Below are 52,946 nucleotides of genomic sequence, written 5' to 3' on the forward strand. Positions count from 1 at the left end.
CGCGCACCGACAGCGACACGTCCGGATAGCGGCTGTGAAACGCGTCGACGAGCGGCCCGACGAGGTAGGTCGTGAAGGTCGGCGTGACCGCAATGCGCAGCGAGCCGCGGCTCAGGTCCTGCACGTCGTGGATCGCGCGCCGGCCTTCCGCGAGATCGTGCAGCGCCTGCCGCGCATAGCGGAAATACACGTCGCCCGCATCCGTCAACCGCGTGACGCGGCCGGTGCGGTCGAACAGTTGCGCGCCGAGGGTGTCCTCGAGCTGGCGGATCTGCTGCGACAGCGCGGGCTGCGACACGTGGAGCGCGGCGGCGGCGCGCGTGAAGCTGCGATGCTCGGCGACGGCCAGGAAGTAGTTGATATGGCGCAGCAGCATGTCCGATCCTATAAGTGGTGCTTATGCGGCAGATCATAAATCAGTCTTTTACGTTATCGGAAGCGGGGCGTAACCTGCCCTTCATCGATCCCGCCCACACCGGAGGCCATGCGATGAAGGACATCATCGACGGATTTCTGAAGTTCCAGCGCGAAGCCTATCCGGAGCGCGCCGCGCTGTTCCACGATCTCGCGCGCCGGCAGAACCCGCGCGCGCTGTTCATCTCGTGCTCGGACAGCCGGCTCGTGCCGGAACTCGTCACGCAGCGCGAGCCGGGCGACCTGTTCGTGATCCGCAATGCCGGCAACATCGTGCCGTCGTACGGCCCGGAGCCGGGCGGCGTGTCGGCGTCGGTCGAATACGCGGTCGCCGCGCTGCGCGTGACCGACGTCGTGATCTGCGGACATTCCGACTGCGGCGCGATGACCGCGATCGCCACGTGCCAGTGCATGGACCACATGCCGGCCGTCGGCCACTGGCTGCGCTATGCCGACTCGGCGCGCGTCGTGAACGAGGCGCGCACGCATCGCAGCGAGCGCGAGCGGATCGACTCGATGGTGCGCGAAAACGTGATCGCGCAACTCGCGAACCTGAAGACGCATCCCGCCGTGCGGCTCGCGCGCGAAGAGGGCCGCCTCGCGCTGCACGGCTGGGTCTACGACATCGAGTCGGGCTCGATCGACGCGTACGACGGCGCGACCGGCCGGTTCGTGTCGCTCGCCGGGCATCCCGGCGTACGCGCGACGCCTGCGGCGCTGTCCGCCGCGGCCTGAAACCTGTTTGTTCACCCACGAGGTATTGCCATGATTCAGTCCCAGCACAGCCAGAGCGCACGCCACGCGCTTGCCGAAACCGTCGTGCTCGCGAAGGCGCGCAAGAACCTGTCGTTCGCGCAGCTCACCGAAGGCACCGGCCTGAGCGAAGCGTTCGTCACGGCCGCGCTGCTCGGCCAGCACGCGCTGCCGGCCGACGCGGCGCGCAGCGTCGCCGGCAAGCTCGGCCTCGATGACGACGCGGTGCTGCTGCTGCAGACGATTCCGCTGCGCGGCAGCATCGACGATCGCGTGCCGACCGACCCGACGATCTACCGCTTCTACGAAATGCTGCAGGTGTACGGCACGACGCTGAAGGCGCTCGTCCACGAGAAGTTCGGCGACGGCATCATCAGCGCGATCAATTTCCGGCTCGACGTGAAGAAGGTCGACGATCCGGAAGGCGGTTCGCGCGCGGTGATCACGCTCGACGGCAAGTACCTGCCGACCAAGCCGTTCTGATGCGGTTGCCGCGCCGCGGCCGCGAGGTCGTGCGGCGCGGATTCGTCTGACGCACGCCGGCTGCCGGCCGGCGCGCGATTCCGCCAATTCGTTTCAACGAGGACACAGCCATGGATTTTGTGAAACGCACGATCGATCTCGCGATGAAGAACGTGGAAGAGGGCGGCCGCCCGTTCGCGACGGTGATCGTGCGCGACGGCGAGATCGTCGCGGAAAGCCCGAACCTCGTCGCGCAGACGAGCGATCCGACCGCGCACGCGGAAATCCTCGCGGTGCGCGATGCGTGCCGCAAGCTCGGCACCGAGCACCTGACGGACTGCGAGATCTACATTCTCGCGAGCCCGTGCCCGATGTGCCTGGGCTCGCTGTACTACTGCAGCCCGAAGCGCGTGATCTACATCACGACGCGCGAGGACTACGCGCCGTTCTATCGCGACGACCGCAAGTATTTCGAGCTCGATACGTTCTATGCCGAGTATGCGAAGCCGGTCGAGGCGCGCCGCCTGCCGATGGTGCAGCAAAAGCACGGCGACGCGATTCGCGTCTACCAGCGCTGGAAGGAACTGAACGCCAAGTGATGCCGGCGGCGCGGCACCGCCGCCGCGACTGCTCGTTTTCCCCACCCTCCGCTTCGCCCGGCGGCCATCGTGCCGGCCGGGTTTCCCGCATGGCAGCGCGGGCGCGTGCCGCGCCCCGTTTTCCCGGCCCTTCTCACATCGATTCCGTTCAATGTCCGGAACGGAAATCCGCGATCCAAAAGGTTTTTGACGGGTTTAAAAATTCGCACTGGAGACGACAGATGCGTGCGGAAAGCCCGATGAAAACCGATGAAATCATCATGACAGCCAGCATGGCGAACGAAGCCGACGGCGTGCCCGAGCGGCCGCCGACGATCGCCGTGCGCGATGTGCCGGCGCCGTTCCGTGCGCCGGCCGGATGCCGCCGCCGCTGATCGTCGCACTTTGCTCCGACACCCGCTTGCTTGCGCCACACGACCCGGATGAGGAATCGCTCGATCCCTCTCCGCAGGCACCGCGCGGCCGCACGAGTGGTCGTGCATGACCCCCGACATTCGCATACTTTCTCAACACGGACCATCATGAAACGGGATTCATTCAGTACACCTGAGGCAGTACGTCGGAACGCGACGACCGACACGCTCAAGCCGAACGACGCCTTCGTGCGCATCGAAAACGTCGTGAAGAAATTCGGCGACAGCACGGCCGTCGACAACGTGAACCTGACGATCGCGAAGAACGAATTGTTCGCGCTGCTCGGCAGCTCCGGCTGCGGCAAGTCGACGCTGCTGCGCATGCTCGCCGGGCTCGAGACGGCCACCTCCGGCAAGATCTTCGTCGACGGCGAGGATCTCGCGTCGCTGCCGCCGTACCGCCGCCCGGTGAACATGATGTTCCAGTCGTACGCGCTGTTCCCGCACATGTCGGTCGAGTCGAACGTCGCGTTCGGGCTGAAGCAGGAAGGCACGCCCAGGAACGAGATCAAGGAACGCGTGGCCGATGCGCTCGCGCTCGTGCAGATGAGCAAGTACGCGAAGCGCAAGCCGCATCAGCTGTCGGGCGGCCAGCAGCAGCGCGTCGCGCTCGCACGCTCTCTGGTGAAGCGCCCGAAGCTGCTGCTGCTCGACGAGCCGATGTCCGCGCTCGACAAGAAGATCCGCCAGAAGACCCAGCTCGAACTCGTGAACATCATCGAGAAGGTCGACGTGACCTGCGTGATGGTCACGCACGACCAGGAAGAGGCGATGACGATGGCCAGCCGCCTCGCGGTGATGAGCGAAGGCAAGATCGTGCAGATCGGCACGCCCGGCGAAGTGTACGAATACCCGAACAGCCGCTTCTCGGCCGAGTTCATCGGCTCGACGAACCTGTTCGAAGGCCGCGTGGTGGAGGACGAACCCGATCACATCTTCGTCGAGAGCGACGATCTCGAGGCACGCATGTACGTGAGCCACGGCGTGTCCGGCCCGCTCGGGATGCCGGTCGGCATCTCGGTGCGCCCGGAGCGTGTGCAGGTGTCGCGCGACAAGCCCGGCTCGCATCACAACTGGGCACGCGGCGTCGTGACCGACATCGCGTACATGGGCAGCTACTCGCTGTATCACGTGCGTTTGCCGAGCGGCAAGACGGTGGTGTCGAACCTGTCGAGCTCGCACCTGATGCACGACAGCGCGCCTTCGTGGAACGACGACGTGTTCGTGTCGTGGTCGCCGGCCAGCGGCGTCGTGCTGACGCAATGAGGACGACATGATGAGAACTTCCACTTCCACACCGTCCGCGCCGTCCGCGCCGGTGCCGACCGGCGCCGCAAGCACCGGCCCGGGCCGCGCCCGCGCGGGCCGCTTCGCGCTGCTGTCGCGCTTCCTGCCGTCGGGGCGCAGCGTCGCGATCGGCGTGCCGTTCCTGTGGCTCACGGTCTTCTTCGCGCTGCCGTTCGTGCTGGTGTTCAAGATCAGCTTCGCCGACCAGGTGATGGGGATTCCGCCGTACACGTCGCTCGTCGAGTTCAAGGACGGCGTCGTGCACTTCGCGCTGCAACTGGGGCACTACGCGTTCCTGCTGCAGGACGACCTGTACATCGCGACCTACCTCAGCTCGCTGAAGATGGCCGCCGTGTCGACGCTGCTCTGCCTGCTGATCGGCTATCCGATGGCGTACTACATCGCGCGCGCGGAACCGGCGCGCCGCAACGTGCTGATGATGGCCGTGATGCTGCCGTTCTGGACGTCGTTCCTGATCCGCGTGTACGCGTGGATCGGCATCCTGAAGGACGACGGCCTGCTGAACCACGCGCTGATCGCGCTGGGCATCATCCACACGCCGCTGCGCCTCTATCACAGCGACGCGGGCGTCTACATCGGGATGGTCTATTCGTACCTGCCGTTCATGGTGATGCCGCTGTACGCGCACCTCGTGAAGATGGACCTCACGCTGCTCGAAGCCGCGTACGACCTCGGCGCGAAGCCGTGGGTCGCGTTCACGCGCATCACGCTGCCGCTGTCGAAGAACGGGATCATCGCCGGCAGCCTGCTGGTGTTCATCCCGGCGGTGGGCGAGTACGTGATTCCGGAACTGCTCGGCGGCGCGGACACGCTGATGATCGGCCGCGTGATGTGGGACGAGTTCTTCAACAACATGGACTGGCCGATGGCGTCCGCGGTGACGGTCGCGATGGTGATGCTGCTGCTGGTGCCGATGGCGCTGTTCCAGTACTACCAGGTCAAGGAACTGGAGGAAGCGAAATGATCAAGCCGAGCAAACCGCTGTCGACGGGCGTTCTCGCCTTCGGCTTCCTGTTTCTGTACATCCCGATCATCAGCCTCGTCGTGTACTCGTTCAACGAGTCGAAGCTGGTGACGGTGTGGTCGGGCTTCTCGCTGAAGTGGTACGCGGCGCTTCTGGACGACGACGAGCTGCTGACCGCCGCGTGGCTGTCGCTGAAGATCGGCCTGCTGACGGCGACGGCGTCGGTGGTGATCGGCACGTGGGCGGGTTTCGTGCTCGCGCGCTTCGGCCGCTTCAAGGGCTTCACGCTGTACACGGGGATGATCAACGCGCCGCTGGTGATTCCGGAGGTGATCCAGGGGATCTCGCTGCTGCTGCTGTTCGTGGCGCTGGAGCAGATGTTCGGCTGGCCGAAGGGTCGGGGGATGGTGACGATCTGGATCGGTCACGTGATGCTCTGCGTGTCGTACGTGGCGATCATCGTGCAGTCGCGCGTGAAGGAGATGAACAAGTCGCTCGAAGAGGCCGCGCTGGATCTGGGCGCGACGCCGCTGAAGGTGTTCTTCGTGGTGACGCTGCCGCTGATCTCGCAGGCGCTGCTGTCGGGGTGGCTGCTGTCGTTCACGCTGTCGATCGACGATCTGGTGCTGTCGGCGTTTCTCTCCGGGCCGGGATCGACGACGCTGCCGCTGGTGGTGTTCTCGCGCGTGCGGCTCGGGCTGAACCCGGAGATGAACGCGCTGGCGACGCTGTTCATCTCGGCCGTGACGATCGGCGTGATCGTCGTGAACCAGGCGATGATCGCGCGCGAGCGGCGCCGGGTAGCCGACATGAAGGCGGCGTTCGCGGCGGCCTGAGCGGGTACGGCGGGTGTCGTAGCGGCGGGCGCGCGATGCGCCCGCCGTTTGCGCTTTTGTCATGAAGTGCGTCAGGGGTCTCGTTCGGCGCCCGTCATGCAGCATGCGGACGCGCTATAGTCGTGCGACGCCCGTTCACGCCCGCCTTGACTACATGACCGCACATCCCGACGTTTCCTTCCAGCTGACCGACACCGAACAACCGGCCGCACGCGACTTCATCAGCAGCAAGCTCGGCGAATTCAACCACGCGATGACGGGGCGATCCGACACGGCGGCGCTCGATGTCTACGTGACCGATCCCGCGACCGGCGAGGTATTGGGCGGCCTCACTGGCCGGACGTCGCTCGGGTTGTTCTTCATCGACCTTTTCTACCTGCCGGAATCGCTGCGTGGCGGCGGCTTCGGCAGCCGGCTGCTGCGCGAGGCCGAAGCGGAAGCGAAGCGGCGCGGATGCGCCCGTGCGGTGCTCTACACGATTACGTTCCAGGCACCGGATTTCTACCGCAAGCAGGGTTACGAGGCGTTCGGCGAAGTGCCGTGCGAACCGGAAGGCACGGCGCGGGTGTTCATGGTCAAGGCGCTGTGAGCGGGATTGCGCGGTGGTGGCAGGGGGTACGCACCGTCGGATAGCGGCATCCTCCTGACATCCACCGACATCGCGCGGCAGGGCAACGAAGCATGCGACGCGGTTGACTGTCCGCAACGGCTGCCGTTCCGGCAGCATCTTCGCCGCATTCCCGATCAATGCCCCGGCGCCGCGCGCTCCACGATCATGTCGTACAACGCCCGCGCCGCGGGCGACAACTGCGCGGCCCTGCGCGTCACCAGCACGAGCGTGCGCGATACCGACGGTTCGACGAGCGCGATCGTGCGGATCATCGGATACGCATTCTTCTGAATCGCGAGCTTCGGCACCACGGCCGCGCCGAGCCCTTCGGCGACGAGCCCGAGCGCGGTCGAACTGCGCTGCACTTCGTAGAACGAATGCAGCGACACGCCGCTCGTTTTCAGCGCACCTTCGAGCAACCCGCGATTGCCGCTCACTTCGCCGGCGAAGATCAGCGGATGCGGCTGCAGCGCCGCCCAGCGAATCCGCCGCCGCTTCGCGAACGGATGATCGTCGCGGCACACGAGCACGTAAGGGTCATCGGTCAGCGACACGCTGACGAGTTCGGGGTGCTGATCGCCGGCGATGCCGATCCCGAATTCCGCTTCGCGTCGCAATACGGCCTGCAGCACCGACGCCGATGCGTGATCGAGGATCTTCACGCGATCGTGCGGCCGGCGTTCGGAGAACGCGCGCAGAATGCGGGGCAGATATTGCACGCCGACGGTCGGCACGCACGCGATCGTCACGTCGCCGCGCTGGCTCAGGCCGGTTTCGCGGATTTCGGTCAGTGCATCCGACAGCTCGCTCAGCAACCGGCGCGCTTGCGGCAGGAAACGCCGGCCGATCTCGGTGAGCGCCGTGCGGCGCGTCGTGCGCTCGACCAGCGCGACGCCGAGAAACGCTTCGAGCTTGCGCAACCGTTGCGTGATGGCCGTTTGCGTCACGTGCAGCGTCTCGGCGGCCTGCCTGAAGCTGCCGCCGTCGGCGATCGCGACGAAGGCCTGCACACCCAGCGTATCTATTTTCATCAGAATTTTGAATCAATAGTGATATTAAATTCATTTTACTGACGATCGTCGGGATCGCAGAATGCGTTGTATCGACGGTTGCCCGTATTCCGGCACCGTCCACGCCGACCCGGAGGACTATCGTGACGACCCCACTCGACCCATACGCGAACCAGTACATGCAATTCGAGCGCGAACGCACGCGGCCCGTGCGCGATCTGCTGGCTGCCGTGCCGGACACGCCGATCCGCACCGCGATCGACATCGGCTGCGGGCCCGGCAACTCGACCGAGGCGCTGATCGCACGCGCACCGGACGCGACGGTGCGCGGGATCGACGCATCGCCGGACATGATCGCGGCCGCGCGCAAGCGCCTGCCTGCGCTGCGTTTCGATCTGGCCGATGTCGCCACGTGGGACGATCCGGGCGGCTACGACCTGATCCTGTCGAACGCGGTGCTGCAATGGGTGCCCGCGCACGACACGCTGTTTCCGTCGCTGGTTGGCCGGCTTGCGCCGGGCGGCCATCTCGCGGTGCAGATGCCGGACAACCTCGACGAACCGGCACACCGGTTGATGCGCGAAGTCGCCGCGGCCGGGCCGTGGGCGGAGAAGCTGAAGCAGGCCGCGCGCACCGCGCGGTTCGATGCGCGGCACTACTACGCGCTGCTGTCGCCGTTGTGTTCGCGGGTGGACGTGTGGCGCACGACGTACTACCACCCGCTGAGCGGCGGCGCCGATGCGGTCGTCGAATGGTTCAAGGGCAGCGCATTGCGGCCGTTCCTCGCGGCGCTGGACGAAGGCGAGCGCGCTGCGTTCGTCGCGCGCTACCGCGAAGCCGTCGCGGGGCCGAACGGCTATCCGGTGCTCGACGACGGCACCGTGCTGCTGCCGTTTCCGCGCCTGTTCATCGTCGCGACGCGGAAGTAACCGACAGGTAGTTCCGAAGCGGGACGGCGGCCGGAATTCGGTCAGGCCGGCGGCAGCACCGATTCCGGGTCGACCGTCCGGCTTGTCGCGCGCTGCCCGTCGCGCAGATCCTTGTACCAGAAGAGGGCGACTTCGCCGTCGTTCGCGCCGTCGGCGTACAGGAAGCGGTCGTGCCCGCCCACGACGAAACCCGCGCGGGCATACGTGCAGCAGGCTGCGACGTTGTTCGCCTGCGTCTCCAGCCGCATGAAGCCGAACCCGCGGCTGCGCGCCCACGCTTCCGCCGCGGCCAGCAGGAACTGGCTGATACCTTGCCGCCGGCAGGTCCGGTCGACCGCGAGTTCCGCGATCTCGGCCATCCCGTTCCAGCTTTCCGTCATGGCGAGGAATCCCGCGAGGCGCCCGCCCGCGGTCGCCCGAAACAGCGCGGTGCCGCCGGATCCGTCGCGTGCCCCGCCGGTCGGGGCGAAGCCGTAGTCCTTGCGCTGCACGGGCAGCGCGCGCAGATCGAGCAGATCCTGGTACGGCGCATTCAGTTCCCACGCGATCTCGAACGAGAAGTCGCACCTATTCAGTTCATCGGCGGGAAGGTCGACCACCTGTTCGATGCTGATGTGCTCGGCTCGGTCCATATGTCGGTGTCCTGTCTTCAGCGGGATTGCCCGGTATTCCCCGGAGCGGGCGCCGCCATCGTGCGGCGAGCCGGCGCACCCCCTCGTTCCTGTTTCGGATTGCTGCGCGCGCACAATGCGCTCGTCGCGACTTCGTTCAACGCCCGATTATGCGGGATGCCGGCGCATGCCCGGCCGCGTTCGGCGGTCGCCGCCGGCTCGCCGCTCCCGGGCACGTTGCGCGACGCCTGTGGAAGAAAGGCGACAGGAGCCCGAATAATTGTTTACCGCTTGATGACAACTCGATATATTTTGAAAAATATATCGAAGGTCGTGATGCCGACAGGCATCGCGCCGTCCATCCGCTCCACGAAAGCCGGAAGAGATTCTGGCCGGCATCGCCGGGGCAACGCGTCGTGATCGCGTGCGTATCGATGCGCACGCGATCACGACGCTGCAAGTCGAGCGGCTGTCCTTGCGGCATGCCGCTTCAGCAAGTCCATACCGGCATCGTTTCCGAACATCGTGCAGCGCGCATGAGGCGTACGCACGTCCGGCCGATCCGGCGCGGCTTGCCCCCGTTCGTCATCGTTTTTCGTCAACACGCCGCGCGTTCAGCAGCGATGCAAACGCGTGCGCTCACAACAAAAGGAAGCACCATGAAGAAGACCATCGCGGCCGCGGCCGCACTCGGGATGTTCGGCGCCGCACACGCGCAAAGCAGCGTCACGCTTTACGGGCTGATCGATGCGGGTGTCACGTATTCGAACAAGGTGGCGACGTCGACGGGGCACGACAAGCTCGTCAAGTATGGCGACGGCGTCGCGTCGGGCAGCCGCTGGGGCATCCGCGGCACCGAGGATCTCGGCGGCGGCCTGAAGGCATTGTTCGTGCTGGAAAGCGGTTTCAGCAGCGGCGACGGCACGATCGGCCAGGGCGGCGCGATATTCGGCCGTCAGGCGTTCGTCGGTCTGTCGAAGAACGGCATCGGCTCGCTGACGTTCGGTCGTCAGTACTCGTTCTCGACCGACTACATCGGCGGCAACTACACGATGGGCAGCCAGACGCCGGCCGGCAACTATGCGTATCACATCAACGACCTCGACCAGCTGACGTCGAGCCGCATCAACAACGCGGTGAAGTTCCAGAGCGCGAATTTCGCGGGCCTGACGTTCGGCGCGATGTATGGCTTCTCGAACTCGACCCAGTTCGCCGGCACGCCGACCACCACCGGCACGAACGCCACGCAGGGCGCGTCGAGCACGTACAGCTTCGGTGCGAACTATGCGCAGGGGCCGTTCGGCATCGGCGCCGCGTATACGAACATCCGCTTCCCGAACGGCGCGTCGCCGGCCTTCGGCGTGAGCATCGCGAACATCAACACGCTCGGGTTGCGCGACCTCGAAACGTTCGGCATCGGCGCGCGCTACGCGATCGCGGCGGGCCTCGTGTGGGCGAACTGGACGCATACGACGTTCAAGCCGCTGTCGGGCGATTCGTCGAAGCTGAACAACTACGAAATCGGCGGCCGCTACGCGTTCACGCCGGCATGGAGCGCGGGCCTCGGCTACACGTTCTCGAAGCTCGACGACCGCTTCGAAGGCAAGTGGCACCAGGTCAACGCGGCCGTCGACTACGCGCTGTCGAAGCGCACCGACGTGTACGTGAGCGCGGCCTACCAGAAGGCGTCGGGCAGCAACACGGTCAACGGCCGCGCGGTGCCGGTGCAGGCGGAAATCGGTTCGTCGACGTCGTTCATCGGCAACGCGGGCGCGAACACGCAGTTCGTCACGCGTATCGGCCTGCGTCACAAGTTCTGATCGACGGGCAGCACGGACGTCGCCGAAGCCGGCGACGTCCGCCGAACGGGCGCTCCAGTGCGGAGCGCCCGTTTCGCTGTGACGGCACGCAACGCCGCAACCACACGACGCATCGGCGCGGAACACGATATATTCGATCGTGCATATCGAAACGATATTCGAACGCACCGACCCACATTCATCAGCACGGGAGCACCATTGTGAATTCGACGCACCGGGAAGCCGTCGGCGAAGCCTTTTCGCTCGATGCGATGCAGCATGCAAGAACCATGACGTGGCAGGCCGTCGACGCGATCGCGGCCGGTATCCGGCCCGGCATGCGGGAATCGGAGGCCAACGCGCTCGGGCTGCGCGTGCTCAAGGAACTCGGGATGGACCGCATCTGGCATCCGATCACGTGTCCCGAGTGATGATCGGGATACGGCAAATGCAAGATCGTCGAAACCCTTACGCAGCAAGGCTTTCGACTACTTCACGATGCCGCTCGGATAGCTGTGCCACAAATATCCGATTCAGGTTGTGCCCAAACTGTGACCGCCTCTGCATGCTGGGCCAGGTGATCTGGTGCCAAGTGTGCGTAACGCAGCACCATCTCATACGTCGCCCAAGCGCCCAATTCCTTCAGACGCTCGAGCGGCGTCCCACCCTGGACGTGCCAGCTCGCCCAGGTGTGCCGAACATCGTGGAACCGGAAATTCTCGATGTTCGCGCGCGCGCAAGCGGCTTTCCATTGGTTCCAGTCAAGCACCTTGATTCGCTTACCTCGGCGCGTGAAAACAAGGTGGTGGTGCTTACCGATCTGCTGTCGAATCAGCTCGACAGCCTCCCGGTTCAGCGGTACCCCAATGGGCTTTCGCGCCTTTGCTTGATCTGGATGAATCCACGCGCGTTTCGCGACGAGGTCGATCTGCGACCATTCGAGGTCGAAAATATTGGCGCGTCTCAACCCTGTCGCAAATCCGAACGCCGTAACGTCTCTCAGCCAGTCGGTATTGATGCTCAACAGCAGCCGCTGCGCCTCCTCGCGCGTGATCCAGCGGATCCGTTTGTTCGACTCCCGCTCCTCGAACAACTTGGGCGCCCTCTCAAGCCATCCCCATTTATTTGCTGCTTCATTCAGCATTGCGCGGATGGTCGCAAGGTATCGGTTGCGCGTTGCTGATTTTGGCCTGCCGGGCCGGGTACCTCCATACAACTTGTCCGGAAGGGCTGCCATGATTTCAGTCGCTTTGATAGTGTCGATATAGCGTCCGACGAACTTCTCACCGAAGTGGCGAAGGTGTCGGGCCTTATCGCTTCGATCTCGATCTGATGACAGCCCTTTCAGGAATCGCACGACGGCTTCCTTATATGTGTGACGCTCGCGTTCGCCGAGCTTCGACGTGCGCCACATCTCCGATTTCACCCTGTCGTGATATTCCTCAGCTTCCTTCCGGTCGGAAGTCCCACAAGAGCGGCGTATTCTTTCTCCACTTGGCGTGCGGAGATCGAGGTAATAGACGCCGCTGCGCTTTCGGATGGACATACTTCCTCCTGTGCCGTCCGCGCCGGTCGGTCAGAATTGTAACCTTGCGATGCGGATTTCAAATTTTCCGGCCAGATTCGCCAGACACCGCCGATCTTGAAGAACCCCAATGACTTGCGGTTCGCGTAGATCGTTGAATACGAAATCGCGAGCAGCTCGGCCGCCTCTTTCAGGGTTAGCGCACGCTGAATTGTTTCGCTCATAGGTCGATGCTCAAGAATTTGGTAACGAAGCGTGCGACTTCGCTGTGGTGACGGCGGTAGATGATGCAAATGCCTCCGCCGAGGTCGAGCGGTCGGCCTCGACGGTTGTCGTCGTTCAGCTCGGCCTGGTGGTCGCAACAGATAGAGCGCACCATGGCGGCGAGCGCGACTGGATCGTCGAGCAGCCGATATAGGAAGTCATGGTTGATCTCGATCACGGTTCGAGTGCTCATGCAGCAAGCTCCTCGTCGTTGATGTCCATCGACTGCCGGAAGATTCGACCGCGCACGCCAGTCGGAATGGTGACGAGGCCCGCGGCTGCAAGAAACGGATTTCTCCGTTGGGCGGTGCTTGCCGCACGTGCTGCAGCAGACTTGATCGAGCCGGGGCAGGGCATGTCAGGCTGTTTTCCGTACGACCAGATCGGACGCCATTGAGCTTTGCCGACGGGCGGGATCCAGTCGGAGATGTACACCTCGACGCGATGAATGGTCAGCAGCTCGCTAACTCGCTGCTGGCTGACATTGCAACGCTTCACAAGCTCGCGAACGGATAGCGCTTCCTGCTCGAGGATGGCACGCATGCGATCCCATGCAGGTGCCGCGAATTGCTCACGGCGGCGCGGGGGTCGTTTGACCTTCAGGACGATGCGTGCGTAGGTCTGAACCGATTTCCGAGAATGCCGAGGAAATGCTGCATATAGCTCGGCGGTCGGCGTATTTGATGGATAGAGGCGCGCAAGCAGGCGCACCTCGCTGGTCGTCCACAGGTTGTGTGCCGACGTCGACATGCTACGATTCCTCCCGGTTTTTCCAGAGGGCACCAGATGAAGACGGTTTTCCTGATGCGTGGGTATGAGATGAACTGCACGCCGCGCTCCACCGATGACGGTAAGTTCGCTGCGCAGGTCGAAGTGACGAAGGTTGGTTTCAGTCGAGAGGCTGCGTTTCGGAACCTGGGCGAGTTCGAAACGGAAGAGAGGGCTGTTGAGTACGCAAAGAACTTCTCGGTCGAGTGGCTGAGCCGGTACGGCTGAGTTCAGCGACCGTCTTCTGCGCGGGCGGCGTCGACTGGTGCGTCGGGCAGCGGCATCCAGTGCGTGGGTGCCCACGAGCCACCGAAAACACGCCATTGGCCTTGGTCATTGAGCGCTCCGACCTTGATTCGCCAGTCGCCGGGGCCGAAGAACTGGACAGCAACGAGTACATCATGTCCCAGTGGCGGCAACTGATCAGCGACCGTCATCCATCTTTCCGCCATCGTCTCGCTGGCAGATGCGGTGCGGGCAACGTTGATAATCACCTCGTCCTCGACGGCGCGTGCGAACTGGCGCCAGCCCCATTGCTTCATGAAGCTATCGAGGCCGCCGGGCATCGACTCGGCGATCGTGTCGATGTCGGCATCGTCGAGACGTGCTGCCCGATCGTCCGTCGGTGTGTGTGCGGCAAGTCGCGCTCGTAGCCACGTCGCGACGTCTTCGCCCTGCGGGCAACCGAACTCGCTGCAGATCCCGTGCAGCAGGTCGAGGTTCACGCGCACCGCGTTGTAGACCCAGCGGGCGATCGGGCGCAGCAGATCGCCGTCTTTCTGCGGCTCGATGGCGTCGAGCAGGTCGCGCACGATGTTCGCACTCGACGCGGTGTTGCCGGTGAGCTCGTCTATCGTGTCGCCGCCGTGCACCGGATCGAACGTATGTGCGATGAACTTACGCAGTTGCGTGGTGGTATAGCCGCCGTAGGTGTTGGTGGTCATGCTGCGTCTTCCTCGCTGAAGAGGCGCGGCTGTACCGCGCCGTTGGCATACACGACGTCGAGCACGACGTCACCCGTCGGCTCATCGCCTTCCCATCCTTGCGGCCACGTCTGCGCGGCGATCAGCTCGCGGATCCGGGCCGCTTCCTCTGCGTCGATCAGGTCGATCAGCGGCCGCCCGGCGGCGCGCGCGATGCCGTTGCATTCGGCCTGGATGGACAGGATCCGATCGAGCGCCATCCGGCGCGCTTCGAACGTGAGCGGCCCGAGGCGTTGCGGGTTCTTCGCGACGCCGCCGCTTTTCAGTTTCTCAAGACCAGGCTTGCGAAGTCGGTGATGCGGTTCACGCAGCTCGCGCCACAGTGGCTTGATACCGCGCAGCGGGGCGAGATAGGACCACTGGGGGCTGCGGAGCACCGTCTCCAGCGCCTTTTCTTCCTGCGCCAGCGGGCACCCGATGCAACCCGTGCGCGCGTTCAGTTCTTCCGCCTCGTCGCCGCCGTAGGCGTCCGCGATCGCGCGCGTGGACCAGTCGCCGAAGTCGGCTTCCGGAGCCCAGTGCTTGAGCCATTCCCACACGTGGCAAACTCGCCAATGCAGCAGCGGGGCTAGTGTCGCGATACGGCCGCGCAGGCCGCGCGCGTTCGGAAGCACCTGTTGATACCAACCTTGGCCGCACTCGGCACCATCCTTGCCGCAGCTCATCTCGATGCGCCGGTCGCGGATCGCGCTTTCGCCTTGGCGCACGCCGGTAATCATCAGGATTCCACCGTCGATTCCGCCGAGGCGCTGGCGCAACGCTTCCTCCATCGGATCGATCTTGATCTGGCGCGTACACCAGCGAAGCGTGTTGTTGTTCGGCGGCGGCACGCCGCGGCCGAGGATGTAGACCATGAACCGCTTGTCGAGCGGCGCACGCACAATTTCCACTTGGATCCGCCGGTCACGAAGCTCGTCCATAATCTTGAGCGCCGAGATCGCGAGCGGCGGAAGCTCCTGCCGCGTATCCGCGTAGAAAACCGTCAGCGTCTTCGGCGCGGCAATTCGGCCGGTGTCGATCAACCAGGAGACGATCGTCAGCGTCGCGGTGCTGTCCTTCCCGCCGGACCACGCGATACCCCAATGCTCATGCACGGGACCGTAAGCCTGCATCGACTGGATCGTCAGTTCGATCGATTCGTTCATCTGCATGCGCTGGGCGCCGGCGGAAAAGATGTCGATCTGGTGATTCATCTACGTCCTCAATTCAGAAAAGTTCGCCCTGCGCCTGCTTCTCGCCGCTCGACTCCGCAAGGTGTGTCGGGCAGAAATGAACGTCGGCGCCGACCTGATGCGCGTGCACCGCGCACAGGTAGCGATCGCACGTCTTCGTCCTGGTCGTGTGGAAGTCGCACTGGAAGGCGCTCGACGCTTGGCATCCCGGAACCGAGCACCGCGGCGCGCGCTTGCGGCCGCGTGTGCACACGATTCCGGACATGCCGCCGGGGATGCGAAACGGGGTGCATGGCATCAGGGGCCTCCGTCTTAGAAGGTCGGTTGGGCGACAGTCAGTGCGATCGCGACCGGCCGCACCCAGACGGGCGTCGATGACAGTTGGAACGTCTCGCCGGACTCGGCGAGCAGCAGCGTGGTGCCCATCACCTCGGCGATTGCCTGAGCGGCGTCGGGCGGCACGGCGTTGCCAATGCGCTCGCGCCATGCCTGATCGGAAAGACCGTCGAGCTCCAACTGTTCTTCCGGCTCGACGAGCGACTGCAGCACGGCCAGTTCCAGCGTCGTGAACGGTCGATGCCACGTGTCGTCGAGCGCGCGGATCACGGCGACGGTCTTTTCGTTCGCCGCGGGCAGCCGAGGATCTGCAACGGACCAGCGGCCGTTGTCGTGGCCGGCGGCCGCCGATACGGCACCGCTGGGCTGATTCCAGTCGACGACGCCGTAGTGGCCGCCCGTCAGGTACGCGTCGCCGCGCTGGCGGCGCATGCCCGGACGTGGATCAGCAACCGCGAATGCGCCTTGTCCGCTATCGCTGCGCGCGATGACCGTGCCGGCCGGCTCGTCGAAGCCAGTCACGCGGTACTTGCCCGCGCCTTCGAATCCGGTCGACGCGCGTGGATCTTGCACGCACTGGCCTGTGCCATGCGCGCTCGTGATCGCACCGGACGCGTCACGCCACGGCACGATCCTGAATTCGTTGTTGTGCTTCTCCGGGCCCGTGTGGCGCGGATCCGCCACGGTGTAATAGCCCTGTCCTGGCGTCTGCTGTCCTGCGATCGTGCCGCAATGGTCATCCCACGGCAGCACGCCGTATGCGTGCCCATCGTTCCACTTTGCGCTCTGAGCGAATCGCGGGTCAGCGACCGAAAACGTCCCATTCCCGGGCCGACTCGCGCCGGCGACGACGCCGCTGGGTTCTTCCCAGCGGTTCACGCCGAGCACGCCGTTGTGCATGTCCGGCACGATGAGGTAATCACGCAGGTGGCCGTTCTCGATCGCGAGCCTATTGAGGCTGCGCCAGTCGCTGCCAGCTTCGACGAACGCGAGGCGCACCCATGTCTTCCACTGCAGCGACGGTACGCGGTGCATCGGGCCGGCGGCCGCGACGTCGCCCGGCAGCGGCATGCGGCTGAGGAGCGTACCGACACCCTGCAGGCGCTTCACGGGCGGCTCGTACAGGAACGCTGGTACCTTCGCCATGTGTCGAGCGACGAGCAAGAATCGCTTGCGGCTCTGTGCGAGACCGCCGATCACGCCGCAGTCGTGCGTCGTCTCGTTTACCGCGTAGCCGAAGTGCCGCAGTATTTGGCCGATCTGGTCGAGCAAGTGGCGACCGCGCGTCGCGAGCCGCGGCACGTTCTCGAACACGATCAGCTCGGCCGGATCATCCTTCCATGCTTCGCACATCAGCCATACGCAGCGCAGCGTCAGCTCGTTGAGCGCTTGGTACTTCGGTGTGCGGCTGAGCGTTTCCGACAGCAGGCCAGACGCGCCCTTGCACGGCGAGGAGATGAACACGCAATGCGGGTGCTCGTGGCCGGCCGCACGACGCACGTCGTCCGCAGTTGCCTCACGCCAGCCGTGCGGTGGCTCGGCATCGTGGAATGCGGTGTACTGCTCGCGCGTGAAGAGGTCCATGAGCGTGCATGGCACGCCGACGATCGTCCGGAAATCGCGGCACGCGGCGGGATCATTGTCGATACCACCTACCACGCGCCATGAAGCAGTCATTGCGCCGACGTGCGAGATCGCTTTCTTGAACCCCTTCATGCCGGCGCCGAGGCCGGAGCAGAAACCGAAAACCTTGTATTCGCGATGAGTATCCATAGGTGCCACAGGGAAATCGGAAAAAAGAAGGGCGCCAACTGGCGCCCCATTGAATGCCGCGCGGACCGAGGTAAGCCGCGCGGTGATGCTCTGAATCGTCAGCGAGGCATTCGCTGCGGCTCGACGCGGCCGAGCGCGGCACGCTTCCACCACTGATCCTCCGCGCCGGGCTTGTGGGCGGTGTACACGCGGCCCAGCTGACCCTTGTCACGCAGGAAACCCCATTCCTTGGTGCGGCGCGCGCGGTGCGCGAAGATCGTCCAGCACTCGTGCACGCCGTGGTCGCGCGGCAGGATCACGCGATGGAACGAGTCGCCGATCAGTGCATTGAACCAGCGAACGATCTTCGTGCCGGCACGCGTCTGCTCGTAGTACCAGCCGGCGAGAATCAGCGAGACGGCCCACGGCCACGGATGATCGTGCAGGCCGCGATCGGGGTCGCTGTCGACGAAGCGGTGCAGGTACACCCGCACGCCGAAGAACGTGATCAGGTAGTAGCGCTCGAGGTAGGGCCTGCCAGCGTCGCTGATGATCCTGCACGGCAGCCGGCCGCTGATGCAGAAAAGGAGGACACGGAGCATGTCAGGCCTCCGCAGTCTTCGGCAGCGTCGCGTCGAGGTGCCGGATGCGCGCGACGATGGTCTCGGGGATACGCATCGCTGAGCTGCCGTTCAGGGCGGCGAATGACGGCCGCAGCAAGCTGCGATCGGTGTCGCTCAGCTCAGCGTGTTCGAGGCGCGCGAGCGCGCGCCAGAGCGGATCTTGTGTATCGGTCATTATTTCAGCACTCCATGTGAGTCGCGCATGTGATCTACGAGGCCGGCTTCCTTCACGCGACGGTTGCATGTGGGGCAGCGCACGCGCGGGACGAGCGTCGCGATTTCGTGAGCAGCGCGGCGCCGAGCTTGCGTCGATTCGTTGTCGCGATACAGTTCACTCCATCTCCCCGTGCGTGCCATCGCCAGGTGCGATTCACATACCTGCAACACATCGTCGTTGCCGCGCATCCAGTCGGTCTGAATGTCGATCCGCTTGACGGCACCCTTCTCGCAGCACGAACAGAGCTTCGTTTGCGCTTTCATCTCAGATCCGATGCATGGATAGCGCTTCACGTCACTTTTCTCCGATAGGTCTTTGTAAAGTCTCGATCGACGGTGTGGCCGCGCGAGCGCACAACATTCGCGAGCCGCGCTCGATCGTGATGACTGGCCGTCGCCTGGCGAAGCAATCCAAAGTAACTGTTGGCGACCTGATGGACATCACCGTCCGGTACGATCGAAATGCGGCTCAAGGCTTCGTTACGCGTTCGTTTCCGCGTCGATCGCCTCCACGGCTTAATCACTTGGCCGACGAAATCGACCCCACGGTCGACCGGCTGCAAAATGGTCTTGCTGGGATTCAACTTCACACCGAGCTTGCTCGGCAGGAACGCCGTCACTTCTGCGAGGATCTCGTTCAGGCGTGCCGGCGATTCGTCGAGAAAAATGAAGTCGTCGACGTACCGGGCATAGTGCCGCACGCGCAGCACATGCTTAACGAACTGATCGAATGGATTCATCAGTACGTTGGCACCGAACTGGCTCATCAAGTTGCCGATCGGAAGGCCGAACTCGGCCGGCCGATCGAGCAACCTCTTATGCGGCGGCACGAGATCCATCAACGCGCGATCGCCGATAAATTTGAAGTCGATGCGTGGATCGTGCATCAGCACGACTTCGGTCAGCCATCGCCAGAACGGCTCGTCGATCTTCGCAAGGAATAGCTCGAGCAGCAGCGGCTTCGGGATGCTCACGAAGAAATTTGCGATGTCGCACTTCAAGTAGTACGCTGGCCGCGTCCAGTTCTGAGTGATCGATCGGATTTTCGTTTCGAGAGCCTCGGCCGCGCGCATCGTGCCGCGCCCCTTGATGCAGGCGTATGTGTCGGCGATAAAGGTCCGTTCGAAACGCTCGTGAATGTGGTCGTACAGCAGGTGCTGCACAACCCGATCCGGGAAGGTAGCCGCCCACACCTCGCGCGCTTTCGGATGCGTGATGACAAAGCATTTCGATGGTCCCGGCACATATGTGCCGGAAACCAACGATTCGGTGATCTCGACAATGTTTCGCGCGAGATCCATTTCGAACGCCAATGCGCTCGCGGTATTGCGTTTCGTCCGTCGACAATTTTGGTGCGCCGTGACTACCTTGGCACCGATCTCGTCCATCTCTACATTCCAATCTGCGGACAACCACGGCGCCGAGCAGCGCGCTCTTGTGGTTGTTGTTCTGGTTGCCGTTGTTGAAGTTCTGATACCGCGCGTAGGCGGAACCATCGTGCTATCTACGTCGCCCGACCGATCGCTCAGCCGAGAAACTGCGCTGGACCAATCAGCACGCCGGCTGACGGTATCCTCATTGCGCATGGCGGTGGCTTGGTGAGCCAGCGGCACGACCAGATTGAAACGGCGCTCAGACATGGCGGCCTTGACCTCCATGTGGCGGGCGCTTGAGCGAAGAGTTCTTCCACGCCGTGGTTTGCTTGCCCAGGCTCTCGGTCAACTTCGTTAGTCCGAAAAACTGCCGAGGCGAGATCTTTCCCATGTCCAGGGAAAGTTGAAGCAACATCTCGACGTACTTCACGTGCTCTTGCAACTGAGCAAGGTGCGGCACCTTGTCTGCGGCGACGTTGGCGCGATAGACCAGCCGGAGCAAGCGCCCAGTTTCCTTGGCGATGTCCTTGCCCATCACTTCCTTGAACTGTTTTTCCATGTTCTGGACGATGGGCATCGTCTTCTTGAGAAGCTCGTAGCCAGTCTTGTATGCGTCGAGATCGGTGTGGAGACCCATGACGAACTTAGATAATTAAATTACTGAAGGAATAAATCTGCGGACAACCACGGCGCCGAGCAGCGCGCCCTTGCGGATGCCGTCCTGGACGCCGCCGTAGAAGCCCTGAAACCGCGCGTAGGCGGAATCGTCCGAGTCTTCTCCGTCAAGCCAGAAGGCTCCGCTATCGCGGAGCACATGACGCAGGTTGGCGCGAAGCAGGCTGCCTTCCTGATCGTCCGGGCGTTTGCCGCCGAGCTTTTCGGCATGCTCGCCAGCTGCCTGCCAGTTCATGTCGTCATCGCTGACAGACATCAGGATGACGTAATGGCTCAGCGAGCCGTCTTCGTTGAGCACCGGGCCGGCACAATGCTCGCCAGGCGCGAGAGGAATGGTGACGGCATCGAGACGAAATTCGGATGCCTGCGATTGCGCCTTGAAGCGCTCGATCATCTCGTTCATGCGGACATGGTCCGCGTTGAGGCTTTGCTGCTTGGCCTCGATCTCCTGCAGGGTTACTACGGCCATAGATGACTCCGGGTAGGGTTAGTGGTTCGATCAGCTCAGCGAATGACTGAATGAATTAATTTTTGAATCTGCGGACAACCACGGCGCCGAGCAGCGCGCTCTTGTGGACGTAGCTCTGGAAGCCGTAGTGGAAGCCCTGATACCGCGCGAAGGCGGAATCCCAGTTGACCGTCTCGTTCATCCAGTAGGCCTTGTTTTCATCAACCAGCTTGGGATGCTTGAGACGAATGGCTGCGTATTCGATGGCGTTGGCCAGATCGCAATCGCGAGCCTTGGCCGCATCCATTTGCTTCTGCCAGTTGGCACGATCGTTGACGACTTCGACGATTACCGTGTGTTCGATGTCACCATTGGCATCGACGAGGCCGAAGAGGTAGATCTCGCCTTCGGCGAGCGGGGGAATTTGGATTTGCATGGGATCTCCAGAAAAAGGCGCGGGCGACACGAAGGACGCCCGCAAAGTGCTGCTGCCAAGGGGATAAAGCGAGGAAGTTGCTAGACACGACGGACGACAGACGAAGGCGGCATGTGCTCGACAGGATCCTGAAGGAGCGCCTGAAGACAGAGGAATACGACGAGCGCCGCGAGCGCGCCGAGCCAGATTTTCAGAAGGGCCATGTCAGCGCCCCAGCACGGAACGCGACGCAGAGGAACCAGACACAGCCGATAGCGGCGCCGCATGCCATTGCAACGGCGCTCCCCTTGGCGACGTATCCGTGAAGCTCGTTGCAGGATGCGAGCAGGGCGTTATCGCTCGGTGCTCGCGTCACAAGCGATCGTTTGTTTTGCGGAAATACAGGCTGAAGGCTGTTCATTGGTCCCTCGAAATTTTTGTTTGGTCTCGTCAGTGCGCGCCTAACGCGCAGAGAACCGGGCGACTGTGTTGCATGGCCGCCCGTCCTTTCGACCTGTTACGCGAGCGCGCTTTCGCTCCACCAGCATTCCATCGCGCGGCCATCGGCGGACCGGTAGCGAACGAGGTAGCTGTTTTCGCTGGCTGCGTATTCAGCGCGGCCGACGACCTCGCCGCTTTCGCCGCTCGCGGTGATCGTCACGTCGCTGCCGATTGCGTATTTGAAACTGGCCATGTTTTTCTCCAGGTGGTTGCCTTCAGTTACAGGATGGCGGTCAGCGTCTTGCTGCCGTTGCCGTGATCGAGTCGAAGCATCAGCGGCGTCCCGGCAAACAGTTCGGGCCGCAGCACGCGCAGGGCATTGCTGAAATTGACCGGTGCCTCGAACCCGTTGCCGAGCAGCGCGGTCGTAACCGCGAGCTCGGGATCGTCTTCGCCAGGTGTGAAGAACGACGCGAGAATCGGAATTTTGTGTTCCTTGCAGATCGCGATGATCTGCGTCATGAGCGGCGAAATCTGCTCGTCGTAGATCTGCTCTTTCGTGCGGGTATTCACTCGGCTTCCTCGGTGTGGTGTGATTGGCCGCCGTGGCGGGAGCGGTTTTTCAGCGGCGAATGAACCAGTACAGCGCGGCCCATTGGTCGTTGGGCCAGCGATGGCTCCCTGCCAGCCCCTTGCGTTCGAGCGAGCGCATTGCCGAAACGATCGCCACGCGCGACGTGTTCAGGCGGACGGCAAGGTCAGCGGTCGAAACGCTCGTCGTCGCATCGGAAAGCACTTCGATGCAGCGCTCTTGGAAATCCGAAACCCAAACGACCGGGTTCTCGATCCCTGTCCGCGCGCGCATTTGCGCGACGGCGGCTTCTGCGGATTTGCTCACGGCCTTTCTCCTGTAGCGGGAGCGGTTGTTAGGCTTCCCAGTAATGCACTTGCGACTCGAAGTAGCGGATGCCATTGATGCGCACGCCTTCGCCCTCCGCTGTCATCGTGTTGACCGTATCGGCCTTGAGAAACAGCGAATTCCGGGAGCCAGCGATCGGCAGCACGATCTCGTTCTTCGCGTTTGTGGCGAGATGCGCGGTGATCGTTTCGAGCAGCTTGTTCATCGTCGTTCCCCTTCGGGTTGCGTTGGTCACTGCTTCCGCTGCCGGCGTGGCCCTTGCCGAAGATCAAACACGACGACGAGGAGCAGGGCCGAAGCGAAAACACCGAGACCGACACCAACAAGTAATGTGGTCATAGATTAGTCATCCGAAATATATTGAGGCCGGTTAGATTTCTGGCGGCCTGACCGCGCTCAAGGAATGGCACTGAAGGTCAATGCCATTCGATCAGCGCAGTCAAAACTCTCAAGGGCGCGCACTCGGAGTGCTGCGTGCGCTGCTGCTCGGTGGGTGGGTGCGGAGTATCCGCGACCGAATGCGCGCTCTTGAGAGCATTGCTTTACGTCCCTGTCCGGCAACACCTGGCCGGGCCAGCTCCGGAGCAGGGACGGTGCGACGAGTTACCACGCCACTCGTTGCAGGGCGCCGCAATGCGGTAGCCGATCATCAGTCGGCCATTTCCCGTGCTTTCTTTCACCTCCGCGCGGGGCCAGGGGAGGGACACCAATGTGTCTTGACGCCAAGCACGCAGCTCGCGTCGTTTATCCGTCGTCAGGGTTAGAGAGCGTTCCGCCGGGGCGGTGGCGCAGCGATCTGTGCTGCGTTGGAGTGAACTTTAGCGAAACGCGAAATGATTGTCTATAGCGAAACGCGAAATTCATAATGAAATTTGTAACGGCCGAAGTGAGCGGCCGACGACGACGAGCCATCCGCCTGCTATCTCAAAAATTGAAAGGAATCAAGGTACTCAGGCTGTCTTTTGTCAGGCCCTGACAAAGGCTGTTGAAAGGCGGCTTATACTGACGCTAAACTACTGTACATTCATACAGTGATGTGGCGTTATGAAAGCGAGGGCGGCCAATGAACGAAGATGCGAACAAGCGCCTGCGATGCAGGCCAGGGGACACGGCGAGAGTAGTCGACTCGTCAAATGACGCGCTCATCGGACGCACCGTGGAGGTGGCACAACTGCACTTTGACGGGCGGTGGGAGTGTGTTCTAGAGGGGGGCGCCGTCATCGGCTTGGCTGATGACGGGATGGGGTTATTGCTTACGCGAGACTGGTTGTTTCCTGATTGCTGTCTTGAGCCGAAGCACGTTAGGCATCGTGAGCCGTTATCCGCCCTTGCCGAATCGCTTGCTGCCTGACGGACTGTCGGTTGATTGGGGGGCTGCCTGCGAGAGAAGCCAGCCGATAAACGATTCCACCTGCGCGCGCTGGGCTGCGTTCAACTGCTCCCAGCCAGCGGGAAGCGCAAACGATTGAGCGGACGCCACTGCATCCGAATGGTCGGTGTCAAGCCAGCCGAGTGGCTTGTCCGCACGATTCTCAATGTTCCGGGCAGTAGCAGCACGCATGCCGCGCGGCCTGCCAGTTTTCGAATCCTTGGCGCCATCGCGCAAATTCGTAAATTGCGAATGTGACATCCCCAGTGCGGCTGCCGCAGAAGCGGGGCCGCCTCTCTCGGCTTCGATGATCTTGAGATTGTCGCGGCGGATTTGGTCAATGTCCTTCATGTCGGCCATTCAATAGCAAAACGCTAAAGTCGTATATGCGCGAAACGCTATAGACAAACGTTTTGCGTTTCGCTAAAGTCTGAGCATGGATCTCAGAACCTATCTCGATGTAGAGCGCGGGCGGCTAGTAAAACTAGCTGCGGCCATTGACGCCCATGCTTCCGACATCAGCGCGTGGGCTAACAAGAAGAGGCCAGTGCCTATTCCGTACGGTTGGCCGATTGAGCGTGAGACGTTCGGACAAGTGAGGCGTGTCGATCTGTTCCCGCCGAAGGTGATCCGCGATACATGGCCCGATCTTGCTGACTTTCCGAATGTCGTTGACGCATCTGACGATGTCCAGCCTCCGGCAGGAACGCCGGATCGAAAGGAGGGCGCCTAAATGGCTGATGGCGTAACGGATGTCTATTGCGGGGACGACTACCCACGTGAGGGCTGCGCGATCACCGTGAAGATCGGTCCGAGCTTCGTCATCGAGATGCGCGCACCCGGCCGAGATTTCCCGATCGAGATCTACGGTTGCCGCGACCCGAAAGCCATGCTGCTCGTTGTCGAGTGCTTGGCCTTCGGCCGCAAGGTTCCGAAGGGCTACAACCGCAGTGATCAGTCGGGTTGCTCGGGATCGATGCCCACCTCGTAGACCTGATTGAACTCGATTTGCACGAGCCGGGGCATATCCGAATCGCCGATATACCCGCGATTCTTGACTCGGTAGAAGGAAAGATCGCCGGCCCCGAAGAAGATCTCGGAGTCGTCGGGCAAGTTCTTGATCTGATCGACGATCCGGTCTTTGAACTCGCGAACGGTCATGGTGTACGGCTTGGTCATGCGAACCCCGTTGTGTGTTGGTTGAGGAGGTCAGAGGCTTCGATTCTCGCATAGCGATGGTTCGCATCTAGTTGTGTAAGTGCTTGCAGGTTACGCGTAGCGATCTGCAATGGCATTCAAGCAGTTTTGATTTCTATGGAGTTGGTATGAGCACGATTGAGTTTGTCCGAAAACCCAGCATCGAACGGGCGTTTCGCGAGGCGCTAACGGACCCGCGTGCCCGTGGCCCGGTAGCGGAAGCTCTCGGCTGGGACGAATCGCAGGTCAGCCGTTTCCTGTCCGGTCAGCTCGGAATTCCGATCGGAAAGATCGATGCCGGGATTGCCGCGCTGGAACTGCGCTGCGTTTCGCGGGAATACCTCGATGGCCTGTCGACGATGAGCAAGGTCGGTGTGAACTGCCATTGCGCGCGCGAAGGATTCGGGGAGTGCGGCGGCCGGTGGTGATGTAAGCGGCAGGAATCTCGATACAAGCGTTTTCTGCGGAAAGCGTTTATATCCGGATTTCGTAGTCCTAAGCGGCTTCGAGCCGCAGGAGATGCCGCATGGATGATTTCTTCAGCGCCCGCACGGGCCATCGCGTCTCCGAGACGCAACACGCAAGCTATCACTCGATTACCGTCGGCGAGCTCACGGCTAAGCAAAAGATTGATGGACTGCTTCGACTCGCCTATGACCTTGCTGACCCGCGAGGACATTGCCACGAGGACGAACCTCAAACTCTCCAGCGTCTGCGGGCGCGCGCACGAGCTGCTTTCCGCAAATCGGCTCGTGAAGCGCGGCACGCGCAAATGCACCGCGACGGGCAAGTCGCAAGAGCTGCTCGGCCTGCCGGTGGCATGACATGGCGCGATTCCATTGCCGCTGTCGGCATTGCGAGGGCCGCCGGGTTCTGAAGAAGCCCCCCCCGGAGTACATCCGGCAGCCGCAGTGCAACGTATGTGGCCGGCGCGACTTTCGAATCGACGCATGGATGCAGAAACGCAACACGCGCCTCATGGCGTGCACCTGCGCCGGCTACTGGTTCTGGCATCGCCGAGGCTCCCTGTACTGCTGGCATCGGGCCGACGGCTCAATCCGATCACCTGGCGATCCTGATTTCGCGGATCGCAACCCGCTGCCTGACGCGGTAGCGGCCTGAATCTCCCTCCAGGAGGAAATGTGGCAAAGAATTCCATCGATGCGTACGGCGCGGCCGGCAAGAGCAATGTCCTGTTCTTCGATCCGGACGCGTTGACGCTCATCACAGACCCGGCGCATCCGCTGTTCGATCGGCGCGCGCTGCTGCCGTTCGACGAAGCCATGGTGCGGAATATCCGTCATCGCGGCGTGCTCGAGACGATCCTGGTGCACAAGGATCCGGAAACCGGCGCGGTGATCGTCGTCGACGGGCGCCGTCGCGTTATTGCGGCACGCGAAGCAAACCGCCGCCTGCGTGACGCAGGCGAGGCAGTAATCATGGTTCCGGCGCTTCCGAAGCGCGGGAAACAGGCCGATCTCGCCGGCATGATGGTCGCAACGAACGAACATCGCGAGCATGACAGCCCGATCAACCGTGCAGAGAAGATGCAGCGCTTGCGCGATCTCGGATACGACGACGAGCAGATCGCGGCGGAATTCCGCATCGAAGCACCGACCGTCGCAGCTTCCCTGCGTCTGCTCGATTGCACTGCTGCAGTGCGTGACGCGCTCGAATCCGACCAGATCACGGTATCGCATGCATTGAAGCTGGCGGAGCTGACGCCGGAACAGCAGCGCGAGAAGGTCGCGACGGTGATCGCTGCTGCCGACGGCAAGGAGGGGCACGCAAAGGCGCGCGCGCAGAAGGCCGCACTGACGGGTGATGCCGCTCCCCGGATGCGTACGCGCAAGCAGATTGCCGCTGAGCTTGCTCAGGCAACTGGTGAGCGTGCTGATGCGCTGCGTTGGGTTCTCGGTCTCGACAGCGACGCTCCGGCGTCCTTCGAAGCTGATCCGCGTCAAATGTCGATCGTCGAGGAAGCATGAGCGTCACAGCTACATTCTGGGTCCGCGCACAACACGTCGGGAAAGGGTCTCCGAAGGCCGTTCTAATCGCGCTCGCCGACTTCGCCGGTGAGGATTTTCGCGTGTGGGCGAGTATGGATGCGATCGAGCAGTTCATCGAACAGGATCGCAAGACGATCCTCGCGAACATCAAGCGCCTGAAGGAGTTGGGCTATCTCGAAGACACGGGCGAGCGCACCGGCCGCACCGGACAGGTGATCGTCTACCAGATGACGAGACCGGCTGGAGCGCCCAAGGTACAGATGACCAATCGCGACGGCAAGGTCGTTGAGATTGGACCGCCTCCATCGAAACAACCCCAAATTCGGAACAGTTCCGAAAACGGCACCGTTAAACGCGCCCAAAAACGGAACAGTTCCAAAAACGGAACAGTTCCGGATTTGGACGGCAACGGTCCCAAATTTCCGTCGAAACAGTCCCAAATTTCCGCCGAAACGGTCCCAAATTTGGGACACGGAACTACCAAGGAACTACCAGGGGAACAGAAAGGCAACGACCAACGTGCGCGGCGTGCGCCGCGAGTTGCGTTGCATGCCGAACTTCTGAACCTCGAACTGCCGGACTGGCTCCCGTTCGATGCATGGGATGCCTGGTGCGAGCACCGCGAAGCGAAGGCGAACGGCAAGAACGGGATTCCCTGGACGCGGCCGGCGGCCCGTGTATCGCTGAAGAAGCTCGAGCAGATCCGCAATCGCGGCATGAGCGTTGTCGATGCCATCGACGAATCGGTACTGCGTGGCTGGACTGGGATCTGGGAGGCGAAGCCTGATGATGTCGCAGCCGCCGCTGGTGGCGCTGCTGACGGCTGGTGGGCCGCTGACGCTGGCTGGCGCGACCAAGGCAAGCGGCTTGGTATCGATGTGGCGCGGTTCCAGTACTTCGAACAGTTCAAGGCGAAGGTCTGCAAGACGCTCGGCCCTGGCCCGTGGATGGAGCATCTGCTCGCTACGGTGAGCCGCGAGAGCGAAGAGCGCGGCGAGCACCTGTACGCGTATCTCAACGACATTCCGCGCGATCAGGTCGTGCAGCCGGAGGCCGCGTGACGAAGCGAGCCACATGGCCGATGCGCGTTGATGCCGGAACGAAGACGGTCGGCACAGCGCGAGTGCGCGAGGACTCGCGGCCGAAGATGACCGCGGCGCAGAAGGCGGTCTACGACGCAACGGGAAGCCGCCCACATGTCGATGCTGGTTTCGACGACATAAGCGATGGCATCGACGCGCCACCCGTGTCGACGCCGGCCTACCGTCAGGCCGACGCAAAAGCACGCATGCAGGCGCTTGGCCGGCTCAAGGTCGGTCAGATGAATAAGACCGAGCAGCGTTACGCCAAGCACCTCGAGGTGAGGAAGCAGGCTGGTGAGATCGCTTGGTATCGATTCGAGGGGATCAAATTCCGTCTCGCGGACAACACGTTCTACACGCCGGACTTCGCTGTGATGCTGGCAAACGGTCAGCTTGAAGCACACGAAGTCAAAGGGCACTGGCAAGACGACGCACGCGTGAAGGTGAAGGTCGCGGCGGACCAATACCCGGTGCGGTTCATTGCAGTGACGGCCGGCCGCGCGAAGACCGGTGGTGGCTGGCAAACGGAGGAATTCTGATGGCTGAAGGCAAGGTCGGGCCGGTTTCGAAAAAGATGATCGAGTGTGTGAAAGCAAATCCCGGAATCCACGCTGCTGAAGTCGCGCGGGTCTTGGGCCTTAACCAAGGGGGCGGTATGCGCGGGATGGTCCGGAAGCTGATTGCTGACGGCTATCTCACCCGAACTGAGGTGGAGGGCGTTCCGGACGGTGTGTTTCACACGGCCTTGCCGCTCAAGTACACGGGCAAGCCCTTCGAGGGATTCAACGAAGGCAGCATCTCGAAGCGGTCGCAGCAGATCCAAGACCGGATTGCCGCTCAGATTGAGAGAGAGCAGCGCCTGGCCGAATCGGCTGCGTGGGCCGGACGGGCAATTCGGGCGATGGTGGACGTCGGGCGAGCAGCGGCATGAAGCGATCCGGATTCAAACCGCGCACGAAGCCGATGTCGCGAGGGACGTGGTCCCGGAAAAGCTCACCGTTGCCGGAACAGGCGCCGCGAAAGATCGCGATGAAGCGCCGGGCCAAGCGGCCGACGGTGGCGGAAGGCTCGAAGTATCTGGCGGCCTGCCGTGGCGAGCCGTGCTATCTGCGCGTGCCGGAGCTGTGCCGACTGAATCCGATGGACGACACGGTGGTGCCGTGTCACTCGAATCAAGGGCGTCACGGGAAAGCCGGTGGACTGAAGGCGAAAAACGAATTCACGGTTCCGGGCTGCAACCTGTGTCACGCGTGGATCGATCAGAACCGAGTCGGCACACCTATGCAGGTCAAGTTCGATGTGTGGGACCGGGCATACGAGGAATGGGCGCCGGTGCGCGCTCGAAAGATGGGAGAAGCAAATTGCCAGTGAGGATGTGGGTCGAAATCCCGGATGGGACATACAGCGCCCCGAGACGGCGCGGGGCCGGCGGGATGGTCATCTACGAACGGACGCGCGAGATCGATGCAACCGTGTTCCGTATCGCCCGAATCGCGACCGTCAAGCGCCAGTTGATCGCATCCGTCGAGGTTGATGCGTTTATTCCGGAAATGTACCGGACGCGTATTCCGCAGGTCGATGCGCGATGGGTGGAGCCGGGTGTGTTCCGGACAAGGGCATACGTCCACCGCAATCGGAAGTCGCGCGAGATGGGGCAGTTTCTGGAGAGCGGCGCGTTGGTTTTGGACTTTAGGGAGACGCAATGACACCGGCGAAATATCACGCCGCTTTCAGCGGCCTATCCGCGATCGCGAAAAAGGTCCTTGAGATGGTCCCGATTCAGGAGGCTTGGTCGCGTTCCGAAATCGCCGGCCATCTCTTGCGGGTAACGAAGAGTTCACCGGACGCGGCGGTGATCGATGGGTGCCTTGGCCGGCTGAAGGATTCGGGTCTGATTCGCGAGGCTAGCCGCGGCCGCTATCAACGTATCGAAGTCAGAGAGAGGGAGGTGCTGAAGGTGCCGGAACAGAAATCCACTGAAGCTATCGTGGCGACCGAGCCGCAAGCAATTCTCCCGATCGAGATTCTGTCGCAACTGGCCGACCGCACGCGGGCACTCGCAACGCAGATCGTAATGCTCGCATCGGACATCGAGACGGCGGCGCTCACGATCGAGCAGGGCAATGCCGAAAACGCGGCCAACCTCGAAAAGCTGCGTCAACTTCAATCCCTCCTGAAGAGCCTGGCATGAGCGAAATCGCCTGCATTGAACTGTCGTCGGTGCCCGAGCCGTTGCGCGCGATCGCGGCGAGCCGCGTCGACGACGTCTCGGGCGATCGCTTGGTCGCGTTCACGGGCTGCCCGGTGATCGGGCGTGAGGCCGACCACGGGGAAATCGAATTCTCGTTTCCGCGGGGCGTTGATTTACGGGAATCGTTCATCGATTGGATGCTGTATTGGGGCATCCCTTTCCGGGTTTTCATGTGATGGCATCGATCCAACGACCGAAAGGTGGTCCGCTGGCGAAACTTGCCGGCCTGTGGGCAAACGAGCCGGCATTCCTCGACTGGATGCGCGCAAGCGGCCAGCCTGCCAACACGCCGGCTGATGCAGCCGAGTTCATCCGTGCGCGCTGCTGCATTGAGACTCGTGCACTGCTTGATCACGACCCGCATGCGAAAGCCCGATTCGACCGGTACATCCGCGGCCCGTATTCCAAGCACCGTGCTGCGGCCGGCCTGCAATAAATCAAATTCGACACCAGGACGAACATGACGCCCGATCAGAGCCAACAAATCGAAGAACTCTTGCTGACCTGGTACCGCTGGCAGATTCGCCAGTCGCATGCAGAGCAACTGGCGCATTACTACCGCCCGGAGGACCGAACTTGCCGCGGCTACGAGTCACCGATGACGGATGAGGAGTTGGGCGAGCAGGCTGATCAATGGGTCGAAGATCAGCAGGCCGAGCAAGTGCAGCTGTGTGTCGACACGCTGCCGTCCGACCAGCGCGCCGCGATCTCGGTGAGCATGCGCAACAAGGAATGTGGGCGTGACGTGTGGAGCAGTCGCCGCGTCGGTCAACAGCACGCGACGTATCAGGCAGCAAAGGAGGCTCTCCTGCCGATGCTTACGGCAAGACATCTGGTAAGGGTCGGCGAGGTGGTGTGAGAGATGTAATCCACCTCCCACCGAAAGTACCCGCTGAAATTGAGATCGTCATCCGGGCCGGCGATAGCTTACAGAAATCGTGATTTGTCGCTTACAATGCATTACAAATAAGACGGGGGAAGCATGGGGATTGAAATAAGTGAGGTTGTTGATGTGCTGCGCTTCGGTTTGCTCGGGAAAATCCCGGTCAGCCTTGCCAGCGACAAGACCTGGGGCGAAGCGGAATTTGAGGAGATTGAGTATTCATTTGGGGACTGGCGACTGACATTCTTCAACTATGGAATGAAGTTGGGGTGTGTTGATCGCGCGGTTGCTCCCGATGGGCGCGCCGTGGAATACGAGCAGTTCCGGGAGGGCGATGAGCCGCGGCCTCCAAACCCGCTCTATTTGCTGTCGACGCAAGAGGCGGAGCGGTTACAGGCGTTGTTGGAGGGCGTCGTGCTGCGTTGACGAGAAAGTTATAAAAATGGCTTGTACACGCCTAAAAAGCGGCGTATATTTCTTTCCCGGGAAGATGCGTCCTGAGAAAGCCTGCTGATCGAGAGATCGGCGGGCTTTTTGCATTGGAGATTCGAATGGAAGACCTGAACGAAAGCGCGGCTGCGCAAATCGGCCAAGAGCAGACTTCTGCGACGTTGGTTGAAGTCGAACAATCCTCGCAAGCGATCGGCTCGACGCAATCCGACGCCGCTGACTCGGCTCAGGGGGGCAGCATCGATGTCGCGAATGCGGACGATGTGTCGACCGAACACCCGCTCGACATCATCGCAGAGATCGAACATCTCCTCCGGATCGTCGGCAACTTCGCAGTGCACGAATTCCGCCGCATCACGGAGCGGCTGGCGGACCTGAAAAACCATCCGGCCATCAAGCCGGGCGAATGATGCGGGAGGCGTTCGCGATCAGCGTTGACGCTGACGTGCGAGCGCTGAGCAAATCTCTCACTCGCCTTCAGCGGGATCAGCTGCCTTTCGCTATTTCTCAGGCGCTCACTGCTACGGCGAAACTCGCGCAAGTCGCCGAAAAGGCAGCTTTGCCGGATGTGTTCGATCGGCCGACGCCATTCACAATCAATTCCGTCGCTGTGAAAGGGGCTCGCAAGAGCGATCTTGAAGCGCGCGTGTTTGTGAAGGACATCGCAGCGGCGTACCTTGAGCCCTATGAGTTCGGCGGCGATCACAAGCTGATCGGCCGCGGCAAGACGTGGTTGAACCCGAAAGATAAGGCGTTGCTCAACCAGTACGGGAACTTCAGCCGGAACGCACTCCAGCGGCTGGAGGCGCGGCCTGATGTCTTCGTCGGAACGATAAAGACGAAGGGCGGTGAGTCGATCGGTGGAGTCTGGCAGCGACCGACCAACGTCAAGGCGATCAAGCGAAGCGGCAAACGCGGCGTTGCATTGCGTGGTGTCAACAAGTCTGACCATCTCAAGCTTCTAATCCGGTTCGGTGACGCCGAGCCGGTCCGGCAGCACCTCGAATTTGGCGAGCGCGCCTTCGAGGTGGCTGACGAGCATTTCGGCCGCGAATTCGAACGCGCAATGGCGCGAGCGGTCGCGACCGCGAAGCTATAGCTGCCATGCCGTGCGTCTCCGGCTGGGCCGCCGCGGGCGTGGACTCATCCCACATTGTGGGGCGGGTCCCTCCCGCCCTTCCGGCATCGCGGGCACTGCGCTCGCGCGATGTTTCTCTAGCTGTGAAATTTTTGAAAATGGGTAACAGGTAACAGTTTGCCGTCATGAATCAGAGCGAGTTCGCAGCCCTTCACAACGTCAGCCGGAAGACGGTCACGAAGTGGAAGGAGCGCGGCTGGCTTGTGTTTGCGGGCGGTGAAGTAGATGTTGAGGCGTCGAATGCGCGCCTGAAAAGATACCGTTCCGCTGGCGTTGAGTCTGTTACCCAAGCTGCGCAAGGTAACAACCAGGGTAACACTGCGACTCGAGCGCGCAAGCGTGTTACTTCGCATGACGGAGAGGTAACAATCCATGAAGGTGAGAGCGGTGCGCAAGCGGCCGTTCGCCTGCTCGTCGCAAGTGGCGCCGACATGGACATCGAAGAGGCGAAGCGCGTAAAGGAAAACTATCTCGCCTTGCGTGAGCAGCTCGAATATGACCGCGATGCGGGTCTGGTAGTCGAGGTTGCTGACGTAGCTAAGGCCGTCGGAGAAGAGTACGCAAAGGTGCGCACCAAGCTCCTTTCAATCCCGTCCGAGCACGCGCCTCGAATTCACCGATTGAAGACGGTTCAGGAGGTGCAGGACGTCCTGCATAGCATCATTGTTGAAGCGCTCGAGGAGTTGACCCGAGATGGAGATGGGAACACCGCTTAGAGAGCGGCGTTACGCCATCGGGTATGAAGCGTTGCGACGCGAACTGTTGGTGTCGCGACGGCGCAATATCCAGCCGCCACCGCGGTTGACGCTTAGCCAGTGGGCCGAAAAATATGCTGTTCTGTCGCGCGAGACGAGTGCGCAGACCGGTAAGTTCCATGCTTTCCCATATCAGAACGGGATCATGGATGCGGTCACTGATCCGTCCGTCGAAACGATCACGGTCAAGAAATCCGCACGGGTTGGCTATACGAAGATCCTTGACCATGTGGCGGCCTTCTTTATCCATCAGGACCCTTCGCCGATTCTGGTTGTTCAGCCGCGGGTAGAGGATGCGGAGGACTATAGCGTCACCGAGATTGCGCCGATGCTGCGCGATACGCCAGTGCTTGCTGAGATCGTTGGCGATCTGAAAAAGAAGGATTCGCAGCAGAAGATCGCCAAACGGATCTTTCCGAACGGCGCATCGATTTCGTTTGTTGGTGCGAATAGCCCAGGCGGCTTCCGTCGAATCACCGCGCGCATCGTTGCGTTCGACGAGGTGAACGGCTATCCGGTCATGGGCGCAGGTAAAGAAGGCGACCAGATCAAGCTCGGCATCAAGCGCAGCGAGTCATTCTGGAATCGCAAGATCATCATCGGCAGTACGCCGACGGTCAAAGGCGAAAGCCGAATCGAGAAGAGCTTCGAGCGCAGCGATCAACGGCACTATTACGTGCCGTGTCCGCACTGTGGTGAGTTTCAGATCCTCGAGTGGGGAAGTCCTGACACGCCGCACGGCATGAAGTGGGACAAGGACGGAAACGGCAACGGCTTGCCTGAGACTGCGCACTACGTGTGCCGCCATAACGGCTGCATTATCCGCGACGTGGATAAGCCCGACATGGTGGCGGCCGGCGAATGGCGTGCTCACAAACCGTTCGCTGGGCATGCCGGCTTCCATATCTGGGCCGGCTACAGCCTGTTCTCAAATGCGGCGTGGCCGAATCTTGTCGAGGAATGGTTGGATGTGAAGGATGACCCGCTGATGCGGCAGACCTTCATCAACCTGGTGCTTGGCGAAGACTATGAGGACCGCGGTGACCGCGCGCTGAGCGAGTCCCGTCTTGCGGCTAGGACTGAAGTCTGGGATGCGGAAGTGCCTGAAGGCGTCGGCGTCGTGACGGTTGGCGGTGACGTTCAGGACGATCGCATCGAGCTCGAGACGATCGGCTGGGGGCGCAACGAGGAAAGCTGGTCGATCGATCATGCTGTTTTCGAGGGCGATCCCGAAAGCGCCGACCTGTGGAAGCGCGTCGATGAGTATCTGAAAAGGGTTTGGCGTCGCGCTGACGGTCGCGGCTTCGCTGTATCTGCAGCCTGTATTGACTCGGGTGGTCACCACACTCAGAAAGTGTACGAGTTCGCGAAAGCGCGCCTCGGTCGGCGGGTGTGGGCGATCAAGGGTGAGTCGGCGCGTGGTGGCGCTCGATCGCCTGTATGGCCGACGAAACGGCCATCGTCTCGCACGAAGGCGACGTTTCGCCCGGTGATCATCGGCGTCAACGCTGCGAAGGATGTGATTCGCCATCGCCTACGGCAGGACCCCGAAGAGGCGAACGGCGTGGTTGTTTCGTACCCGCCGGGCTATATGCACTTCCCGAGCGACCGAGACATCAATTACTTCGCGCAATTGATCGCCGAGCGGTCAGTCACGAAAGTGTCAGGCGGTCAGCAGTACCGAGTCTGGGAATTGCCGCCAGGCCGCGCCAACGAGGCGCTGGATATTCGCGTGTACGGGTATGCCGCGCTGTGCGGGCTCATGCATATGGGGCTGAAGCTTAATCGACGCGTCGAAGCGGTAGAGATCGATCCGACGCAATTGGTTGAGCCGACGCCGACCGAGGCGGCCGTGATGGATCTCGATGTCGTCCATGTGGAGCGCCCTATGCGCCCGGATGGTCCCATGATCAAACAGGAAGCGCCTGTGAAGAAAACCCGCATTCGCCGGCTCGCCGGCGCGCGGGCAGGAGGTTGATTTTGAGTTGCTTCGACCCGAATAGCAGCTTGCTGGCAGGGATGGACCAGTCCGCGTTGCGAGCCTCGCTTGCCGAGGCACAGCGCGTCTATATCCAGCTCTCGACGGGGGCGCAGGAGGAATCACTCTCCTATACACAAGGTGACGGCACGCGTTCCGTTACCTACACCCGAGCGAACCTTGCGCAGCTTGCGGCAGCGATTCAGCTGATGCAGGCGCAGCTTGGTATTGTTAAGAGCCCGCGACGGGCGATGCGAATTTCATTCACACGGCGATGACTGAATCGAACGTACGAATCCTTGGCTCGGATGGGAATCCATTGCCGATGTCGAGGGGGCGTGCGCGCGCGCTCAACGGCAGTTACAACGGGTACAGCAGCCATACCGCATACGATGCGGCCGACATGTACGGCCAGCATATGCGAGATTGGAATCCGGTGCTGTGGTCGCCGGATGGCGAACTCAACCCGTATCGAGATCGAATCGTGTCGCGCGTGCGCGACCTGGTTCGAAACGATGGGTGGGCATCAGCTGCCGTTACTCGAACGCTCGACAACGTCATCGGCGCTGACTTCAGGCCGATGTGCAAGCCGGACTATCGGGCGCTCGCGGTTCAGACAGGGCTGAAAACGTTCGATCATGTGTGGGCCGACGAATTTGGTCGTGCGCTCGAGGCGGCTTGGCGCACATGGTCGGAAGATCCGTCGCGATTCTGCGATGCACAGCGGAAGCTGACTATTCCGCAGATGATGCACCTCGCATTCCGCCACAAGGTGGTCGACGGTGATGCGCTCGGGATGCTGCACTGGATGCCGGATCGTCTCCCGCGCGGCGCACGCTATGCGACGGTGTTGCAGCTGATCGATCCTGATCGGCTGTCGAACCCTCAGCAGAATTTCGACCGCCAGACGATGCGGGGCGGTGTCGAGGTCGACGACTTCGGTGCTGCGATCGCGTATCACATTCGGAAGGCGCACCAGGGAGACTGGTTCAGCGGCGGCCGGCAGGTGACGTGGGAGCGGATTCCAGCCGAAACGGACTGGGGCCGACCGATCGTAGTCCACGACTACGATTTCGATCGAGCCAGTCAGCATCGCGGGGGCGCGGGCATCCTGACGCCCGTGCTCCAACGTCTCAAGATGCTGATCAAGTACGACGGGACTGAACTGGACGCGGCGATTATCAACGCGATTTTCGGCGCATACGTTACGAGCCCGTTCGACAAGCAGTTGGTCGGCGAAGCGTTGGGAGATGGCGAAGAAGAGACCGTCAATGGGTACCAGGACGCCCGAGCTGAGTTTCACGACAAGAACAATTTGCGGTTGGGTGGCGCCCGACTGCCGATCCTTTTCCCAGGCGAAAGCATCAATACGGTCTCGGCATCGCGGCCCGCTGGCAATTTCGCCGAATTCGAAAACGCGATGCTGCGCAATGTCGCAGCTGGTACGGGGATGTCTGCACAACAGATCTCGCAGAACTGGGCGGATGTGAACTACAGCTCGTACCGGGCAGCCGCGCTCGAGGCGTGGAAGACGTTCGATCGTCGTAGGCGCGACTTCGGTCGCGGCTTCGGTCAGCCGATTCTCTGCGCCTTCGCGGAAGAAGCGATGGAAGTCGACAGCTTGCCTCTACCGGCCGGCGCGCCGGAATTCAACATGGCGCGCGCGGCCTATGCGCGTGCTTGGTGGATTGGCCCCGGCCGCGGCTATGTGGACCCGCTGAAGGAACGCCAGGGGGCCGCGCTCGGCATCGAGTCCGGTTTCTCGACGCTTGAGGACGAATCGGCGGAGGTGTCCGGCACCGACTGGCGCGACAACGTCGACCAGCGTGCTATCGAGATCGACTACTACCGAAAGCGCAACGTGCCTATCCCGTCGACGCTTCAGGGTGTGGGCGCTGACGCGGTCACGAAGGAGCCTGAGGCGCAGTGACGCGGCTGAGTATTTGAATGGAGAGAACATGACAGGCCGTTTCGCCCATCTGAGCCAGCGGCTCTTCAACACGCCGGTCGCGATCAAGCAAGACAAGGCCGAGGTGATCATGGCGGCGCTCGCCGAGCGCCTCGGGATCGCGCAGCTGACGCGCCTGGATGGATCGCCGATCCGGCCGATGGCCTTCGGGGCATGGGATGACGAGTATGAGTCGGACACGCGCCGCGGGCGCGTGATCGATCCCGGCTACGACATGGTCGGCGACTCGCCGATCGCGATGATCGGCGTTCAAGGGACGCTCGTGCAGAAGCTCGGGACGCTGCGCCCGTACTCGGGCATGACCGGCTATGACGGATTGCGGCAGAGCATTTTGACCGCGCATGCAGACCCGGGCGTCGAAGCGATTGTGCTCGACATCGACTCACCGGGCGGCGAGGTAGCTGGCTGCTTTGACCTGGTCGATACGATCTACGCGCTGCGCAGCGACAAGCCGGTCTGGGCGATTCTGTCCGAATCGGCCTATTCGGCCGCATATGCGATTGCCAGCGCTGCTGATCGGATCATCGTGCCGCGAACTGGTGGCGTCGGTTCGATCGGCGTGATCACGATGCATGTCGATTGGTCGAAAGCGCTGACCGCTGCCGGTGTTGCCGTGACGTTCATAACATACGGCGACCGGAAGGCTGATTTCCATCCGGAGATCCCATTGTCGCCCGAAGCGCTCGCGGCCGCTCAGGCAGACATCAACACCATGGGCGAACTGTTCGTGAACACCGTCGCCCGCAACCGGAATCTCGCACCCGCCGCGGTGCGTGAGACGCAGGCCGCCTGCTTCATGGGCGAGAACGGCGTGAGCCGTGGACTTGCGGATGCAGTTATGGCGCCCGATGCGGCGCTCATGGCCTTGCTGGACGAGCTGGCCTAAACCACCTGTAAGAGGATACTGATGAGCTTGAAAAAGACCCTTGCGGGCGTGGCGCCGTTCGCCCACCTGCTGAGCCGCGCCGGCGCCGCCCGGGCTGAGAGCGAAGACGACGAGCGCAAGCAGCGCGAGAACGAATCCGACGACGAGTACGCGAAGCGCATGGAGGAGCTCGACGAGAAGGAGCGCGCCGAGCAGGAAGAGCGCGAGCGCGAAGAAGCGCGTGCCCGTGGTGAAGGCAACGACGTCGACGGCGACGATACCGAAGCCCAAGACGGCGATGACGAGACCGACGACGCGAAGAAGGCAGCCCGTGCTGCCGAGCGTGCACGTTGTGCCCGCATCATCGCGCATGGCATCGCCAACGGGAATGTCGAGCAGGCCGCGGTGTTCGCATTCAACACAAAGATGTCGTCGGCAACGGCGGCCCAAGCGCTCGGCGCAGCAAAGGCGGTAGCGCCGCAAGCCAAGCCGGTCGCTCGCCGTCCGTCGCTCGACGAGCGCATGGCGTATGTGCGTGCGCCGAACCCGGGCAATGACACGCAGGCTGCTGCGCCGACGCTCGCAGAACAAATCATCGCGGCCGGTAAGATGCGCCGCGGCGAGAAGTAATTCCCCCGCAACCAAGGAGATTTTCAGATGACTCTGCCTGTCACCCAGGTCGGGGAGAACCCCCAAGTGCCGTCGATTTCGGCGCAGACCTTCATTCCCGATCAGCTCATCGCCGGCCCGAAGCAGATCGTCACGCGCAACGCGACGATCACTGGTGGTCCGTTTGTGCGCGGCACGGTTCTCGGGATCATCACCGCGAGCGGCAAGTTCACGGTCTCGACGTCGGCTGCAGCTGATGGCAGCCAGAACCCCGCGGCTATCCTCGCAGATTACGCGGATGGCAGCGCAGCAGACGTGACGGCCGGCGTGTTCCTCGAGGGCGAATTCAACATTAACGCTGTCACGCTCGGCGCCGGCATCACGTCGACCGCAGCGCGCGATGCGCTTCGGCCGCTAGGCATCCACCTCAAGACCTCGGTCACGGCAGCCGACCCGAGCTAACACCAACCTGATCCAGTGAAAGCCCCGCCGCGAGTGGGGCTTTTTCATTTGGGGCCTCAACTCGGAGAGTGCAATGGCCGGAAATCTGATTTACGACACCAATACCCTGATTCAGGTCGTCTCGAACCTGAAGATGGCGCAGAGCTTCCTGCTCGACAAGTTCTTCACGAACATGATCACGGCGGATTCGGAATTCGTCTCGATCGACGTGGACGTCGGCAAGCGCCGCATGTCGCCGTTCTGCTCGCCGCTCGTCGAGGGCAAGCTCGTCGAGAGCCGGCGCTACCAGACGAACACGTTCAAGCCGCCGTACATCAAGGACAAGCGTGCCCCGGACCTGCGCAAGCCGGTTCGCCGCATGATCGGTGAGCGCATCGGCGGCGAAATCACGCCGGAAGTGCGCGAGCAGATGAACCTCGAGTTCGAACTGAACGACCAGATCGACATGCTGACGCGCCGTCTCGAATGGATGGCGGCACAGGTGCTATTGACCGGTACGCTCACCGTCTCCGGGGAGGGCTTCCCGACCACCGTTATCGACTTCGGCCGTGACGGCTCGCTGACGGTGGCGCTCACTGGTGGCGCGCAATGGACGCAGGCCAACATCACCGCCGGTACGGCTTCGCCGACGACGGTCATCGAAACGTGGCAACAGGCGATCCTGAAGTCGTCGGGCGCAAACGTGACCGACATCGTCTTCACGCCGAAGGCGTGGAACGGCTTCAAGCTGGATCCGGTTCTCAAGGGCGCGCAGTTCTATCCGAATCTCGCATCGTTCGGCAACGCGATCGACCTCGGTGCGCGCAACGAGCGTGGTGCCGTTCACAAAGGCCGTTGGGGTCAATTCGACCTCTGGCTCTACAACGACTGGTTCGTCGACGACAACAACATCGAGCAGCCGATGCTGCCCGATGGCTCGCTGATCATGTCGGGACCGGATCTCGATGGTACGCGCGCGTTCGGGATGATCGAAGACCCCGCGTTCAACTACGCGTCGCTGCCGTTCGCCCCGAAGACGTGGCTGAAGGATGATCCGGCGCAACGCTTCCTGATGATGCAATCGGCCCCCGTCATCATCCCGAGCCGCGTGAATGCTGCGCTGGCCGCGACTGTCGCGTGAGGTGAGTGATGGCAGAAAAGCTCATCGAAGCAATGGTGGCGCGCGGGCGCTCGATCCACGATCAGGTGAAGGAGGGCGAGCCGCCCGTCATCAAGCGAACCGGGGAGACGGTGCGACTGCCGGAGTCCGAGGTTAAGCGCTTGCGCGATCTCGGGTATCTCGTGCCGGAGAAGGTGGAGGCGCCCGCAGAGCCGGACGGCGTCCAAGTCAGCGGCGGCCAAGCCTCCATCACGCGAATCGGGTGATCCATGGAATGGGACGACGTGGTCGATGCGAAGATCCTTTCGCCGCTGCAGCGCCATTTCGGCACGGCTATCACGTACCAGCCTGCGGCTGGTGTCCCTTTCCCGATCACCGGGATCTACGACAAGGCTTTCTTCGGGGTTGACCCGACGACAGGAGAGTCGGTCGTTACGAACCAGCCAACCGTGGGCCTTCAGCTATCGCAATTCGATGGTCATGCTGCGCCGCTGCAGGGCGACCAGCTGACGATCTTGCGGACCGGAGAGGTCTGGGAGGTTCGGGAAGTCCATCCGGACGGACATGGCGCCGCACGCCTGATGCTCAACGTACCAGGACAAACCGATGTCTGATCAAACTGCGCGCGCGCAATACCGCCTGGTGTTGCTCTCCGTGCTCGGCACGATCTCCGGCGTGAATCTCTATTCGCCGGGCGACTGGAACGTGACGGCATCGAAACTGCCGGCGATAAAGCTTCGGTACGGGGTCGAGGAGAAGCGGTCGAAGGGCGTCACAGGCCAAACCGCATTCGACACGGTCAGCGTTTTCGAAATGCGCGTCGAGGTGTCGGCGGAATCTGGGCCAAAGGCTTTGCTTGCGCTTGAAGCGATTCAGGCGGGCATCGAGGCTGCGATCTTCAAGAGCATCCCGCTGCGCGCGCTGACACAGGATTTTCCGATGATGCGCACGCAGACTGCGGTGCAGGCAGACGGCGAGACGCATATCGGCGGGCTGCATATCGAGCTCGGTGTGACGATGTACGAGACGTTCTATCCCGATGTGACGGCACTGCTCAACGAGATCGATCTGACGGCCGATCTGGTGAATGTCGCCGATCCGACTGGGACATATCCGAATCCGCCGTTCCCCGGCGCCGTTACGCCGGCGCCGCGTACTGAAGGCCCCGACGGCCGCGCAGAAGGCTTCGTCAAAGCCACATTCCCCTAAAAGGAGCGACGAATGATCGTCAAACCTGCACCGGGCCTCAAGGTGAGGCACCCGGTCACGAAGCAATTCCTGCCGGACGAAGGTATCGAAGTGCCGGACGGCGACATTTTCTGGACGCGCGTAGCTGGCGACGGTGACGTCGAGATTTCGCCGTCGATTCCGACTGAAGTGCTTGGAGGTGACAAGCAATGACAGTGCCTTTCAAGCAGATTCCGCAGAACGTCCGGACACCGTTGTTCTTCGCGGAAATCGACAATTCTCGCGCGAATACCGCGGTGACGAATCAGCGCGCGTTGCTGATCGGTCCGATGACGACTGGTGCCGCGACGGCGAACATTCCGTTGCTGTCGGCTGGCACCGGTGACGCGAATACGCAATTCGGCGCGAACTCTATCCTCGCGTTGATGGCGGCGCAGTACCGCCAGAATGACCAGTTCGGCGAGTTGTGGTGTCTGCCCATCGCGGATGCGGTCGGCGCAGTGGCCGCTACGGGTTCCATCGCGTTCACCGTAGCGCCGACGGCCAACGGCACGATCTCGCTCTATATCGCGGACCAACTGGTCTCTGTGCCGGTGACGCAAGGCATGACGACGGCGCAGATCGCGACGGCTGTCGCGGCAGCGATCAACCTGATCCCGTCGATGCCGGCCACCGCCGCGGCGACGACGAGTACCGTGACCCTGACGGCCGACAACAAGGGGCTCGTCGGCAACGACATCGACATTCGCTTCAACAAGCAGGGTGCTGCGGGCGGTGAAGTGCTGCCGACGGGCCTGGCCGCGACGATCACCGCGATGGCGTCCGGTGCGACGAATCCGACGCTCACGACGGCCCTCGGCAATTTGCTCGACATGCCGTTCGATTTCATCGCCTGCGCGTTCACGGACACGACGTCGATGGATGCCATCAAGGCATTCCTCAACGATTCGACGGGGCGCTGGAGCTGGCAGCAGCAGGTTTTCGGGCATGCCTTCTATGCCTATCGCGGCACCTGGGGAAGTCTGACGACGTTCGGCACTGCGCGGAACAACCAGCACGAGACCGTGATGGGGTTCAACGATTCGCCGACGCCGTCGTGGCAATGGGCGGCGGCAGTAGCCGCGGTGACTGCAGTCAGCGTTCGTGCTGACCCGGGCATTCCGATGCAGACGGTGGCGCTCACCGGAATCTCAGCGCCTCCGCTGCAGTCGCGCTTCAACCTGAGCCAGCGCAATACGTTGCTGTACGACGGCGTTTCGACCTTCACGGTTGCCGATGATGGAACGGTCGCGATCGAGAACCTGATCACGACGTACCAGACGAACGCATTCGGGCAGCCGGACAACAGCTATCTCGAGATCGAAACGATGTTCCTGCTCGCGTACGTGCTGCGGCGGCTGCGGACTCTTGTGACGTCGAAGTACGCGCGCGTGAAGCTTGCGGCCGACGGAACGCGCTTCGCGCCGGGTTCCGCGATCGTGACGCCGAAGATCATCAAGGCCGATCAGATCGCGGAATATCGCCAGATGGAGTACGAGGGCTACGTCCAAGGCAGCGACATCTTCGCGCAGGCGTTGATCGTTGAACAGAACGCCTCGAACCCGAACCGAGTCGACGTGCTCTGGCCCGGGACTCTGATCAACCAGCTTCGGATCTTTGCGCTCCTGGCGCAATTCCGTTTGTCGACGAACCAGACCTGATCGGCTCTGCGTCTCACGGCAATGCGCCGCCCCTAACCGGGCGGCGTTTCTATTTCTGGAGAGCCATCTATGGCGAACAACACGGGGCTCATCGCCGGTACCGCATACCTGACCGCCGATGGGGTGAACTATCAGGTCGAAGGTGAGCTGAAGTACGATGTCGGCAGCGTCACGCGCGAGTCGAAATCCGGGCAGGACACGGTGCACGGCTTCAGTGAAATGCCGAAGGCGCCGTATATCAGCGCTTCGATTCGTGACTCGGGCGGCCTGAGCCTTGCCGCGTTCAATGCGATGCGCAGTGTCACGCTCGTCCTCGAACTCGCGAACGGAAAGACGGTGATTGGCCGCAACATGTGGACGACCGAGGCGCAGGAAGTCGATACGACGGAAGCGAAGTTCACGTGCCGCTGGGAAGGTCTCCAGGGCGCCGTCACGGAGCAGTGATCGATGAGCGATACGAAAACCATCGTCCTGCGCAAGCCGCTGGCATACGGAAAGGGTGCGGACGAAAAGACCGTCACCGAGATCACGCTTCGCGAGCCGCTGGCTGGAGACTATGAATCGGCCGAGCGCTCGGCTGGCGTGTTCGGTACGTCAATCGCACTTGTCGCGATCATCAGTGGCGTCCCGGTCGATGTGATCGACCAGATGTACGGTAGCCAGATCGATGAGGCGGAAGACTTCATCGCCTCGTTCGGGCACGACGCCGCACGAAATCCGACGGCCAGCCCCGACGAGCTCGTTTTGACGCTCTCGCAGCCGGTGCGGCTGACGACTGACGACAGTCCGCTCAATATCGCGTCGCTGACGCTGTGCGAGCCGACGAACCGGCAGAAGCGGAAAGCAGCCGAGGCGGGCGGCCCGTTCGCCGGTGCCGTCGCCATGATCAGCATGATCGGGAAGGTGCCGAAGAGCGCGGTGCGCGGGCTGTGTGCACGCGACTTCCTCGAGGCAATCGGCTATTTCAACGGTTTTCAGGTTCGGCGGTCACCGGACTCGGACGACTGATCGCCGAAAGAACCTCGATCGCTGAATGGTGGGATGACCGTCTAGCCGAGCTGACGCACATGATGCGGTGGCCTCCGGATGCGGTCGAGGACATGACTGAAACCGAGACATTCCGCTGGCTTGAGCGAGCGCGTCGCCTCGGCAAGAGGATTGGGGTGAGTTCATGAATTTCGGAGATGCCGCAGGTGCTGTCCTCGGTGCCACGTCGGGAATTTCCAGTCTCGCGAATTCGCTCGCGGCCCGGTTGGGTGGCTCAGTTGGATCATATTTCGACCAGCTTCGCCCTGCGTCTTTTCGGGGCGTCTCGTTCGTCTCGCTGGGCGGGAGCTCGTCGTTCGGACGGCGAAAGCAGCCGCATGAATATCCCCAGCGTGACGAGCCGTGGGTAGAGGACCTCGGGCGAGGAACTCGGCGAATCCGGATGCTCGGCTTCGTCATTGGCGACAACGTCATCGCACAACGCGACGTCATGATCGCCGCATGCGAGGCCGCGGGCGATGGCGAGCTCGTACATCCGACGCTCGGCCGGCGTACCGTGAGCCTCATGGATTTCCGGAGCGTCGAGCACTGGGAGCATGGCCGGTATTTTGAATTCCAGTTCGAGTTCATCGAGGGCGGCCCGAGGACGTATCCGACGGCCGAAACGGCGACGCTTGAATCGGTTCTGAATTCGGTGACGGGGCTCAACGTGGCTGCCGCACTGGATTTCGCAAAGACCGCGCTGAGCGCCGTCTCATATGGCGCAGCTGTGCTCGGCAGCATCGTGAATACCGCAGTTGGCTGGTACACGTTCGCGACCAGCCTGGTCGGCGATGCCCGGAACCTGTTTCAACTCCTCTTTAGCTTGCCGGGTGATTTCGGGCGGCTATTTGGTAGTGCGACGACGCCGACCTTTAGTCGCGGTCCGAACGCTCCAGCGCCTTCTGGAATGACGGTTCAGTCGCTCATTGAAAGTGCGGCTATGGCGAGGGCGAATGTGAGTGCGGCTGCGGCCATATTGGATGCAGCCGCCCGAAGCTTTAGCGCATCGACGGTCGACGGCTTCACTGAAGCGGTGCAGGGCATGACGAGTGCCGTGCTTGCGGCCACGAATGACCCGAGCGACTCGGTGCGCTTGTTGGCCGCGCTCGCAACGTTTTCGCCGGCGAAAGACACGACGACATCAGTTATCGGGATGGCGATGGGGAATGTCGAGGGTGCATGCGCAGACTTGTTTCGTCGCACCTCAATCGGAGCAGTCGCGCAAGCCTCGACCGCCTATCAGCCGAGCTCGAGCGACGATGCAGCTCAGATTCGAGATTTCGTTACTGGATTGATCGATGCGGAGATGGTGATCGCCGGCGATAGCGGTGCGGACCAAACATATGAGGCCCTGTCTGCGTTGCGTGCGGCTGTCGTCGCGGATCTCAACAGGAGGGGGGCGGCGCTTTCGTCGATCAAAGCATTCGAGTTTGCGCAATCGGTTCCGTCTCTGGCGCTTGCGACCCGAATTTACCGAGATCCGACACGGGCCGACGAGTTGGTATCCCAGGCGAATCCTATCCACCCCGCCTTCATGCCGACCAAGTTTAAGGCGTTAGCGAATTAAGAACTGAGCCGGGGCTATGGCGAGCAAAATTTCGATCGCGATCACCGCGAATAACCAGGCATCCGGCCCGATCGGGAAGGTTCAGAACAGCCTGGCAAAGCTGCAGGCGCAAGCGAAAAAGGGCGCCCTCAGCAATATCGGGCGATCCATTTCGCTCGGGCTTACCTCGAACAGTGGCGCGATCTCCGAGATTGCGAGCTTTGTTGGAAAGGCGGGGATCATCGGCGGTGTGACAGCGCTGACGATGAAAATCGCGCAGATGGAATCGCAATGGGCATCGTCGGTGCGCTCGATGAACAATCTCGGGATTCGGACCGGGTTGCCGACGACAACAGCCTACGGCGTTCAGTATGCAGGGCGCCTTGCAGGGTTGTCTCCCGAGCAGGCGAATGCAGGTATCGAGCAAGTTCGGCAGTCGTACAGCGATGCACTGAACAACCGTAACCCGGAGGCGCTCAAGCGCTTTCAGGCCGCCGGCATCTCCACGAACCCGGCGCGCCTGGATTCCATCGAGACAGTGCTCACGAAGCTGGCGGCCTATTCGGAAACGCTGCGCAAGCAGGGCAAGTATGGAGGTGCGCAGAACTTCCTCAATGCTGCCGGCGCGGGATCGCTGATCGACTTCTTGAATCGAGGACCCGGCCAAGTTGCGGCGGATCTGCAGGCCGCGAAAGCCTATGTTCCGACTGAGCAGGATATTCAGCGCGCCCGCGAGTATGCGGACGCATCAGCGAAACTGAGTATCACCTACGACCGTCTGAAGACGACGGTTCTGAGCGACTTGGAGCCGGCCCTCAACTCGATACTCAACGGGATCCAGTTCTTCTTCGACGCCGCGAGCGGGCGAAGCCGCCCGCAGGCTCAGCCGAACAGCTCGGATAGCACCGAGCAGCGGATCTGGGATGGGTTTGAGCGATTTGGGAATTCGTTGCGCGGCCGCGGGCCGTACACGATGGATCAGCTGAACACCAAGACCTCGGTCGGCAACGGGTCGCAACTCGAGCAGGCGCGCTCGATGGTCGAGTGGTACATGAACCACGGGGCGGACCGCTCACTTGCTATCGGCATGGCAGCGCAAGCCCATCGTGAAAGCAGCTTTGATCCACGTGCACAGAACGAAAGCGGCCATGTTGGTTATTTCCAGTGGGGAAAGGAGCGGCAAAAGATCTACCAGCAGACCTTCGGTCGCCCGCTTTCGCTCGCCACCCCTGAAGAGCAAATGGGGTATTCGCTATGGGAATTGAAGAACACGGAGTCCCGGGCCGGGCGAGCGATTATGGATACGCAAGATGTGGGCGAGAAATCGGCGCGGATCTCGTCTCTGTACGAACGGCACGGTGATCCCGTCGAAGATCAGCGTCGAGCGGCAATTGCGCGACAACTGGATACCGAGCTCGGACCGGCAACCGGTGAGCCGGGGAAGGTCCGCATCGAGATTGTGCACAAGAACCCGCCAGCTGGCACGAGCGCGAATGTGACTTCGTCTCCGAATGTGGAGGCGGACATGAAGACCGATCGACAACAAGCGCCGCTTGGCGATCAATACGCATATTCACCGGGCAATTTCTGATGTCGAACGCAGACCGTATCGTCGATGCCGTGGGCGCGAAGCCCGCAGCAGACGAAGTGCGCGTTCTCTTGACGCAGGACGGACTTTCGCTGACAGGCTGGAAAAGCGTACGGATAACGCGTTCGATCGAATTCGCCACGTCATCGTTTGATCTGACCTGTTCGGCCGATGCGAACACGCTCAAACTCGTATCGAAAGAGGGTGCGCCGATCAAGGTTTCGATCGGTGATGACGTTGTCCTGACGGGCTATGTCGAAACGATCGAGTCGATCATGACGCCGCGGACACATGACGTCCGGATTTCGGGGCGCGGGAAGCTGGCCGATCTGATCGATTGCTCGTGCCGTATCGACAAAATTAATGCGAACACGAAGCTGCTGGAACTTTGCACAGCAATCGCCCAGCCGTATTCCGTGAAGGTCTCGATTGCTGACGACGCAACGCAGAAATTGCTTGATCAGATTCCGGTGCTGCCGCGACAGCTCGTCAGCATCACCGAAACAGCGTGGGAAGTCATCGAGCGTTATGCCCGGTACTGCGGCGTTCTCGTCTACGAGGGCGCTGGCGGAGAGCTGGTGATCTCGACGGCTGGCACTGAAGAGGGCGATTCAGGAGTTGCGCTCGGCGAGAACATTGAGGCCATCGTTTGCACGAAAACGACGCTGGGCACGTTCAGTACGTTCAATGCCGTTTTGAGTGCATACAGCATGGGTGCTGACGACGAGGGCGTCGAGAATCTCCCTGTTGTTACCGTCATCGCGAAAAGCACAGCGGGAAGGCTTAGACCGACTTACTTCGTGTCGGAGCAGAGCGCGACGGACCGCCAGTTCGTCGAAAAGCGGGTGAACTGGATGGCGTCGCGTGCGTATGGCCGATCACGGCGTGTTCGCACCATGGTTGACAACTGGCGCGATGCGGATGGCGTTCCGTGGACACCGAACATCAATTACCCAGTGTCGGCCGGCGCAGTAGGCGTTCCCGATGGGACGATGCTCCTGCTCGCGGAAGTGTCGTACATCCTCAATGAAAACGGCACGCATGCCGAACTCGTGTTCGGGCCGAGGCAAGGGTTCCTGCCCGAGCCGGTTGCGCTCGATACGCTGCCAATGGACGAATCGATTCAAACGCCCGCGGAGGGATAGTGCTTGATCAGCTCAACAGGCTCGCGCGCCGGATTCTCCTGATGATGGCGCGCGGCACGATCACGCTCGTCGACGATTCGCAGAAGGTGCAGACTCTTCAGGTTCGCGTGAACGGGTTGGAGCTGCTTCCGGACATTCCGCGCTTTGCGGAATACGGATACACGTCAAATCCGCCAGCTGGCACCCAGGCCATCATCGGCTCGAAAAACGGCGATCGTAATGATGGAATCGTGATCGCTACGTCGAACGCTAAATACCGTCTTGTTGGGTTGTCGACTGGCGAGGTCGCGATTCATGATGACAAGGGGCAGTCGGTGTATCTCTCGGGGAGTGGGATTGTGGTGAATGGCGGTGGCAATCCGATCACGTTGACGAACACCCCAAAAATTCGAGCTGAGACTGCACTGCTTGAATGCACCGGCGACATCGTCGACAACTGCGATACGACGGGCCGAAGCATGGCCGGTGATCGGGTGATCTTCAACGGCCACAATCACCAGGTGAAGAACGTGCAAGGCGGCAGCAGCACGGTCATATCCGAAGTGCCGACACAGCGGGAGTGATGCATGTCAGACATCACTGTAATTTGGGACGTCGACAACAGTCGCGGCGACTGGGAGTTTGTCGCCCCGGCTCTGGTAACTGGAAATGATCTTCAGAGCGCGGTCCTGATCAGTCTCTTCACCGATCGCATTTGCAACCCAGACGATGCAATTCCCGATGGGACAGGTGATCCGCGAGGATGGTGGGGTGATGTCGGCGAGGATAAGCCGATAGGCTCCCGTCTCTGGCTCCTAGACCGCTCGAAGCAGACGCAAGAAGTTTTGAACGACGCTCGCGACTACATCCTCGAAGCTCTCCAGTGGCTCGTCGATGATGGTGTGGTCGCAAGTATCGATGCGCAGACGCAATGGGTGCGAGACACATTTCTTGGCGCTCAGATTGCCCTGTATCAACCCGACGGCCCGCAGATCTCGATGACGTATGCGTGGGCCTGGAAACAGCTCTCCTGACATGCCATTCCAACGAAAATCACTTTCGACTCTGATGTCGGAAGTGGCAGCGGACATTTCGTCATCGCTGCAGGGCGCAGATGCATTGCTGCGATTTGCTGTGCTTCGCGTGATCGGGAAGATTCAAGCGGGGATGTCAAACCTTCAGTTTGGCTATCTGGACTGGATCTCGAAGATGTCCGTTCCTTTTACGGCTGAAGACGAATATCTCGAAGGTTGGGCTGCGTTGAAGAAGGTGTATCGCAAAGCGGCTTCGAAAGCGCAGTTGACGGCGAGTTTCACCGGGACGCCTGGAAAGGTGTTGAGCGCCGGCACGGCAGTAGTTCGCGGTGACGGTGTGTCATATACCACGTCGACAACCGGAACCGTTGGGCCTGGTGGAGACGTTACCGTCACGATCGTAGCCGACATTGCAGGGGCATCGGGAAACGCCGACCCGGGAACGGCTGTTTCGCTAGGCGCAGCTGTGGATGGAATTCTCACATCAGGAGCTATCGCCAGTAACGTATCGTCCGGCGCTGACATTGAGGAGAACGATAGTCTGCGCGAACGTATGCTGGAGGCGTATCAAAATTCGCCGCAAGGCGGGGATGTCGACGACTATGTTGGGTGGGCGAAAGATGTTGCAGGGGTGACGCGTGCCTGGTGTTCGCCGAACGGTTTCGGCGCCGGTACCGTTGTCGTCTATACGATGTGGGATGAAGCCGAAGCAGTCCACGGCGGTTTTCCCCAGGGAGCCGATGGTATCTCACAGTTTGATCAGGGGCCCGGAGGTATCCCGCGCGGGACGGTTGCGACAGGCGATCAATTGGTTGTGGCGGATTCCATCGTCAAGGTTCAACCGGTAACGGCTCTGGTGTATTCGTGCTCGCCGATCGCGAACAATCTGACTATCACACTTTCGGGTTTGATGGGGGCTACGACGGCAACGCGTCAGGCCATTGCTGCTGCGATCTCGGACGTGCTTTTCCGAAATGGAGACCCCCGATCAGGGACGGTCAATCGAGATGATATTTCCGCGGCCATACGCTCTGTTTCCGGTACCAGTGGGTTCCTGGTCGACCTGATTCAAGGTGTCGTGGGTACGACTACGACGACGTATCCCGGGAACATCACCAGTGGGGTCGGGCAGATCCCGGTTCTTGCGAACGTGCTCTACGTATGAGGTGTCATGTTTGCACCGAACTTTACTGCGGCTGACTTCCTTCGCGCGCTTCAAGGGCTGATGCCTCGCGGCAGGATATGGCCGCGTGCCAGCGATGCCGTTCAGACGAAAGTCCTTGGAGGTATCGCGCCAAGTTATGAGCGTCAGACGGCGCGAGCCAACTATTTGCTCGTCGATGCATTCCCAGCCACGACTCTTGAGCTTCTTCCAGAATGGGAAAGCAGCCTTGGGCTTCCCGATGCATGCGCCGGGCCGTCACCGACGATCAGCGCTCGCCGAAATCAGGTAGTCGCCCGATTCATCAACCAGGGTGGCCAATCAGTCGCGTTCTTCTATGAGCAACTGTCGGCGTTGGGTTATCCGGCAATCATCGAGCAATACCAGCCATTTCGGATGGGGCAGTCATCCATGACTGGGTCGCTAGGCAGTCAAGATTGGGCCCATACATGGGCCGTCTGGGTGCCAATAGAGAGTGTCAGTCAATTCCGTATGGGCGAGTCCTATATGGGTGAACCCCTTCAAAGTTGGGGGAATGCTGTCCTCGAATGCGAATTGAATTCGATGAAGCCAGCGCAAACCATTCTGCAATTTAGATATTCAGTGGATCTCTACGATCTGCTTGGCCCATATGGCGCAGCGTATCTCGACAATGTCGTGAACGTGCAACTGCCTGACTCATTGAGCAACGGTTAAACGACTAGGAGTATCGATGTATCAATACGATGATCCGACAGTGGTCGGAACGATGCCCCCTCCGGCCGATGCCGGCACTCCAGGGTTTTTCTCCGACGGGAATCCTGCAACGGGCGCGCCTCCGACGGTGCTCCGGTCAGATTTCATGAATGCGGTGATGATGGAGCTGCTGAACGTGTTATCGGCGGCCGGAATCTCCCCAGATAAGACGAAGCAGAACCAATTGGCGCAGGCGATCGGAGTTTCGGCTGAAAGAACTGCTGCGTCTCGGTTTGCGCGTTTCACTAGCAGCGGTTCGTGGACTGTACCGGTTGGTGTGACGCAGGTATGGCTGTCTGGGTGTGCCGGTGGTGGCGGGGGCGGCAATGGCGGAGCCGCGTCATCGGGAGGAACGGCAGGTTGGTCTGGCGGTGGTGGTGGCGGTGGCGCGGGTCAGCCAGCTATCAGGCAGCCTGTCGCAGTGGTTCCAGGGTCAACGGTCACGATCACGATCGGGGCGGCCGGAGCAGGCGCATCTGTCAGTGGAAGTGGCAGCGGGAATGCTGGCGCAACTGGCGGAAACACTGTCATCAGCGGTTCTGGTTGGAACGGCGGAGTGGCAACGACCTTGGCAGGCGGTAGCGGTGGTGGCGGAGGCGGCTTTACATCTGCCGCGGGGTCGAATGCGACCGGAGGCGGTCCTGGGTCTGGGTTTCCATCGGGGGGCTACGGCAATGATGCCACGAATGGGAATGCCACAGGCGCTGGTGGTACCGGGGCTTCGGGACCATTTGGCGGCGGCGGTGCAGCTGCACGCTCGGCTACGTCTGGGGTTGCTGGCCTAGCTGCGTATGGATATGGCGCAGGCGGTGGTGGTGGATCGGGCGTTTACAACAGCGGCGCCGGTAATGGCGGGGCTGGCGGTAATGCAGTGCAGGGATTTGTGTTGTTCGAATGGTGATGATATGGCAACTGGAAACTACGCTCTTATCGAAAATGGCGTCGTCGCGAACGTGATTGTTTGGGATGGCAATACTGACGTATCTGATAGTGGATGGGAGCCGCCATCAGGGGCGTTGGTAGTTGAGATCACATATCCGGTGGAGATTGGTTGGGCTGCGGCACAGCAGTCGGACGGATCATGGGCATTTTCCCCTCCCGCATAA

At 61.7% G+C, this 52,946-nt stretch carries 74 protein-coding genes (1 of these 74 cut by a window edge); 52 read left to right on the forward strand and 22 right to left on the reverse strand.

Translation table 11 applies throughout. The features are described 5' to 3' along the window. Positions 1 to 376, reverse strand: the start of a protein-coding gene (gene cynR / locus DCN14_RS01565) for a transcriptional regulator CynR (protein ID WP_096500574.1). 521 nt of this gene lie to the left of the window's left edge; the window shows 376 of its 897 coding nt (coding positions 1-376); it begins with the start codon at positions 374 to 376; the stop codon falls past the left edge of the window. 113 nt (positions 377 to 489) lie between these two features. On the opposite strand from cynR, the gene DCN14_RS01570 reads away from it, so the two are divergent. The 8 genes from DCN14_RS01570 to DCN14_RS01600 all read left to right on the forward strand — a co-directional run bounded on the left by DCN14_RS01570 (position 490) and on the right by DCN14_RS01600 (position 6,338). Continuing rightward, entirely contained in the window at positions 490 to 1,149 is a 660-nt protein-coding gene (locus DCN14_RS01570) for a carbonic anhydrase (RefSeq protein WP_096500572.1), read from the forward strand. A gap of 30 nt (positions 1,150 to 1,179) precedes the next feature. Further along, a complete protein-coding gene (gene cynS, locus DCN14_RS01575) occupies positions 1,180 to 1,650 on the forward strand; it encodes a cyanase (protein WP_096500570.1) in 471 nt (156 codons plus the stop codon). Between the two features lie 110 nt (positions 1,651 to 1,760). Then, positions 1,761 to 2,228, forward strand: a complete 468-nt coding sequence (locus DCN14_RS01580; RefSeq protein ID WP_096500568.1) for a nucleoside deaminase — start codon at positions 1,761 to 1,763, stop codon at positions 2,226 to 2,228. Positions 2,229 to 2,317: 89 nt separating this feature from the next. Then, positions 2,318 to 2,602: a hypothetical protein gene (locus tag DCN14_RS37775; RefSeq protein WP_143331637.1), complete on the forward strand. Its 285-nt coding sequence runs from the start codon at positions 2,318 to 2,320 to the stop codon at positions 2,600 to 2,602. A gap of 147 nt (positions 2,603 to 2,749) precedes the next feature. Further along, entirely contained in the window at positions 2,750 to 3,907 is a 1,158-nt protein-coding gene (potA, locus tag DCN14_RS01585; RefSeq protein ID WP_096500566.1) for a polyamine ABC transporter ATP-binding protein, read from the forward strand. Positions 3,908 to 3,917: 10 nt separating this feature from the next. Further along, positions 3,918 to 4,913, forward strand: a complete 996-nt coding sequence (locus DCN14_RS01590; RefSeq protein ID WP_115531401.1) for an ABC transporter permease subunit — start codon at positions 3,918 to 3,920, stop codon at positions 4,911 to 4,913. Continuing rightward, positions 4,910 to 5,749, forward strand: a complete 840-nt coding sequence (locus DCN14_RS01595) for an ABC transporter permease subunit (protein ID WP_115531343.1) — start codon at positions 4,910 to 4,912, stop codon at positions 5,747 to 5,749. Before DCN14_RS01590 ends, DCN14_RS01595 begins: the two co-directional genes overlap by 4 nt. A 154-nt stretch (positions 5,750 to 5,903) precedes the next feature. Further along, entirely contained in the window at positions 5,904 to 6,338 is a 435-nt protein-coding gene (locus DCN14_RS01600) for a GNAT family N-acetyltransferase (protein ID WP_096507980.1), read from the forward strand. Positions 6,339 to 6,493: 155 nt separating this feature from the next. Here DCN14_RS01600 and DCN14_RS01605 read toward each other — a convergent pair whose 3' ends face one another. Next, the gene (locus DCN14_RS01605; RefSeq protein ID WP_096507979.1) at positions 6,494 to 7,390 is read right to left on the reverse strand and encodes a LysR family transcriptional regulator; all 897 of its coding nucleotides are present in this window, start codon (positions 7,388 to 7,390) and stop codon (positions 6,494 to 6,496) included. A 122-nt stretch (positions 7,391 to 7,512) separates the two neighbouring features. On the opposite strand from DCN14_RS01605, the gene tam reads away from it, so the two are divergent. Further along, positions 7,513 to 8,298, forward strand: a complete 786-nt coding sequence (gene tam, locus DCN14_RS01610) for a trans-aconitate 2-methyltransferase (RefSeq protein ID WP_096507978.1) — start codon at positions 7,513 to 7,515, stop codon at positions 8,296 to 8,298. Between the two features lie 41 nt (positions 8,299 to 8,339). On the opposite strand, the gene DCN14_RS01615 is transcribed toward tam, so the two are convergent. Next, the gene (locus DCN14_RS01615; RefSeq protein ID WP_096507977.1) at positions 8,340 to 8,930 is read right to left on the reverse strand and encodes a GNAT family N-acetyltransferase; all 591 of its coding nucleotides are present in this window, start codon (positions 8,928 to 8,930) and stop codon (positions 8,340 to 8,342) included. A gap of 638 nt (positions 8,931 to 9,568) precedes the next feature. On the opposite strand from DCN14_RS01615, the gene DCN14_RS01620 reads away from it, so the two are divergent. Together DCN14_RS01620 and DCN14_RS01625 are read left to right on the forward strand one after the other, a co-directional pair. Then, positions 9,569 to 10,729, forward strand: a complete 1,161-nt coding sequence (locus DCN14_RS01620) for a porin (RefSeq protein ID WP_096507976.1) — start codon at positions 9,569 to 9,571, stop codon at positions 10,727 to 10,729. Between the two features lie 200 nt (positions 10,730 to 10,929). Further along, entirely contained in the window at positions 10,930 to 11,139 is a 210-nt protein-coding gene (locus DCN14_RS01625) for a hypothetical protein (RefSeq protein ID WP_240327234.1), read from the forward strand. A gap of 62 nt (positions 11,140 to 11,201) precedes the next feature. Here DCN14_RS01625 and DCN14_RS01630 read toward each other — a convergent pair whose 3' ends face one another. The 3 genes from DCN14_RS01630 to DCN14_RS37780 form a co-directional block, all read right to left on the reverse strand. Further along, complete coding sequence (locus DCN14_RS01630) at positions 11,202 to 12,254, reverse strand: site-specific integrase (RefSeq protein ID WP_096507975.1); 1,053 nt, start codon at positions 12,252 to 12,254, stop codon at positions 11,202 to 11,204. Between the two features lie 199 nt (positions 12,255 to 12,453). Continuing rightward, on the reverse strand, positions 12,454 to 12,690 hold the full coding sequence (locus DCN14_RS01640) for a hypothetical protein (protein ID WP_096507974.1): 237 nt from the start codon (positions 12,688 to 12,690) through the stop codon (positions 12,454 to 12,456). Continuing rightward, positions 12,687 to 13,247, reverse strand: a complete 561-nt coding sequence (locus tag DCN14_RS37780) for a hypothetical protein (RefSeq protein WP_143331720.1) — start codon at positions 13,245 to 13,247, stop codon at positions 12,687 to 12,689. Before DCN14_RS37780 ends, DCN14_RS01640 begins: the two co-directional genes overlap by 4 nt. A gap of 36 nt (positions 13,248 to 13,283) precedes the next feature. Here DCN14_RS37780 and DCN14_RS01650 point away from each other — a divergent pair, with 36 nt between their 5' ends. Further along, positions 13,284 to 13,493, forward strand: coding sequence for a hypothetical protein (locus tag DCN14_RS01650; RefSeq protein WP_096507972.1), 210 nt, complete (start codon positions 13,284 to 13,286; stop codon positions 13,491 to 13,493). Between the two features lie 2 nt (positions 13,494 to 13,495). On the opposite strand, the gene DCN14_RS38540 is transcribed toward DCN14_RS01650, so the two are convergent. The 15 genes from DCN14_RS38540 to DCN14_RS01735 form a co-directional block, all read right to left on the reverse strand. After that, complete coding sequence (locus DCN14_RS38540) at positions 13,496 to 14,209, reverse strand: DUF551 domain-containing protein (protein WP_240327235.1); 714 nt, start codon at positions 14,207 to 14,209, stop codon at positions 13,496 to 13,498. Further along, the gene (locus tag DCN14_RS01660) at positions 14,206 to 15,441 is read right to left on the reverse strand and encodes a phosphoadenosine phosphosulfate reductase family protein (protein WP_096507971.1); all 1,236 of its coding nucleotides are present in this window, start codon (positions 15,439 to 15,441) and stop codon (positions 14,206 to 14,208) included. The genes DCN14_RS38540 and DCN14_RS01660 overlap by 4 nt, the downstream gene beginning before the upstream one ends. A 291-nt stretch (positions 15,442 to 15,732) precedes the next feature. Continuing rightward, positions 15,733 to 17,529, reverse strand: coding sequence for a DNA cytosine methyltransferase (locus DCN14_RS01670; RefSeq protein ID WP_096507969.1), 1,797 nt, complete (start codon positions 17,527 to 17,529; stop codon positions 15,733 to 15,735). A gap of 98 nt (positions 17,530 to 17,627) precedes the next feature. After that, on the reverse strand, positions 17,628 to 18,110 hold the full coding sequence (locus DCN14_RS01675; protein ID WP_096507968.1) for a hypothetical protein: 483 nt from the start codon (positions 18,108 to 18,110) through the stop codon (positions 17,628 to 17,630). A 1-nt stretch (position 18,111) separates the two neighbouring features. After that, positions 18,112 to 18,306, reverse strand: coding sequence for a hypothetical protein (locus DCN14_RS01680; protein ID WP_096507967.1), 195 nt, complete (start codon positions 18,304 to 18,306; stop codon positions 18,112 to 18,114). Beyond that, on the reverse strand, positions 18,306 to 18,641 hold the full coding sequence (locus tag DCN14_RS01685) for a hypothetical protein (RefSeq protein ID WP_143331719.1): 336 nt from the start codon (positions 18,639 to 18,641) through the stop codon (positions 18,306 to 18,308). Before DCN14_RS01685 ends, DCN14_RS01680 begins: the two co-directional genes overlap by 1 nt. After that, a complete protein-coding gene (locus DCN14_RS01690) occupies positions 18,638 to 20,005 on the reverse strand; it encodes an RNA-directed DNA polymerase (RefSeq protein WP_346265268.1) in 1,368 nt (455 codons plus the stop codon). The genes DCN14_RS01685 and DCN14_RS01690 overlap by 4 nt, the downstream gene beginning before the upstream one ends. Next, a complete protein-coding gene (locus DCN14_RS01695) occupies positions 19,980 to 20,357 on the reverse strand; it encodes a four helix bundle protein (protein ID WP_096507965.1) in 378 nt (125 codons plus the stop codon). The genes DCN14_RS01690 and DCN14_RS01695 overlap by 26 nt, the downstream gene beginning before the upstream one ends. 15 nt (positions 20,358 to 20,372) lie before the next feature. Next, positions 20,373 to 20,864, reverse strand: a complete 492-nt coding sequence (locus tag DCN14_RS01700) for a hypothetical protein (protein ID WP_096507964.1) — start codon at positions 20,862 to 20,864, stop codon at positions 20,373 to 20,375. A gap of 55 nt (positions 20,865 to 20,919) precedes the next feature. Further along, positions 20,920 to 21,279, reverse strand: a complete 360-nt coding sequence (locus DCN14_RS01705; RefSeq protein ID WP_096507963.1) for a DUF1566 domain-containing protein — start codon at positions 21,277 to 21,279, stop codon at positions 20,920 to 20,922. A gap of 496 nt (positions 21,280 to 21,775) precedes the next feature. Further along, positions 21,776 to 21,952 (reverse strand): hypothetical protein, encoded by a 177-nt coding sequence (locus DCN14_RS38345; protein WP_172441944.1) that lies wholly within the window; start codon positions 21,950 to 21,952, stop codon positions 21,776 to 21,778. A 26-nt stretch (positions 21,953 to 21,978) separates the two neighbouring features. Further along, positions 21,979 to 22,272, reverse strand: a complete 294-nt coding sequence (locus DCN14_RS01715) for a hypothetical protein (RefSeq protein WP_096507961.1) — start codon at positions 22,270 to 22,272, stop codon at positions 21,979 to 21,981. A gap of 49 nt (positions 22,273 to 22,321) precedes the next feature. After that, positions 22,322 to 22,597 (reverse strand): HTH domain-containing protein, encoded by a 276-nt coding sequence (locus DCN14_RS01720; protein ID WP_096507960.1) that lies wholly within the window; start codon positions 22,595 to 22,597, stop codon positions 22,322 to 22,324. Between the two features lie 28 nt (positions 22,598 to 22,625). Next, positions 22,626 to 22,823, reverse strand: a complete 198-nt coding sequence (locus DCN14_RS01725) for a hypothetical protein (protein ID WP_096507959.1) — start codon at positions 22,821 to 22,823, stop codon at positions 22,626 to 22,628. A 1,113-nt stretch (positions 22,824 to 23,936) separates the two neighbouring features. Then, positions 23,937 to 24,338 carry a hypothetical protein gene (locus DCN14_RS01735; protein WP_096507957.1) on the reverse strand — a complete coding sequence of 134 codons (402 nt, stop codon included), beginning with the start codon at positions 24,336 to 24,338 and terminating at the stop codon, positions 23,937 to 23,939. A gap of 85 nt (positions 24,339 to 24,423) precedes the next feature. Here DCN14_RS01735 and DCN14_RS01740 point away from each other — a divergent pair, with 85 nt between their 5' ends. Together DCN14_RS01740 and DCN14_RS01745 are read left to right on the forward strand one after the other, a co-directional pair. Continuing rightward, a complete protein-coding gene (locus DCN14_RS01740) occupies positions 24,424 to 24,720 on the forward strand; it encodes a YdaS family helix-turn-helix protein (RefSeq protein ID WP_115531346.1) in 297 nt (98 codons plus the stop codon). After that, positions 24,721 to 24,978, forward strand: coding sequence for a hypothetical protein (locus DCN14_RS01745; protein ID WP_115531347.1), 258 nt, complete (start codon positions 24,721 to 24,723; stop codon positions 24,976 to 24,978). Here DCN14_RS01745 and DCN14_RS01750 read toward each other — a convergent pair. After that, the gene (locus tag DCN14_RS01750) at positions 24,942 to 25,166 is read right to left on the reverse strand and encodes a hypothetical protein (protein ID WP_096507956.1); all 225 of its coding nucleotides are present in this window, start codon (positions 25,164 to 25,166) and stop codon (positions 24,942 to 24,944) included. The genes DCN14_RS01745 and DCN14_RS01750 overlap by 37 nt on opposite strands. A gap of 146 nt (positions 25,167 to 25,312) precedes the next feature. On the opposite strand from DCN14_RS01750, the gene DCN14_RS01755 reads away from it, so the two are divergent. The 38 genes from DCN14_RS01755 to DCN14_RS37790 all read left to right on the forward strand — a co-directional run bounded on the left by DCN14_RS01755 (position 25,313) and on the right by DCN14_RS37790 (position 52,946). Next, positions 25,313 to 25,612 carry a DNA-binding protein gene (locus tag DCN14_RS01755; protein WP_096507955.1) on the forward strand — a complete coding sequence of 100 codons (300 nt, stop codon included), beginning with the start codon at positions 25,313 to 25,315 and terminating at the stop codon, positions 25,610 to 25,612. A gap of 225 nt (positions 25,613 to 25,837) precedes the next feature. Then, entirely contained in the window at positions 25,838 to 26,008 is a 171-nt protein-coding gene (locus DCN14_RS37785) for a hypothetical protein (RefSeq protein WP_162826154.1), read from the forward strand. A 318-nt stretch (positions 26,009 to 26,326) separates the two neighbouring features. Beyond that, positions 26,327 to 27,172 (forward strand): ParB N-terminal domain-containing protein, encoded by an 846-nt coding sequence (locus DCN14_RS01765; RefSeq protein WP_096507953.1) that lies wholly within the window; start codon positions 26,327 to 26,329, stop codon positions 27,170 to 27,172. After that, the gene (locus DCN14_RS01770) at positions 27,169 to 28,254 is read left to right on the forward strand and encodes a helix-turn-helix domain-containing protein (RefSeq protein ID WP_096507952.1); all 1,086 of its coding nucleotides are present in this window, start codon (positions 27,169 to 27,171) and stop codon (positions 28,252 to 28,254) included. Before DCN14_RS01765 ends, DCN14_RS01770 begins: the two co-directional genes overlap by 4 nt. After that, positions 28,251 to 28,814, forward strand: a complete 564-nt coding sequence (locus tag DCN14_RS01775) for a hypothetical protein (RefSeq protein WP_096507951.1) — start codon at positions 28,251 to 28,253, stop codon at positions 28,812 to 28,814. Before DCN14_RS01770 ends, DCN14_RS01775 begins: the two co-directional genes overlap by 4 nt. Further along, positions 28,814 to 29,206, forward strand: coding sequence for a helix-turn-helix domain-containing protein (locus tag DCN14_RS01780; protein ID WP_096507950.1), 393 nt, complete (start codon positions 28,814 to 28,816; stop codon positions 29,204 to 29,206). The genes DCN14_RS01775 and DCN14_RS01780 overlap by 1 nt, the downstream gene beginning before the upstream one ends. Continuing rightward, positions 29,203 to 29,646 carry a nuclease domain-containing protein gene (locus DCN14_RS01785; RefSeq protein ID WP_096507949.1) on the forward strand — a complete coding sequence of 148 codons (444 nt, stop codon included), beginning with the start codon at positions 29,203 to 29,205 and terminating at the stop codon, positions 29,644 to 29,646. Before DCN14_RS01780 ends, DCN14_RS01785 begins: the two co-directional genes overlap by 4 nt. A gap of 2 nt (positions 29,647 to 29,648) precedes the next feature. Next, on the forward strand, positions 29,649 to 29,981 hold the full coding sequence (locus DCN14_RS01790; protein WP_096507948.1) for a hypothetical protein: 333 nt from the start codon (positions 29,649 to 29,651) through the stop codon (positions 29,979 to 29,981). Beyond that, the gene (locus DCN14_RS01795) at positions 29,978 to 30,466 is read left to right on the forward strand and encodes a hypothetical protein (protein WP_096507947.1); all 489 of its coding nucleotides are present in this window, start codon (positions 29,978 to 29,980) and stop codon (positions 30,464 to 30,466) included. Before DCN14_RS01790 ends, DCN14_RS01795 begins: the two co-directional genes overlap by 4 nt. Further along, complete coding sequence (locus DCN14_RS01800) at positions 30,463 to 30,702, forward strand: hypothetical protein (RefSeq protein WP_096507946.1); 240 nt, start codon at positions 30,463 to 30,465, stop codon at positions 30,700 to 30,702. Before DCN14_RS01795 ends, DCN14_RS01800 begins: the two co-directional genes overlap by 4 nt. Further along, a complete protein-coding gene (locus DCN14_RS01805) occupies positions 30,702 to 30,962 on the forward strand; it encodes a hypothetical protein (RefSeq protein ID WP_096507988.1) in 261 nt (86 codons plus the stop codon). The genes DCN14_RS01800 and DCN14_RS01805 overlap by 1 nt, the downstream gene beginning before the upstream one ends. A 24-nt stretch (positions 30,963 to 30,986) precedes the next feature. After that, complete coding sequence (locus tag DCN14_RS01810; protein WP_096507945.1) at positions 30,987 to 31,385, forward strand: hypothetical protein; 399 nt, start codon at positions 30,987 to 30,989, stop codon at positions 31,383 to 31,385. Between the two features lie 123 nt (positions 31,386 to 31,508). Then, entirely contained in the window at positions 31,509 to 31,835 is a 327-nt protein-coding gene (locus DCN14_RS01815) for a hypothetical protein (protein WP_096507944.1), read from the forward strand. Positions 31,836 to 31,960: 125 nt separating this feature from the next. Then, positions 31,961 to 32,269: a hypothetical protein gene (locus tag DCN14_RS01820; RefSeq protein ID WP_096507943.1), complete on the forward strand. Its 309-nt coding sequence runs from the start codon at positions 31,961 to 31,963 to the stop codon at positions 32,267 to 32,269. After that, positions 32,266 to 32,958: a hypothetical protein gene (locus DCN14_RS01825; RefSeq protein ID WP_096507942.1), complete on the forward strand. Its 693-nt coding sequence runs from the start codon at positions 32,266 to 32,268 to the stop codon at positions 32,956 to 32,958. The genes DCN14_RS01820 and DCN14_RS01825 overlap by 4 nt, the downstream gene beginning before the upstream one ends. Before the next feature lie 164 nt (positions 32,959 to 33,122). Then, a complete protein-coding gene (locus DCN14_RS01830) occupies positions 33,123 to 33,713 on the forward strand; it encodes a hypothetical protein (protein ID WP_096507941.1) in 591 nt (196 codons plus the stop codon). Further along, positions 33,697 to 35,730, forward strand: a complete 2,034-nt coding sequence (locus tag DCN14_RS01835) for a terminase gpA endonuclease subunit (protein ID WP_096507987.1) — start codon at positions 33,697 to 33,699, stop codon at positions 35,728 to 35,730. The genes DCN14_RS01830 and DCN14_RS01835 overlap by 17 nt, the downstream gene beginning before the upstream one ends. Before the next feature lie 2 nt (positions 35,731 to 35,732). Beyond that, entirely contained in the window at positions 35,733 to 36,008 is a 276-nt protein-coding gene (locus DCN14_RS01840) for a gpW family protein (RefSeq protein WP_240327236.1), read from the forward strand. After that, positions 36,005 to 37,660 (forward strand): phage portal protein, encoded by a 1,656-nt coding sequence (locus tag DCN14_RS01845; RefSeq protein ID WP_096507940.1) that lies wholly within the window; start codon positions 36,005 to 36,007, stop codon positions 37,658 to 37,660. Before DCN14_RS01840 ends, DCN14_RS01845 begins: the two co-directional genes overlap by 4 nt. A 28-nt stretch (positions 37,661 to 37,688) precedes the next feature. Further along, complete coding sequence (locus DCN14_RS01850) at positions 37,689 to 38,585, forward strand: S49 family peptidase (protein ID WP_096507939.1); 897 nt, start codon at positions 37,689 to 37,691, stop codon at positions 38,583 to 38,585. Positions 38,586 to 38,606: 21 nt separating this feature from the next. Continuing rightward, positions 38,607 to 39,194: a hypothetical protein gene (locus DCN14_RS01855; RefSeq protein WP_096507938.1), complete on the forward strand. Its 588-nt coding sequence runs from the start codon at positions 38,607 to 38,609 to the stop codon at positions 39,192 to 39,194. Between the two features lie 27 nt (positions 39,195 to 39,221). Further along, on the forward strand, positions 39,222 to 39,635 hold the full coding sequence (locus DCN14_RS01860) for a head decoration protein (RefSeq protein ID WP_096507937.1): 414 nt from the start codon (positions 39,222 to 39,224) through the stop codon (positions 39,633 to 39,635). A gap of 73 nt (positions 39,636 to 39,708) precedes the next feature. Continuing rightward, a complete protein-coding gene (locus DCN14_RS01865; protein ID WP_096507936.1) occupies positions 39,709 to 40,755 on the forward strand; it encodes a major capsid protein in 1,047 nt (348 codons plus the stop codon). 8 nt (positions 40,756 to 40,763) lie between these two features. Next, entirely contained in the window at positions 40,764 to 41,000 is a 237-nt protein-coding gene (locus tag DCN14_RS01870; protein WP_096507935.1) for a hypothetical protein, read from the forward strand. 3 nt (positions 41,001 to 41,003) lie between these two features. Beyond that, the gene (locus DCN14_RS01875; protein ID WP_096507934.1) at positions 41,004 to 41,348 is read left to right on the forward strand and encodes a hypothetical protein; all 345 of its coding nucleotides are present in this window, start codon (positions 41,004 to 41,006) and stop codon (positions 41,346 to 41,348) included. Continuing rightward, positions 41,341 to 41,943 carry a hypothetical protein gene (locus tag DCN14_RS01880; RefSeq protein ID WP_096507933.1) on the forward strand — a complete coding sequence of 201 codons (603 nt, stop codon included), beginning with the start codon at positions 41,341 to 41,343 and terminating at the stop codon, positions 41,941 to 41,943. Before DCN14_RS01875 ends, DCN14_RS01880 begins: the two co-directional genes overlap by 8 nt. A gap of 12 nt (positions 41,944 to 41,955) precedes the next feature. Further along, the gene (locus DCN14_RS01885) at positions 41,956 to 42,135 is read left to right on the forward strand and encodes a DUF2635 domain-containing protein (RefSeq protein ID WP_096507932.1); all 180 of its coding nucleotides are present in this window, start codon (positions 41,956 to 41,958) and stop codon (positions 42,133 to 42,135) included. Positions 42,136 to 42,236: 101 nt separating this feature from the next. Continuing rightward, positions 42,237 to 43,622, forward strand: coding sequence for a phage tail sheath subtilisin-like domain-containing protein (locus DCN14_RS01890; protein WP_240327237.1), 1,386 nt, complete (start codon positions 42,237 to 42,239; stop codon positions 43,620 to 43,622). A 69-nt stretch (positions 43,623 to 43,691) separates the two neighbouring features. Next, entirely contained in the window at positions 43,692 to 44,066 is a 375-nt protein-coding gene (locus DCN14_RS01895; RefSeq protein WP_096507930.1) for a phage tail tube protein, read from the forward strand. Between the two features lie 3 nt (positions 44,067 to 44,069). Then, positions 44,070 to 44,630, forward strand: a complete 561-nt coding sequence (locus DCN14_RS01900; protein ID WP_096507929.1) for a phage tail assembly protein — start codon at positions 44,070 to 44,072, stop codon at positions 44,628 to 44,630. Positions 44,631 to 44,793: 163 nt separating this feature from the next. Then, positions 44,794 to 46,218, forward strand: a complete 1,425-nt coding sequence (locus DCN14_RS01905; RefSeq protein WP_096507928.1) for a DNA circularization N-terminal domain-containing protein — start codon at positions 44,794 to 44,796, stop codon at positions 46,216 to 46,218. A gap of 16 nt (positions 46,219 to 46,234) precedes the next feature. Then, positions 46,235 to 47,788: a phage tail tip lysozyme gene (locus DCN14_RS01910; RefSeq protein WP_096507927.1), complete on the forward strand. Its 1,554-nt coding sequence runs from the start codon at positions 46,235 to 46,237 to the stop codon at positions 47,786 to 47,788. After that, a complete protein-coding gene (locus DCN14_RS01915; RefSeq protein ID WP_096507926.1) occupies positions 47,788 to 48,930 on the forward strand; it encodes a phage baseplate assembly protein in 1,143 nt (380 codons plus the stop codon). Before DCN14_RS01910 ends, DCN14_RS01915 begins: the two co-directional genes overlap by 1 nt. Beyond that, positions 48,930 to 49,493 (forward strand): phage baseplate assembly protein V, encoded by a 564-nt coding sequence (locus DCN14_RS01920; protein ID WP_240327238.1) that lies wholly within the window; start codon positions 48,930 to 48,932, stop codon positions 49,491 to 49,493. Before DCN14_RS01915 ends, DCN14_RS01920 begins: the two co-directional genes overlap by 1 nt. 3 nt (positions 49,494 to 49,496) lie before the next feature. Further along, positions 49,497 to 49,943, forward strand: a complete 447-nt coding sequence (locus tag DCN14_RS01925) for a phage GP46 family protein (protein WP_096507925.1) — start codon at positions 49,497 to 49,499, stop codon at positions 49,941 to 49,943. A gap of 34 nt (positions 49,944 to 49,977) precedes the next feature. Further along, complete coding sequence (locus DCN14_RS01930; RefSeq protein ID WP_240327239.1) at positions 49,978 to 51,108, forward strand: baseplate J/gp47 family protein; 1,131 nt, start codon at positions 49,978 to 49,980, stop codon at positions 51,106 to 51,108. A 6-nt stretch (positions 51,109 to 51,114) separates the two neighbouring features. Further along, a complete protein-coding gene (locus DCN14_RS01935) occupies positions 51,115 to 51,801 on the forward strand; it encodes a putative phage tail protein (protein ID WP_096507923.1) in 687 nt (228 codons plus the stop codon). A gap of 830 nt (positions 51,802 to 52,631) precedes the next feature. After that, positions 52,632 to 52,946 carry a hypothetical protein gene (locus tag DCN14_RS37790; RefSeq protein ID WP_143331718.1) on the forward strand — a complete coding sequence of 105 codons (315 nt, stop codon included), beginning with the start codon at positions 52,632 to 52,634 and terminating at the stop codon, positions 52,944 to 52,946.

The organism is Burkholderia sp. IDO3, assembly GCF_003366075.1.
GTDB classification, from domain to species: domain Bacteria; phylum Pseudomonadota; class Gammaproteobacteria; order Burkholderiales; family Burkholderiaceae; genus Burkholderia; species Burkholderia anthina.

Coding starts and splice junctions, on each gene's coding strand:
- DCN14_RS01695 (WP_096507965.1), bottom strand. CDS start 20,357: ATGGGTCTCCACACCGATCTCGACGCATACAAGACTGGCTACGAGCTT.
- DCN14_RS37785 (WP_162826154.1), top strand. CDS start 25,838: ATGACCTTGCTGACCCGCGAGGACATTGCCACGAGGACGAACCTCAAA.
- DCN14_RS01750 (WP_096507956.1), bottom strand. CDS start 25,166: ATGACCAAGCCGTACACCATGACCGTTCGCGAGTTCAAAGACCGGATC.
- DCN14_RS01690 (WP_346265268.1), bottom strand. CDS start 20,005: ATGGAGGTCAAGGCCGCCATGTCTGAGCGCCGTTTCAATCTGGTCGTG.
- DCN14_RS01590 (WP_115531401.1), top strand. CDS start 3,918: ATGAGAACTTCCACTTCCACACCGTCCGCGCCGTCCGCGCCGGTGCCG.
- DCN14_RS01780 (WP_096507950.1), top strand. CDS start 28,814: ATGGCTGAAGGCAAGGTCGGGCCGGTTTCGAAAAAGATGATCGAGTGT.
- DCN14_RS01800 (WP_096507946.1), top strand. CDS start 30,463: ATGAGCGAAATCGCCTGCATTGAACTGTCGTCGGTGCCCGAGCCGTTG.
- DCN14_RS01795 (WP_096507947.1), top strand. CDS start 29,978: ATGACACCGGCGAAATATCACGCCGCTTTCAGCGGCCTATCCGCGATC.
- DCN14_RS01570 (WP_096500572.1), top strand. CDS start 490: ATGAAGGACATCATCGACGGATTTCTGAAGTTCCAGCGCGAAGCCTAT.
- DCN14_RS37790 (WP_143331718.1), top strand. CDS start 52,632: ATGGATATGGCGCAGGCGGTGGTGGTGGATCGGGCGTTTACAACAGCG.
- DCN14_RS01580 (WP_096500568.1), top strand. CDS start 1,761: ATGGATTTTGTGAAACGCACGATCGATCTCGCGATGAAGAACGTGGAA.
- potA (WP_096500566.1), top strand. CDS start 2,750: ATGAAACGGGATTCATTCAGTACACCTGAGGCAGTACGTCGGAACGCG.
- DCN14_RS01810 (WP_096507945.1), top strand. CDS start 30,987: ATGACGCCCGATCAGAGCCAACAAATCGAAGAACTCTTGCTGACCTGG.
- DCN14_RS01670 (WP_096507969.1), bottom strand. CDS start 17,529: ATGGATACTCATCGCGAATACAAGGTTTTCGGTTTCTGCTCCGGCCTC.
- DCN14_RS01745 (WP_115531347.1), top strand. CDS start 24,721: ATGGCTGATGGCGTAACGGATGTCTATTGCGGGGACGACTACCCACGT.
- DCN14_RS01600 (WP_096507980.1), top strand. CDS start 5,904: ATGACCGCACATCCCGACGTTTCCTTCCAGCTGACCGACACCGAACAA.
- DCN14_RS01630 (WP_096507975.1), bottom strand. CDS start 12,254: ATGTCCATCCGAAAGCGCAGCGGCGTCTATTACCTCGATCTCCGCACG.
- DCN14_RS01735 (WP_096507957.1), bottom strand. CDS start 24,338: ATGAAGGACATTGACCAAATCCGCCGCGACAATCTCAAGATCATCGAA.
- DCN14_RS01620 (WP_096507976.1), top strand. CDS start 9,569: ATGAAGAAGACCATCGCGGCCGCGGCCGCACTCGGGATGTTCGGCGCC.
- DCN14_RS01885 (WP_096507932.1), top strand. CDS start 41,956: ATGATCGTCAAACCTGCACCGGGCCTCAAGGTGAGGCACCCGGTCACG.
- DCN14_RS01815 (WP_096507944.1), top strand. CDS start 31,509: ATGGGGATTGAAATAAGTGAGGTTGTTGATGTGCTGCGCTTCGGTTTG.
- DCN14_RS01770 (WP_096507952.1), top strand. CDS start 27,169: ATGAGCGTCACAGCTACATTCTGGGTCCGCGCACAACACGTCGGGAAA.
- DCN14_RS01930 (WP_240327239.1), top strand. CDS start 49,978: ATGTCGGAAGTGGCAGCGGACATTTCGTCATCGCTGCAGGGCGCAGAT.
- DCN14_RS01785 (WP_096507949.1), top strand. CDS start 29,203: ATGAAGCGATCCGGATTCAAACCGCGCACGAAGCCGATGTCGCGAGGG.
- DCN14_RS01895 (WP_096507930.1), top strand. CDS start 43,692: ATGGCGAACAACACGGGGCTCATCGCCGGTACCGCATACCTGACCGCC.
- DCN14_RS01820 (WP_096507943.1), top strand. CDS start 31,961: ATGGAAGACCTGAACGAAAGCGCGGCTGCGCAAATCGGCCAAGAGCAG.
- DCN14_RS01700 (WP_096507964.1), bottom strand. CDS start 20,864: ATGGCCGTAGTAACCCTGCAGGAGATCGAGGCCAAGCAGCAAAGCCTC.
- DCN14_RS01855 (WP_096507938.1), top strand. CDS start 38,607: ATGAGCTTGAAAAAGACCCTTGCGGGCGTGGCGCCGTTCGCCCACCTG.
- DCN14_RS01790 (WP_096507948.1), top strand. CDS start 29,649: ATGTGGGTCGAAATCCCGGATGGGACATACAGCGCCCCGAGACGGCGC.
- DCN14_RS01865 (WP_096507936.1), top strand. CDS start 39,709: ATGGCCGGAAATCTGATTTACGACACCAATACCCTGATTCAGGTCGTC.
- DCN14_RS01605 (WP_096507979.1), bottom strand. CDS start 7,390: ATGAAAATAGATACGCTGGGTGTGCAGGCCTTCGTCGCGATCGCCGAC.
- DCN14_RS01680 (WP_096507967.1), bottom strand. CDS start 18,306: ATGACCGATACACAAGATCCGCTCTGGCGCGCGCTCGCGCGCCTCGAA.
- DCN14_RS01880 (WP_096507933.1), top strand. CDS start 41,341: ATGTCTGATCAAACTGCGCGCGCGCAATACCGCCTGGTGTTGCTCTCC.
- DCN14_RS01805 (WP_096507988.1), top strand. CDS start 30,702: ATGGCATCGATCCAACGACCGAAAGGTGGTCCGCTGGCGAAACTTGCC.
- cynS (WP_096500570.1), top strand. CDS start 1,180: ATGATTCAGTCCCAGCACAGCCAGAGCGCACGCCACGCGCTTGCCGAA.
- DCN14_RS01860 (WP_096507937.1), top strand. CDS start 39,222: ATGACTCTGCCTGTCACCCAGGTCGGGGAGAACCCCCAAGTGCCGTCG.
- DCN14_RS38345 (WP_172441944.1), bottom strand. CDS start 21,952: ATGGCCAGTTTCAAATACGCAATCGGCAGCGACGTGACGATCACCGCG.
- DCN14_RS37780 (WP_143331720.1), bottom strand. CDS start 13,247: ATGTCGACGTCGGCACACAACCTGTGGACGACCAGCGAGGTGCGCCTG.
- DCN14_RS01640 (WP_096507974.1), bottom strand. CDS start 12,690: ATGAGCACTCGAACCGTGATCGAGATCAACCATGACTTCCTATATCGG.
- DCN14_RS01740 (WP_115531346.1), top strand. CDS start 24,424: ATGGATCTCAGAACCTATCTCGATGTAGAGCGCGGGCGGCTAGTAAAA.
- DCN14_RS38540 (WP_240327235.1), bottom strand. CDS start 14,209: ATGACCACCAACACCTACGGCGGCTATACCACCACGCAACTGCGTAAG.
- DCN14_RS01615 (WP_096507977.1), bottom strand. CDS start 8,930: ATGGACCGAGCCGAGCACATCAGCATCGAACAGGTGGTCGACCTTCCC.
- DCN14_RS01900 (WP_096507929.1), top strand. CDS start 44,070: ATGAGCGATACGAAAACCATCGTCCTGCGCAAGCCGCTGGCATACGGA.
- DCN14_RS01595 (WP_115531343.1), top strand. CDS start 4,910: ATGATCAAGCCGAGCAAACCGCTGTCGACGGGCGTTCTCGCCTTCGGC.
- DCN14_RS01850 (WP_096507939.1), top strand. CDS start 37,689: ATGACAGGCCGTTTCGCCCATCTGAGCCAGCGGCTCTTCAACACGCCG.
- DCN14_RS01825 (WP_096507942.1), top strand. CDS start 32,266: ATGATGCGGGAGGCGTTCGCGATCAGCGTTGACGCTGACGTGCGAGCG.
- DCN14_RS37775 (WP_143331637.1), top strand. CDS start 2,318: ATGGCAGCGCGGGCGCGTGCCGCGCCCCGTTTTCCCGGCCCTTCTCAC.
- DCN14_RS01830 (WP_096507941.1), top strand. CDS start 33,123: ATGAATCAGAGCGAGTTCGCAGCCCTTCACAACGTCAGCCGGAAGACG.
- DCN14_RS01915 (WP_096507926.1), top strand. CDS start 47,788: ATGTCGAACGCAGACCGTATCGTCGATGCCGTGGGCGCGAAGCCCGCA.
- DCN14_RS01875 (WP_096507934.1), top strand. CDS start 41,004: ATGGAATGGGACGACGTGGTCGATGCGAAGATCCTTTCGCCGCTGCAG.
- DCN14_RS01910 (WP_096507927.1), top strand. CDS start 46,235: ATGGCGAGCAAAATTTCGATCGCGATCACCGCGAATAACCAGGCATCC.
- DCN14_RS01650 (WP_096507972.1), top strand. CDS start 13,284: ATGAAGACGGTTTTCCTGATGCGTGGGTATGAGATGAACTGCACGCCG.
- DCN14_RS01835 (WP_096507987.1), top strand. CDS start 33,697: ATGGGAACACCGCTTAGAGAGCGGCGTTACGCCATCGGGTATGAAGCG.
- DCN14_RS01845 (WP_096507940.1), top strand. CDS start 36,005: ATGACTGAATCGAACGTACGAATCCTTGGCTCGGATGGGAATCCATTG.
- DCN14_RS01925 (WP_096507925.1), top strand. CDS start 49,497: ATGTCAGACATCACTGTAATTTGGGACGTCGACAACAGTCGCGGCGAC.
- DCN14_RS01705 (WP_096507963.1), bottom strand. CDS start 21,279: ATGCAAATCCAAATTCCCCCGCTCGCCGAAGGCGAGATCTACCTCTTC.
- DCN14_RS01755 (WP_096507955.1), top strand. CDS start 25,313: ATGAGCACGATTGAGTTTGTCCGAAAACCCAGCATCGAACGGGCGTTT.
- DCN14_RS01905 (WP_096507928.1), top strand. CDS start 44,794: ATGAATTTCGGAGATGCCGCAGGTGCTGTCCTCGGTGCCACGTCGGGA.
- DCN14_RS01935 (WP_096507923.1), top strand. CDS start 51,115: ATGTTTGCACCGAACTTTACTGCGGCTGACTTCCTTCGCGCGCTTCAA.
- DCN14_RS01725 (WP_096507959.1), bottom strand. CDS start 22,823: ATGAACAAGCTGCTCGAAACGATCACCGCGCATCTCGCCACAAACGCG.
- DCN14_RS01660 (WP_096507971.1), bottom strand. CDS start 15,441: ATGAATCACCAGATCGACATCTTTTCCGCCGGCGCCCAGCGCATGCAG.
- DCN14_RS01870 (WP_096507935.1), top strand. CDS start 40,764: ATGGCAGAAAAGCTCATCGAAGCAATGGTGGCGCGCGGGCGCTCGATC.
- DCN14_RS01675 (WP_096507968.1), bottom strand. CDS start 18,110: ATGCTCCGTGTCCTCCTTTTCTGCATCAGCGGCCGGCTGCCGTGCAGG.